Here is a 57,671-nt window from a genome sequence, read left to right as displayed (position 1 = left end):
GCTTTCGTTCGGTACCAAAATATACGCCAAAAAAACCGGCATCGAGATAAGGCGTATAGGAAGCGTCAATTGCATACACAAAACCATGCTTTTCCCGGAGCGCCATATTGAAGCGGGAGTTCATTCCGGGACCGCCTATCAGGTTGGTCAATACAAATAGCGGGAGCCGGTTTTCGTGATCCAATGCGTAAGCCGGTGATCCCAGGGCACATTGAACCTGGGTAAGGTCCCGCTTCATGGTTTCCTGCTTCGGCTGATAGGCCCCGGGCCTGATCCTGGGCCGCGTGACCGTGGTCGCCGGTAGGTCTTCCAGGAACCTTCCTACCGTCCGGATGACTTTTTGCATGGGAAACCTGCTTACCGAAGAAAACACGATGCGTGAAGTATCCAGGTTATCCCGGATAAAAGTATTGAGATCAGGTTTGGTGAAACTGCTGACCGTCTCTGTCGTTCCGAGAATATTATATCCCAGCGAATGGCCGTCAAAAATAAGCGCGTCGAAATCATCCTGGATGGAATCTTCGGGAGAGTCCCGGTACATGGCCATTTCTTCCAGGATTACGTTACGCTCCCGTTCTATCTGTCTTTCGGGAAATACCGAGTGGAAGGTAATGTCGGCAAGCAGGTCGGCGGCTTTCGCGAAATACTCATCCAGTACCGAAGCATGAAAGCAGATTTTCTCCTTGGTGGTATAGGCATTCAGATCGCCCCCTACCCGTTCCAGGCTATTGATGATATGATGGGAGCGTCTTTTTTGAGTTCCTTTGAAAGCCATGTGCTCCCAGAAATGGGCCAGGCCCTGCTGGTGTACCTGCTCATCCCGACTGCCGATGTCAAGCATGATCCCGCAGTGGGCGATACGCGTATTCGTGACCTGTTTGTGGGCCAATCGTATGCCATTGGAGAAGGTATATAATTCATATTCTTCCTGAAGGGACTGCAATGGTACTGCTCCTGCAACCCTCTGCTTCAAATTGTAACTCGCCATCGCTGCAAAAAATCAGCACGATTTGCTCGTGCGTTACAACAAAATTACTCAATTTTACCCAATTGTAACCAATTTAATAATCCGCGGGATTTCCCCAGCTATATGGTTTTCAGGCGAATCCTAGTCATTCAGACCGCCTTCATTGGTGACGTCATTCTGGCCACTTCCCTTTTGGAAACCCTGCACAGTTCGCTTCCGGACTCGCGTATAGACGTCTTGGTAAGAAAGGGAAACGAGTCATTGTTCCGTGGACACCCCTTTCTCAGCGAAGTGCTTGTTTGGGATAAAAAAGGCGGGAAATACAGGAACCTGTTCAAGCTCCTCGGACAAATCCGGAAAAACAGCTACGATGTTGTTATCAACCTTCAACGATACAGCACAACCGGCTTTCTTACAGTTCTTTCCGGCGCCCGTATGACCATAGGATTTTCCAAAAACCCGCTTTCCCGGCTGTTCTCACGCCGGTACCCGCACCGGTTTGAAAACGGCATGCACGAAACCTGGCGTAACCACCTGCTCCTGGAATCCATTACACAAGCTCCGCTCCAAAAGCCGCGCCTGTACCCGCTTGAAGATGACCTGCAAAAGATTGCCTCCCTGCAGGAAGAGCCCTATTATTGCATCGCACCTACCTCGGTATGGTTCACGAAACAGTTCCCGGTTGATCAATGGGTAAAACTAGTGGATCAATTACCTAAAAGCCACAGGATCTACCTCTTAGGCGCCCCGGCCGATGGCGGTACCGCCGACGAACTTATACGGAAAAGCGCCCGTGATGGGGTCATCAACTTGTGCGGCAAGCTGTCGTTTCTGCAGTCTGCGGCGCTTATGAAAGGTGCTGCACTCAATTATGTGAACGACTCGGCGCCCATGCATTTGTGTTCGGCCGTCGATGCTCCGGTTTGCGCCGTCTACTGTTCCACTATACCGGCTTTCGGATATGGTCCCCTGTCAGCGGAATCGTACGTGGTTGAAACGCATGCGCCGCTCACCTGCCGGCCGTGCGGCCTGCATGGCCATAAGGCTTGCCCGGAAGGCCATTTCGCCTGCGCAACCGGGATAGAAATCCGTGAACTGGCCGCTCTCGCCGCCCGGGCCGGAGACGTTTGAGCCTGCTTGTCGTCCTGGTATTCAGCACGACAGGCATTTAACCGGCACTTACCTCAGAAAAAAAGTCTGCGCCAGCGGAGTCTTCATATTGAAATTATAATATTTATTCATACTTTTATCCTTGATAATAAAATACTATACTTTAACGATCGCGTATCATCATGAAGAAATTAAAGATTCTTTCCGTTTTCGGAACGAGGCGATGTGCCATTAAAATGGCCCCCGTCGTACACCATCTCGCGCAAATTGATACCATTGAACATCGCTCCTGCTCCACCGGCCAGCACCAACCTTTACTGGACGATTTATTGCCTTTTCTGGGAATAGCCCCGGACTACGAATTAAGTGTAGTGAAACCCGGTCAATCGGCGTCAGAAATTATTGCCGCCATACTTACCGGTATGAAAAGCGTACTGCAGGACTTCTGCCCCGACTGGCTCCTGGTACACGGCGATACCGGCACGTGCCTGGCGGCCAGCCTCGCCGCGTTTTACGAAAAAATTAAAATTGGTCATGTGGAGGCTGGTCTTCGCTCGTACACCCGCTCTAGTCCATTCCCCGGCGAAGCCAACCGGTTCATGACCGATTTTCTGGCCACCCTGCATTTTGCTCCCACCAACAGGAATGCGCTTAACCTGCTTCGCGAAGGGGTCCGCCCAAAATCCATCGCGGTTACGGGCCATACCCTGGAAGAAACTTTGCTGCAAACCCTGAAAAATACGCCCACTTTCTCGGAGGCACTTTCCATCGAAGTAAAAAATGCGTTTGAAGCCGCCCGAAAAGTACTGCTCGTCGCCTGTCAGTTTTCCGAAAACCGGGAACAACCCCTCGACAGCCTTTGCACCGCTCTGGTAAGAATAGCGCAGAAATACCCGTCAATACAAGTACTTTTCCCCTTGCACAGCCGCCCGGAAGTCCGCGAAATCCTGACCGCCCGGCTTCGGGGACAAGCCAATATATTCCTTTCACCGCCGTTGATTTATCCCGATTTTGTACTGGCGCTACGAAAATGCTGGGCCGTTATCACCGATTCCGGGAGCGTACAGGAGGAATGTGCTTTTCTAAAAAAAAGAGCGTTAATCCTGCGTGAAAATTTCGAGGGGGCCGGGAAACAGCCCGCTCCGGGGCAGGTGAAAATAATCGGAACAAACGCAGAAGCGATCGAATTTCACCTCGACCTTTTCTACGCAGACAACGAAGGGCGAAGACCCCGGCGCCTGCCGCCCCACCCGATTAACCTCTCCCCCAGCAGGAAGATAGCGGAAAGCCTGCTCAATTACGACTCGGGGTATCCCTGAGCCGTCTGAAACCGTTCCGGCGAACTATTGGTACGGAAGGCCTTTGAGGCCCCTGTTTCCCATTTACCTACTTACTAAACTTATCAACGAACGTATGAACGCGCAATTCAGACGCAGGAGGATCCTTTATCTCTCATTTAACGACGGATCGGATACCCGTGTCAATAAGGAAGTGGCCAGCCTTGCCGCGGCCGGTGCCGAGATCGATTTCGTAGGGTTGGGTGTCAGCCCGGAAACCTGTTTTGTTTCAAAGCTGAACATCAACCGTCTCTATTTTACCAGGGGGCGGCGACTGGCCCCACTTACACTCTTCAGGTATTTCAAATGCTGCTGCCATCTGCTGATTTTCAAACGATATCACTCTGTGCATGTCATCAATGAACCCCAGCTCATGGTTCTGTGGCCACTTTTGTGGCTACAAAAACGCGTAGTCGCCGACTTGTTCGATTCTATTTTTCTACGCAGGAACTGGACGGGGAACAGCTGGGGACTTCTGAAAAAACTGCTCTATAAACCCGCGGAAGTTATTTTTGTTACAGATGAGTCCCGCTTTCGCCTGTCGACCGATTACGTGAAGCGGAAAACAGTTATTCTACCTAACTACCCGCCGCCATTTGAACACCGGGTTGAACAAAATTTCAATGACGAGTGCCTTACTATTCTTTATTGCGGCCGGCTTAGCAGCGAGCGGGGCACGAAGCTCCTGTCAACGCTGATCAGGACCGGTAAACGCATCCGGATCCTGATGGCCGGCTGGATTGCAGATGCAGTTACTTACCAGCTGACGCTTGATCCGCGGGTCGAATGGTTCGGCGTGCTGAAACAGGAAAGCCTGCTCAGGCTGGCCGCGCTCCGGGCCGACTTTCTGCTGTGTATATACGAGCCCGACAGCGACTACGGCCGCTATGCAAGCCACCACAAAGTGTATGACAGCATTCAGGTAGAAAAACCAGCTATTATCAATCGCGAGATCCGTATAGCAGACTTTGTCCGGTCGAGCGGCACCGGGTTCATAATCCCGTCATTCCAGGCAGAAAATGCCGACCGGCTGTATGACGATCTCGTTTCTTTCAAAAAGCAGTTTGTTCCCAACCGGCTGTTAAAACAAAAATTAACGTGGACCGCAGTTGAAAAATTCTTTCTGAAGGCCCACAACCTCGGTCCACATCCGCCCGCTCATCCCTAGTCCGGAAAATAGGGCCTGTAACCTGAGAATGAGAGCCCGATCCATTGGCTACTTTATAGATAACAACTATAATTAACTTCTCTTCAATAAATCATCTCTATTGCCTAATTTTGCAGTTTCAATTACCGGACGCGTATGAATCTCCAACAACTCGAATATATTGTCGCGGTTGACAACCACCGTCATTTTGTACAGGCTGCGGACCAGTGCTGCGTAACGCAGCCTACTTTGAGTATGATGATCAAAAAACTGGAGGAGGAGCTGAACGTAAAAATCTTCGACAGGAACAAGCAGCCGATTGTTCCCACTGATATCGGCGCGCAGATCATCGAAAAAGCAAGGACCGTGCTAAAAGAAGCGAACCGCATACACGAGATGGCAAAAGGGTTCAATGGTGAGATGAGAGGCGATCTGCGGATTGGAGTGATTCCGACGGTTGCACCTTATATCCTGCCAATGCTGGTACCCGCGTTTACCCGAAAATACCCGGACATCAACTTCCAGGTGAGTGAAATGGTCACGGCCCGCATTCTCACTGAACTGAAAAGCGGGAATATCGATGCGGCAATTATGGCAACGCCTTTACAGGAAAACAGCCTCCAGGAAACGCTGCTTTACAGGGAAGAATTTTATGTGTACCTGTCGGAAGACAATGGGTTATATGACAAGGCCTATATTGTTCCGGAAGACATAACCGGCGATGAATTGTGGTTATTGGAGGAAGGACACTGCCTGAGCGACCAGATCCGGAAATTCTGTGAACTGCGCAAAAGCGAGCTGAACAAGCTTTTTGCCTTCCGGTCAGGAAGCATCGAAACGCTCATCCGTATGGTGGAGCGCAACGGTGGGATTACCATTCTTCCCCAGCTTGCGGCCCAGGAGCTTGTCCCGGGCAAAAAACAATTTCTGCGGCACTTCAAGGAACCGGCGCCCTACCGGGAGGTAAGAATGGTAACCAACCGTGAAGAGGTTAAGGGCCGCCTGGTGAAAGCGCTGACTGCTGAAGTCAATGCACTGGTCAAGCCGTTATTCGAGAGGGTTTAAGCGCCCCGATATAGACTTTCAAATCAAATAGACATTTTCGATTTTCATTTTCAGCCGGATTACTTGCGGTTTGACCCCGGTTTCCCGAAATTCGTAACACTATACTTTACTACTATACCTGCTGCATACTATGAAAACCAGCTTAATAACGGCGTGGCTTTGCCTTGCCGTACTCTTCAGGGCTTTCTCCCAAAGCGGACAGCCATCCATCTATTTCAAACAGGATTTTTGCGAAACGGAAGTTCCGTTTCAGTCTGCCTCACCGGGGCCCGGGCAAGTTGATTATGCCATAGCGACATCGACCGCGCAACTTCTGAACGGCAACTGCTACCTGGACGCGATCCGGACTGATCCCAGCAACGGTGGATCCATCCGTATCATAAGAACTACGCCGTTGGCCAACCCGGCGCCGAAGACCCTCCATGCCTATCTCGAGCTGGACGTCCGGGACGTGACGCAGGAAGGAACTATCGCCGCCTATTTCGCGGTCGGGAACGGCTTGATTTCTACCCATACCCTCATCCCCAATGCCTCGATCTTTTCCAAGCTGGCATTGGATTTCCACCCCGGCGGCGCATACAATTTCAGGATTACCACTGCTTCGGGCCCCGTCTTGAGCAGCCCTTTAAACGGGCGCGTCAGGCTCACGTGGGCCATGAATAACGGGGCTGAAAGTTTCACGTACCTTTCTCCTCAAAAAACAGCCGTTTCGCTTGCGCCCGGGAAGTTTGCCGTCTGGATCAACGAAGACTTGTGGATCAGCGGCGCCGGCGCCGTCAGCCCGGTCGACCTCAATAATTTTGCTTTCATTTTATCCAATGGGGCCGGTACCGTGAGGCTTCACCGCATTGAGCTGAGCGACAACGGTTTTCAATTGCCCCTGAATTTATCCCGCTTCAAAACCGAACGGAAGCTTGATGAAGTGCAGGTCTACTGGACCATGGAGGCCGGTCACACGGCCGCATTTTTCCAGATAGAGCGTAGTCTCAACGGGTACGGTTTCGAACCTATAGGCCACGTCGACGTAACCGATACAGAGCAACGCGGGTACGCCTTCACGGATCCTTCCCCTGCCAATGGCCTGAACTATTACCGTCTGAAAATGATAGGCAGCGACGGAGAAATCAAATACTCTCCGCTTTCCTCCATCAGCTTCGACCGTTCGGGACCAACTGCCACGCTAGCCCCGAACCCGGCACTGCCTGATAAAATTACGCTTCTTTGCTCAGGCTTTTTACCCGGTCAGGTAGCCCTGGTCTGCATGTCGGGTCATACTTACCGGACACAAAACCACTACGACACCAAAACAAATCTGCTTACCATAAGCCCGGCAAATCCCCTGCCCTCCGGCATCTACCTGCTACGGTTTTCCGCTGAAACGGCATTAAAAACCGTTAAAGTCGTGATACCGTAAGCGCTTTGTACTTATTTTGTACCCGAAACGGAAAGAACGGCGAAAATGATTCTCAGAACTGAAAAACTGATCAAAAAATACGGGCAAAGGATGGTGAACAACCTGGTCAGCTATCAGGTTGAGCAGGGAGAGATAGTGGGACTGTTAGGGCCTAATGGCGCGGGAAAGACTACTTCTTTTTACATGGCGGTCGGACTGGTGAAGCCCAATAGCGGGAAAGTTTTCCTGGATGACAAGGACATTACCAATCTGCCGATGTACAAACGTGCGCGGCTGGGAGTCGGTTACCTGGCCCAGGAGGCTTCCGTATTTCGCCAGCTTACAGTGGAAGAAAACATCAAAGCCGTTCTTGAGTTCACCAAACTCTCAGGCGCAGCCCGGCGTGAAAAGATGGAAGAGCTCCTGGAAGAATTCAGCCTGCAGCACGTACGAAAAAGCAAGGGATCTGTTTTGTCCGGAGGGGAGCGGCGGCGCACCGAAATAGCCCGTGCACTGGCGGTAGATCCGAAATTCATCCTGCTCGATGAGCCATTTGCAGGCGTTGACCCCATTGCGGTGGAAGACATTCAGCACATCGTGGCGAAGCTCAAGCACAAAAACATTGGAATCCTGATAACCGACCACAATGTAAACGAAACGCTTTCTATTACAGACAGGGCTTATCTTCTTTTTGAAGGCAAGATCCTGAAGGAAGGAAGCGCTGAAGAGCTCGCCGCAGATGAGCAGGTGAGAAAACTGTACCTGGGTCAGCACTTCGAACTCAAAAGAAAAATCTGAGCCGGCCGGTTCCCTTTGTAAGGGACCGTTGTTCTCCCTTTGCAAGGAACCGTTACTCTCCCAGGTTGAATCGCAATTGGACGCCGCCTGAGGACACCGAACGATAGAAGCTGTTTGAAACCAACGGGTCGTTAAACATACGTTCGAAATAGAATTGCAGCGTCAACCGGTTGCTCACTACGTAGTTAATCGTCGGCCGCAACTGGAAGTTAATATTCCCGGCTGTAGGCGTATTTTCGGCTACTTCGCGCTTCACACCTGCTTCTTCTATCTCGATGATCTTCCGCTGGATGGATCGCGTATCTCTGAAGGTAACCGACATCTGTGCCGTCAGGTCGTTCTTCAATCGTTTCCTGACGCCGTTAATTTTGAACGGGATCGCCACATTGCTTTTGGTAAAACCAAGTGTTACAGTCAGATCCTGGTTAAACAGCTCCTGCATTTGAGTATTTGCAAGGTTCAGCGCGACCGTTCTGTCGCGGTTGTAGTCAATCCTCCCGGTGAGTGCGCCTGTCGTCCGGAAATTAACACCGATAAGCGGCGAAAACCTTTCGGCCATCGTGATGGTAGACATGGCAAAAACCGGGATGTAGTGCCCGTACTCATTTACGTGGCTGTACAGCGGATTGTTGTTCACCAGGTTTGAAGCCATAAGATAACCGGTTACGGCAAGGTTTACATACATTTCCTCGTAATTCAGCGAGGAGGTAAAGTTTCCTACGCTATAAGTAGAGGTATAATTATGCTCCAGCGAAAATGACTGGAAAATATTCTTGAACAGCGGGATCTGGGACAAGCCATTGTATCTCACCGACCAGTTGGGGAACGGAAATTTGAGGAACGGGCTCGTTCTCATCTTCCCGGTGCTGTCGGCGCCCCGTCCGCTGTAAGCCGCAAAAAAGGCCGGTATCAACACATCCTGTGAGTTCCCGTTGTAAGTCCCCTCCCCGATGTTGTTGACATCACGGTTCAGGCGATCGGCTATCAGCTGCCTGTACTTGATAAAATTATCAAAGACCGGCGAGGTGTGATCCCTGTTCATCTTTGCCAGGGCTGTTCTGAACGAAAGGAATGACATGCTATACTGGCCATTTCGCAACGGGCTTTCGGATCTGAAAACGCCTCCTTCGTCGGGCCGGTAAAACTCCTGGTATACGTCTTTGCGCGTATAGTCAGCCTTTACATTGATTTGCAAGTCCTTAAACGGCTCAAGTGTGGTATTGGCTTCAAATCGCTTGTCAATGGTCTGCTGGAAAGGCTGATTCAGGATTCTGCTGGTGGTTAACCATCCCCTGGAGGCGGCCTGCTTCTGGAAATCCCTCTGCTGTTCGCCCAATACAAAACCAAGGCCCGGCGCTCCGCCCTTATCCATCCCGAAGAACCTTGGCGCGCCAAGGAACCCGGGAAGGGCCGTCGTTTCCAACACGGAATAACTCACGTTGATCCCCCTCACCGTCATCAAAACCCTGGTGAAATCTTTCAGCAGCTGGCTCGACTGGCTACGCGCCTCTTCGATGTCGCCCGGGCTGCGGGTAAAATTCTTTTTCGCGGCTCTGGGGGTATTGGCAAATTTAAGATACCGCAGCTTGTTGTAGAGTGCTACAAAGTCCACTCTCCCCGAAATTCCCCGCTCCCGGCTGTTCCGAAGAATATTACCAAATTCAGCGCCATTTTCATCCACTGCGCCCAAAGCATTGGCCATGAAATTATAACCGATCCGGTGGTTGTAATCTGCCGCAATCCAGTCCGTAAAAGGAATCTTATCGAGCGGAAGCCGCCATGTCAGATTAATCCGCTGATCAAAATCTTTTATCCGGCCCAGGTTTGCAAAGTTTCGCCATAGCGTATCCTTCTTGGCTTTGGAATCCAGGTCCCCGTAAGGTTCGTCAACGATCGCCCGTGCAGATGCATTGTACGACACCACCATACTCTTCGTAAGGTTCCATGTCAGGTCATAGAACCGGTTGAACCAGAAAAACTTCTCGAAATACGGGAGCTGTCCGTCGGTAGTCAGCTCGGCATTGCGAAGCTGGGTACGGACAAAACTCCGTTCCACGTCGCCCCGGATCGCAATCGATGTCGGGTAAAGATTCAGGTTAAAATCTTTGATAAACGTTGTATAGGCATTTGTCGTTTTCCACTTTTTGAACGGTTCAAATGGTTTGGCGTTTTTTGAGAACGCATAGGCAATTCCTCCTTTATACATTTTCTGCAGAAATGACTCCGTCAGGATATTGGATTTCTTCAGGTCATTAAACGCGTAGGTAAAAGCAAAATTCTCAAAATCGTACAAGTGCGGGGTCCGGTTGCTGGTTCCCACGCGCATTTTCCGCACGTTTGAAAGGTTAATTCCGCGTCGGGTCGTATTGTCTACCACCATGCGCTTGTAACGCTCCCGCTCGTCGAAGCTCCTCAAATTGTCCAGGGAGTTATTCAGGCGCATGTCGGGATCCAGGGGATCATACGTGGGCGTAATCTGTTTCCTGTCGTAATTCAGGAACAGCGGGATGCTGAAGCCCCAGTTTTCGGGCAAAAACTTATCCACCGAAATATTGGATGCGATCCCGAAATCACTGGTAAAAGCGCGGGAACGTTCGCCGATTTTGGTCTGCACGCCTCCGAAACCGAATGTTTCCACACGACCGGTTGCCTTAATGGTGGCCAGATCTGCCAGCTTTGCATCCAGTTGGCCAATTGCTGACCAGCCGGCGGTTTGGTCAAATCCTTCAGCATGCATTTCATTTACCCAAAGGCAAAAACTCTGGGGGCGCTCGTCTTCAGACACGGGATTTCTGGCGCCGATCATTACTACGCGTACAAGACTCAGATCGGGATTTCCCATCACCGTTATACGATACTGTCCGTCGGCACTTGTCACCGAGTACGGCTGAGAGTAACTTCTCCCCCATTCCCGGTTCCGCTGTGATTTGGCATTGATCAGGTCTTCCAGGAGGAAATTCATCTCATTGGCTTCCGGCCAGATCGCGGAGGCCGCCGCGTCGCCTGGCCTGGTAGCGATCAGGTTGATCTTTTCTACTTCATAATAATTCTGGCTGACGTCCGTTCCCAAGCGCATAAACACACCGGTTCCACCCACTATCGGGTCATCGCTGTGCATATGTACGTACATTTTCAGCCGCTTTCTGAACTGAAGATCGAGGTTTACGTTTTTAAATACGCCCCTCGAATCACCGTCTTTAAGACCGGTCACACAGAGACTCATTGCCTGTTCATTCAGCAGAAAGTTCTGGTTGGGCTGCGTAAAGTCACGGTCTCGCTCCCAGCCCGGCGGTACGGCATAAACGTATTTACCGGATGCTTCGGAGCCTACCTGGCCGTTTTCTTCCACACTGACCGTTCCTACCGTGAACTTGGCATCATATTTCTCCGGCACCTCCATCTGGTTAACGGCATTGAGATCGTAAGTGTATTTACGATATTGCTGACCGACCAACTGGAGCTGCGCAAAACGGAGCACCACCGGATTTTCAAAGTCAGTCAGGTACATTCGCATGAACCGGATCGACTTAAAACTGTTCATATTGTCCGTTTTGCCGGTAAACTCGCGTACCGGGATCCGGAAAAGATACCACTCTGCCTCGCCCGAAGAAGTTTTGTCGACGATATATCCTTTCCCTACTTCCAGTTGCCCGGGCTGAAGGTCGATCTCGTATTCGTAATATTCTTCATTGTTGTTTATCGTATTGTCGGTATTCAGGTCTTCACCGTCCGGCAGATTGGTGTTCGCCTGAGTAAACTGGTTCCGGTTCTGAGTGCTTTCCGGGGAGTTGTTCTCGGTCCCAAGGAAATTTTTGTAACGCTGCAGAACATTAGCCTTTTCTGCGTCCCACTTTTCGCCCAGGTAAAAATCAAAATCATCCCCTGAAGGGTCCTGCCGAATGAGCTCCATTGCCTGGGGGCTCACCGTACTCTCCACTTTATTCAGGAAACTCTCTGCAAAAAATGCGCGTTCGTCGTTGCTGTTCATGCCGTCAAAACCGACATCCTGCCGCGCCCTGCCTCCAGGCTCATTGCTAAAAGCGTTGATCACGAATTGCTGGCGGGTCACATATCCCCACTGCGTCGAATCCACATTAACCCCGACTACCCGCTCGGCAATCGGCAGGCCATTTTCAAAATTGTACCGCTCATCGGGAATAATATCTTCCGATATATCGCCCAGGTTAAACACAAGTTTTCCGCCGGTAGCCGTCCGGTCAATATTGTTACCGGAGGCGTCGGTATAGCCGGCCCGCACCACGCCGTTCGGACTGTTGATAAAAGGATTTAGCAACCAGAAATCAATGGTTTCTATATTGGCATTATCAAAGTCATTGTCTGCGGAAATCGCACGGGTTACGGCGGCAAAGCTCTTTTTCGGATCCTTCAGTCTTCCCTGACTGGTAAGGTCGGGATTGTAGTTATACATTCCGCGCTCGGCCGGATAATAGGCGACATCCAAAATGGTCAAAGGCAGGTTAACCACAGGAAGCGCCTTTCCGGGGAAAAGCTCCTGGGGCATAAACATCCGCTCATAGTGGTTTTTTACATCACTTTCCGGCAGAACGGGCATCCCTATATTAGCGCCGAAATCATTGCCGGAGAATACGTTATCCACGTTATAGACCGATATCTTCCCGCGGTTGAAGGCGTAATCCAACTTCTGGGAGCCGGCTCCGTTAAAAGGAAACTTCACCGAATTCTGCGGTGTTGCGCCGAGCTTCCACATGGTTGCCTGCCGCGCCAGGTCATACACTGTCCTCGACGTCTCAAAATCATCGACAATGGCCCGGCCATTGACCCGCCGGTTCAGCCCGGGGAACAATTGTGCCGCCTCGCCTTTGAAATGGATATATGACATTTCTTTGGTCTGGATCAGCGGAAGCTTGTCAAGAAGCCTGGTGAGAAAGGGCGCTTCTTTCCGGATACTTCCATCGACGCCGATAATGGTATTGCTGGCCGGCTCATTTCCGATCGCCACCCGCTTCAGAAAACCGGCGGGGGTCTCGTTGTAATGCATGGCCGTCATCCCGATCCGGACGTCTTTGTTGAGCAGGTAATCCAGTCGCGTACCTACCAAAGTTCTGATCTGGTTGTCGAAAAGGTCCGGTTTTTCATATTCCACAACGATTTCACGTCCCGAATTCATGACGGAGGGATTAACAATCCGCAGCCTCCCCGCCTGCGCTTCCACGATATAATCAGATCCGCGGGCCAGCGCTACCCCGCCGGACATTACCATCACCGACTCTTCAGATACGCCGAAAGGCAGCTGGATATCCGCCCCGTTGGCAGACATATAGCTTCCCTTCAGATAATATTTGTTCTTTTCGTTGATTTGCTGCGCCTCGATCATGGTCGTCCGATAAAGTTCATCGAACACGTATTGTCGGGCAAGCTCGGCTTCGTCGGCGTCAAAGTAGGAGGCAATGGTTTTGCCGAAAGGTTCGAGAACAGGGAAGATTATCCGCCCGTTTTGGGGGTCTACTGTATACCCCTCAACATAGTCAAAATTCCCGTCAGCCTGGAAATCCCCGACATTGTTCATCCGATCCAGCATCATGGCCCGTACAAGCGGCAGATTCTGCAACCGGCGCCCGACCTGCAGGTTGGGATTGTCGATCCCCGTTACGTCATCCTTGTAAATAATCCGCAACTGGAACCCCTGTTTATCGATCTGGGATCCCCCCAGGGAATAGATATTTTTCATCATCAGGTCCCACATCGGCTGCGCGGTGTTGTTCCGGATGGTAGAAGATTTCAGCAATTTGAGTGCAATCACTTCGTCGTCCCTCAGGTTCTGGTAGTCTTCGGTAAGCTCACCCACCTTATAGGACCGGCCCCTGTACGTATATTCGTAAGCCACGGCAAGCACCTCGTCATTCCGGAGCGGAACTACCAGCGACAGGTACCCCAGCTGCGGATTAAAGATATAATCTCTTTCGGGCGTAAGCTTTTTCGCGCCGCGCAGAAGTTCGTAGTCGATGTTTTTTTTGAGTGACAGGGGCGCCGACGTAAGGGTGGTGTTGGTCTGGTCTACCTGCCGGAATGCCGGATAGGTAAGAAGGCTCCTGTAAAGCGGGTCCTCCCGCATATCCACCGGGGTTTGCGTAGAATTTTCGGTGATGTTCGTAAAACCGACCACATTTCGCAAGGCCGCCGTATTGGCAGTCCTGTTGGTAACGTATACTTCTATCCGCGTTACTACGGCAGGCGAAGTCACGTTCGGCAGCGTTTTCAGCGACTTTTCGTATTGCTCACGGAACAGGTGCGACAGGAAAAAGTGCTTGTTTTCTTCGTAGTTGTCGGACCTGATTTCAAATTCTTTTCCTTGAGCGCCGCCCCTTAGCACGATGCGATCCTTTCTTGACCGTTGCTGAGACGCAACAAATGTTGCACGCAGCCTGCCGAACTGCATCTCGGTTTTCAAACCGAAAAGGTTCTGCATCCCCGGGATAAGCTGGGTATTGGTAATCCAGTTCACGTTACCCGCCTGAACGGATTTAATAAAACTCTCATCCTTGCCCTTGTAATTTAGCTTGAGCAGGTTTTCAAATTTGAAGCTCGCCTTGGTGTCATAGTTGGTCAGGAAACCAAGCCGTTCGCTGATTTTAGCATTAAAGTTGATGTTGATCTGCGGCTTGAATACAAAGTCAAAATTCCTGCGCTGGCGTATAGGAATAGACGGATTGTCGTTGAACTGGTTCATAAAACCAATGTCCATGGTCACAAACCCATTGGGCATCAGGTCCAGGAAATCATTCCCGAGCAACCGGTCCAGCGACGGCGGCAGATCCAATTTGGGCAACAGCCTCCCGGCTCCGTATGCTTCCGACTTCCCGGCATAGTCCCGGAGCAGGTTGTCGAATACCCGCCGGTTTTGAATGGCGTTATAATCCTTGAGATCAATACTTTCGGTTGGACGGTATTCCAGGTTTCCTTTTTGCGATTCGACCTGTTCGGACACAACAATATCTCCGGACGGAGAGAGTTCGATCTGCGTGGAAACGTTTGAAGGAGGCTTCTGGTAAATTGGTGACTTCGGCCGGGGTTCCAGGAATCGGTTCCTGTAATAATCTTTCCAGTTGAGCTTGGTTCCCCTGCCTGACCTCACCTGCTCTTTACGCGTAGTGTCGGGCAGCGTATCGACGACAGGCTGGTAAAACTTCAAATCATAACGACCTGCCACCGGGACATCTGTGACCGGAACAGCAGCCATATAAACCGCTACTACCAGGAGCAAAGAAGCACGAAACAAGAGCTGGTAAAGATATTTTTGCAAAATATTCGACCGATTTTCTATTTGCTTTGAAGAAGGCTTATTGCAGTATGCGAATCCAAAACGCAATATACCATCCAATTATTTTCTATACGGCTGCAAAACTAACAAGTAACTTACCGAAGCGATAATTTTATCAGTTCTTCAACACTCACATTCTCGCCGTACTTCTTGAGAATCGCGTCCAGGCTCTTCTCCGCGACCGCCCTCGCTACTCCCAAAGTCACCAGAGCTGCCAACGCTTCTGCCCGCCTGCTGCCTCCCGCCCCGCTATACGCCGCTGCAATATCACTATCTCCCCCATCTTTCAGCATCCGGTCTTTCAACTCCAGGACGAGCCGTTGGGCTGTTTTTGCGCCAATCCCTTTTATCCCCTGAATCACTCGTATATTCTCCTGGATGATTGCCCCCCGGATTTCTGGCGCCGACATAGAGGAGAGCATGATCAGGGCCATAGCGGGTCCGACTCCCGATACGCTTATCAAGTGCAAAAAAAGGCTTTTTTCGGACGACTCCCAAAAACCGTAAAGGATGTGCGCATCCTCCCTGATATTGAGAAAGGTGAAAAGTCGGCAAACAGCCCCTTCCTCCGGCAAAGCAGCATACGTCTGAAGGGATATTTTCAGTTCATAACCTACTCCGTTTGCTTCAATAACCGCGAAAGACGCCTCCTTATGAGCCAGCTTTCCGGAAATATATGAGATCATTTTGCGGCGTTCTAAAAAATCAAACCCCCAGCCAAAGGACAGGGGGTAAAAAATTTAAAAAAAACAGGCTAACCGGAGATCAGGATTTTCATTCCGGCCTTAAGCGCGTTTCCTTTTATCTTGTTCACTTTCTTAATCCAATCTACGCTCAGCCCATATCTTTTCGAAATTGCCCAAAGCGTATCTCCCGACTGGACCACGTGATACATTACGCGGTCTCTTACCTTGGCGGTAGCTTTTGCGGCTACCTGAGCCTCTGCTACCGGCTCATGCCGCGGGATCTCAAGCTGCTTACCGGCTATGACCTTTTTACTTTTCAGGTTGTTAAAGCTGATCAGCTCTTCTACTTCGACATCATACTTTTTTGCAATAACAATCAGTGACTCCCCTCTTTTGATAGTATGAACCCTGGGCTTCGATGTCGACGCTACGGTCTTCGCCGCAGCGGCCGGCCGTGAATTCACCGGCGCAATTGCCTCCGTCCTGGTCTTTTGCCTTATTTCCTGCTGTGCAACAAGAACGGTGTCGCCTTCGCCAGCGTTCAAATCGCCAGGCTCGGCATCCTCCCGCGCTTCAACAGCGGCAACAAGTGTAACAGCAGAATCGACAGCGGTTGCAGGAGCCGGTGCTTTTTTTGCCGCACTCGCTAACTGCACATTATCCGGTAACCGGCGGCGGACCGTTTTGACAATTACCAGCCGCTGTCCGCGCTGCAGCCTGCTGCCTTTGATCCGGTTGGCAGCTTTGAGCTGTGCAACCGTAACACCATGCTGCCTTGCTATCGACGAAAGCGTCTGACCGCTGCGCACGGTATGTCTTACTTTTGAGCTTACCAGCTCGTAGCCGTCCCGGACGCTGCGCTCGTCGGCCAATTGCATTCCGGGATCGCCGGTCACTTTGGAAGAGGAGTCCAGGATAGCCACCAGGTTATCGGCCATCAAAGCCGCCTTAATGGCCGGGATTTTCAGGCTGAAACCCTCGTTGGACTGCGGCAGGTAGGTGCCAACCAACTGGGGATTTTGCTCGTAAATATCCTCCATAGTGAAGCCTCCCAATGCGGCGAAGGTGCGGAGGTTAAGGTATCCCTTTACCTGTATGGTGTCGGCTGCCGGCATCAGCTTAAGTTCTGACGGAACAATTCCGTGATCCTTCCCATAATGCATCAGGTAAATCATGGCCACAAACTGGGGCACATAATTGCGGGTTTCTTTGGGAAGAACCGGGTAAATCCCCCAGAAATCACTTTTTCCTGTACGCCTGATGGCCCTCCGGACATTTCCCGGCCCGCAATTGTAGGCGGCGAGGGCCATTTCCCAGTCTCCGAAAATATTGTGCAGCTGACGAAGGTACCTGCAGGCAGCCTGGGTCGACTTTTCAGGATGAAAACGTTCGTCGATACATTGATTTTGTTCCAGGCCGAATTCTCTTCCGGTAGCTCTCATAAATTGCCAAAGCCCGCCGGCCCCGGCCCTCGAAATAACGCGGGGATCCAGCCCCGATTCTATCAACGGGAGATACTTGAGCTCATCGGGCAGGTTGTGAGCTGCCAACGCCTTTTCGAAAATAGGAAAGTAAAGTACCTTGGTTTCAAGCATCCTTCTTGTAAAAGAAGGCCTTTTGTCGATAAAGAAATCCACGTAACGGTGCGAGTGCTCGTTATACCGCATCGGAATTTCATTCTGAAGATATTTGAACCTGTCCTTCAGAATAAAAGGCGCAACCTGGCTATCTGCCTGTTCTTCGCCAATCTCCGGGACCAAATCAATTGCTGACACCACCGTTGCGGTATCCTCCGTTATTTCAACTGAAGCTTCTTCTTCTGCCTGCTGCTGGGCGCTGGCTCCCAAACTAACGAAAACAGCAAAAGCGAAACTAAAACTCACAAGCCTCACATCATTCAACTTTTTCATCAATACCACTTGCGGGTTAAAGAGTTTAGATTTTTGTTAATACCTGAATTTACTCTGTAGAAACCAATCCGGAAACATGGTTCCCGAATGACAACAACTTGTCTTCCTCAAAAGCGCGTCCCATCATCTGAAATCCGATAGGAAGTCCTTCCCTATCGACACCGTTAGGCACAGAAATTGCCGGCAGGCCCGTCACATTTGCCTGAACTGTAAAGATGTCGGCAAGATACATCTGCAGGGGGTCCTGCGTTTTTTCTCCCCGCTTGAAAGCGGTGGTCGGGGCAACAGGCGATACGATAAAATCAAACCGGCTAAGTGCTTCCTTTGTTTCGTCTACTATTAGTCTTCTAACGCGTTGTGCTTTGGTATAGTATGCGTCATAATAACTTGCGCTCAAAACAAAGGTCCCGAGCAGGATCCGTCGCTTCACTTCTTTCCCAAACCCTTCGGATCTGCTTCTCTTGTAAAGTGTTTCCAGATCTTTCACCCCTTTAGCCCGGTAGCCGTAACGAACACCGTCAAAACGGGACAAATTAGAGCTTGCCTCGGCGGTTGTAAGGATATAATAAGTAGGTAAAAGGTACTTGGCCGACCGGAAGGAAACAGGTTCAACCACATGGCCCTCTGCTTCCAGCTTGCGCAGCATGGACAGGGTCTGCTCCCTGACTTCCGGCTGAATGGCTTCCGAAGTTACGCTCTCTTCAAGATACCCGATCCGCGCTTGCCCGGACCACGACAGTGAAGCGGAATAAGCGGGTACTGCTGCCGAAGACACCGTACTGTCAGCGTCATCCTTACCGGCTATTATTTCAAGCAGCAAAGCCGCATCCTCTACGCTGCGGGTTATTGGCCCTATGCAGTCAAAAGAAGAAGCATACGCTACCAATCCCCAACGGGATACCCTGCCGTAAGTAGGTTTCAGACCTACGACGCCACAAAATGAAGCCGGTTGCCTGACAGACCCGCCGGTGTCGCTCCCCAGCGAGGCATGGCACAAACCGGCCTGCACCGCTACCGCCGATCCGCCGGAAGAGCCTCCCGGTACCCGATCTGTGGCGGCGGCATTCGCTACCGGGCCGAAGGCACTGTTTTCATTTGACGACCCCATTGCAAACTCGTCGCAATTCTGGCGCCCGATAATTACGGCATCTTCGTCCAGCACTCTCTGTATAACCGTTGCATGGTAAGGAGATTTATAACCGCTCAGAATCCTGCTTCCCGCCTGCAGCGCATATCCCTGGTGAGAGATTACGTCTTTGACACCAATCACAAGCCCCGCGAGCCGACCGGCTGACCTGGTCTTTACGCGGGCATCCACTTCCCTTGCGCGCGCCAGCGCGTCCTCCGCATATACCTCCACAAAAGCATTCAACGACTCGGACCGGCCTATGCGGTCCAGGTAATCCGTCACAATCGCTTCACAGGTCAGGCGACCTGCATACAATTCGAGCTGAATAGCCGAAAGTTTATCGAAAGATTCAAGCACTGACCTTTGAAGTTCTTCTTTTGAAAGAAAAATAAGAGCCGTCTTGCGTATAAAGCAAGACAGCTCGTCTTAATTAATTACGATAAAAACACCAAAAAAGGCTATTTCTTGGCATCCTCTGCATCCATGCTCTTTTCGATGCTTTCTTTTACATCCTTCGTAGCATTTTTGAATTCCTTGATACCCTGGCCCAAACCTTTCATCAATTCAGGAATCTTCTTAGCACCAAACAATAGCAATAGCACTAATCCAATCAAAAGCATTTCCTGACCACCCAATCCCATAAAAGCCAATACTGCAGCTGGTTCCATTATGATATTCATTTATGTTTTCTAAAATCTATTTTAATATTAAAGCTACTCCCTGTCAACGATATACCCTACCGGGGCAACAAATTTAACAAATATAAAAATGACATACTAGAATTACCATTCGTTTGTCAACAGGCACCGCAATGTCATCACCCGATTTTAATAGTATTGCGTTTTTCCCAGTCGGAAAACTTCGCAATTTCTTTTTCCAGTACATTGAACATCCAGACCACCAGCGCCACGTCATCGGCGATACCAAGAATGGGCAGCACGTCCGGGATAAGGTCCAGCGGAGAAATGAAATACACCAGCACGCCGACAATCGTAGCCATACTTTTGATGGCTACGTCCCGATAGGCCCCGGTGGCATAGGCCCGGACGAAACGGATCATCAGCAGCAACTGCTCCTTCACATCTCTAACGCCCTCAGCCACTCCTTTATTTTCCATCTTCTGCACTCCCTGCTGCAGCATGACCAGGAGCAATGCCTTATTTTTAGTCAGGCGCATACCGGACCTCATCATCTTCGCGAAAATAGCCGACTTTAATATACGCTGAATCAACGAATCTCCTGCTTTCATTACTTAACCGTTCTACCGATTGTGATTAATTCCGATGTTATTTCTTTTTTGATTTGCGCTGACGGTCCACCAGGCTGGGCTCTTTCGTAAAAGCAACTATATCGCTCAAAATACGGCCGGTCTCCTGCAGGTATACATCTTTCTTGGCTGCTTTTGTGTTGGTGGCCGTTGTATCCGCCTCGGCATCCTCATCCTCTCCCGACAAATCGTCATTAACAGAAGCAATCACCTCTCTCTTCTTCTCCGCATCGTCCCGCTCCTTTTTCCGGATGGCTTCATTCAAAGAAAGCGTTTTCTGCTCCCGTGCCTCCTTGAAGATAGCCAGATCCGACACCAGCTTAATAAGCGTTTCATCCGATTTCAGCCGCTTTTTATGGTTATCGTTAAGCCAATCCAGCAACTTCTCGTTGATGAAAGGTGTTTCTTCATACGCAACCGACTTTATCTGGTCCCACGGCAGCGCGCTGGATTGGGATTTCTCCCTGAACTCATCCGTAACATGCGCTGTAGGCAGGCCCACATCTGGGGTTACCCCTTCCAGCTGTGTGCTGCTCCCGTTGATCCTATAGAATTTAGCGGTGGTCATCTTGATCTTGCCCAGCTCCTCTTTGGCTCCCGGATCATACTGATTAAGATTGATGAGCGTTTGCACTGTTCCTTTTCCGAAAGTCTGCTCACCTACAATCACCCCTCTTTTATAATCCTGGATAGCTGCCGCGAAGATTTCTGACGCCGATGCACTGAACCGGTTTACCATCACCGCCAGCGGCCCGTCGTAGGCGATAGCCGGATCAGTATCCGATTGCACTTCAGTATCTCCCATCGTCTCCTTGATCTGCACGACGGGTCCGTTCTTAATAAACAGCCCGGTCATGGCTACGGCCTCGAAAAGTGACCCGCCCCCGTTGTTTCTCAGGTCGATCACCAACCCGTCTATCCCTTCTTTTTTCAACTCACGAATCAGGTTCTGAACATCGACTGAAGTACTGGCGAAACCTTTTTCCCGCCTTTGCACACCTTCAAAGTCGCGGTAAAACTGGGGAATGCTGATCACTCCCAGCTTACGCTCGCCCTGCGCCGTAGGGACCGTAATGATCTGCTTTTTAGCCCGCCCTTCCACCAGGTTGATCTTTTCCCGGACAAGCAAATATTCTTTGGGCGAAGTATTGGGAAGCGCGTCGGCCGGAAGAATCTGCAAGCGCACAATAGTTCCTTTGGGGCCTTTGATCAGCTTCACGGCATCGTCAACAAACCATCCGACAATGTCTACCATTGCACCGTTTTCACCCTGGGCTACCCCGATAATACGGTCTTCCTTTTTAAAGAATTTGCTTTTGTAGGCGGGCCCTCCCGGGATAATATCCTTGATACGGATATAGTCACCGTCTTCCTGGAGCTGGGCACCGATCCCTTCCAGTGACTGGCTCATCTCCTGGTTAAAGCGGTCTGCCGCTACGGGTGACATATAACTGGTATGCGGATCGATGGATTCCGCGTAAGAATTGAAATAAGTCTGGAATGCCTGTTCGGTCTTGATCCGGCCAAGATTCCGGGCCCTGTTTTTATAGCGCTGCTGCAACAGGGTGATAGCTGCGGTATCCGCCTTGCCGGCAAGCTTCAGGTCCAGCGCCTCACTTTTTATGTAGCGGAACCAGAGATCATCCAGGGCTGCGGTGTTAGGCGCCCAGGGTAGCTTCTCCCGGTCGGCCTCCAACGTCTCCTTCCCGGTAAAATCCTGCAATTTGGGATTTGCCAGGATCTTTGTGATATAGTCGTTGCGTTCCAGCCAGCGCTTGCGGTAAAGATTGAAGATGTCGTAGGGGACATCCAGCTCCCCGTTCTTCAAAAAGTCATCGAACGAATAGCGGTATTTTTCGAACTGATCGATATCCTCCTTCGTAAAATACAGGCGCCCGGGATCAATGTCCTTAAGATATTTGTCCAGGATAACAGACGACAACGAGTCATTGACGGCTACTTTCCTGTAGTGAAGCCTGGTCAGCAGTTTCAAGGAAGTATCTTCCGCTTCGTACTGCGCGCTGGTCGGCTTTAAATCCTGAAAGACCCCGCGGACAGCCGAAGAATCCTGCGGAACGTCAGTCCGGTCCGTATCCCGGATATTGCCTCCGGCAAAAATGACAGGTATTAAGGTAATCAGGTATTTTCTCATTCTTAACGAATCTCTATTTCAAAATTTCGAGCAGCTCAACATCAAATATCAGAGCGGATTTGGGGCCAATCTGTGGACCGGCTCCGCGATCACCGTAAGCAAGTTGATAAGGTACAAAAAGTTTCCATTTAGAACCCACCGGCATCAGCTGCAACGCCTCTACCCAACCCGCGATTACTCCGCTCACAGAAAGCTCAATAGGCTCACCGCGCTCTACTGAACTATCGAACACCGAACCATCTATTAACGTTCCATGGTAATGTACTTTTACACGGTCATTTGCAGTCGGTTTCGGGCCTTCTCCCGCCTTCACCACCTGGTATTGCAAACCGCTTGAGGTGGTAACCACTCCCGTCTTCTTTTTGTTTTCGGCCAGAAAGTTTTCTCCGGCGATCCTGTTCGGCTCCGCCTTGACATTTTCGGCCTGGCGCAGCGAATCCTCCTTCTTCTGGAAAAAAGTCATCAGGTACTGATTGGCATCTTCCTGCGACATTACAGTGGGTTTCCCGGAGAGCACATCGCTGATTGCTTCCTGGAGTATTTTGGTATTAATACCGGCCAGCCCCTGCATTTTCAGAGACCCGGCAATACTAAGCCCGATGCCATAGGCAACGGTATCCATTTCAGATTTGAAGGGGGTGCGACTTTGCTGTGCCTCCGATAGTAAAGGCGAAACAAGAAGAAACAAACAAAATGAAACAAAGAGAACGGGTTTGATTTTTTTCAACATCTCCGGGCAAACTGGTTTGGTTAAATGGGGGAAAACTAAACAAAGCACAAAATAAATATGCTACCAAAAAAACGGAATGAAATACAAAAAAGCGCATTCCCGGCTATAATTTTTTTTACTCAGGACAATCACCGGCCCTGTCTTTGACGCAGCGCTTCACCTCCTCTTAGAAAAGTCCAAGAAATAAGCTTATATATATTTTAGCTTCACGGCTCCGAAATATTAAATTAAACTCCTACATTTGCGGTCTGAAAAAGAAAAGTTTCCATTACACCCAAAATAATTCGAATAAATCTATGGTATCTGTAAGACCTGACGAAGTTTCGGCGATACTGCGTGAGCAGCTTTCCGGCTCTAAATCGGAGGCCGAGCTCGAAGAAGTAGGTACAGTGCTCCAGATAGGAGATGGTGTTGCCCGTATTTATGGGCTTTCCAAGGTTCAGGCAGGAGAGCTGTTGTCTTTCGACAACGGGCTTAAAGCACTGGCGCTTAACCTGGAAGAGGACAACGTTGGTGCCGTACTCTTGGGAGACTCCAGTGAAATCAAAGAAGGCGACACTGTAAAAAGAACCAACGAAATTGCTTCGGTAAAGGTTGGTGAAGGAATCATTGGACGCGTAGTCAATACGCTTGCCGAACCTATCGACGGTCACGGACCGCTGCAGGGCGAACTTTTCGAGATGCCTATCGAGCGCAAAGCACCGGGTGTTATTTTCCGTCAGCCGGTAACCGAGCCGCTTCAAACTGGTATCAAGGCGATCGACGCGATGATTCCGGTAGGCCGTGGCCAACGGGAGCTGATCATCGGTGACCGCCAGACCGGTAAGACTGCGGTTGCGATCGACACCATCATCAACCAAAAAGAGTTTTACGACCGGGGCGAGCCGGTTTACTGTATATATGTGGCCTGCGGTCAAAAAGCCTCTACCATCAAAGCGGTAGAAGCCAACCTCCGCCGCTACGGTGCGATGGACTACACCGTGATTGTTGCTGCGGCAGCGTCCGATCCTTCGCCCATGCAGTTCTATGCACCATTCACAGGCGCTGCTATCGGTGAGTATTTCCGCGATACCGGCCGTCCTGCACTGGTAATTTATGATGACTTGTCCAAGCAGGCAGTAGCCTACCGCGAAGTTTCCCTGCTTTTGCGTCGTCCTCCGGGACGGGAAGCTTACCCGGGTGACGTGTTTTATCTGCACAGCCGCCTGCTGGAAAGAGCCGCGAAGATTGTTGCCGACGACAGCATCGCGCAGGGGATGAACGACCTTCCGCCGTCACTGAAAGGCAAAGTAAAAGGTGGCGGATCGCTTACCGCGCTCCCGATCATCGAAACCCAGGCAGGTGACGTTTCTGCCTATATTCCGACCAACGTGATCTCCATCACCGACGGTCAGATCTTCCTTGAATCCAACCTGTTCAACTCAGGTATCCGCCCGGCCATCAACGTAGGGATTTCGGTATCCCGCGTGGGAGGTAACGCGCAGATCAAGTCCATGAAAAAGGTAGCCGGTACACTGAAAGGTGACCAGGCGGTTTTCCGTGAACTTGAGGCCTTTGCTAAGTTCGGGTCCGATCTTGACGCTGCTACCAAGCTGGCGATTGATCGCGGACGCAGAAACCTTGAAGTATTGAAGCAAGGGCAATATGCCCCGGTAGCGGTAGAAGAGCAGATTGCTGTTATCTATGCTTCCACCAAAGGTTTGCTGGATACAGTGCCTGTTGAAAGAGTTCGTGAATTCGAAAGAGAATACATTCAGTTGCTCAAGGCACAACATGCCGATACGCTGAACGCTTTGAGGCTCGGTAAATACGACGATTCGCTTACCGGCGTGCTCGAAAAAGTGGCGAAAGAACTGAAAGTAAAATACAACTCATAATCATTTCCGATGCAGGCATACCTGCATCGGAATAACCCCATATATAAGTAATAGGCGATGGCTTCCTTAAAAGAAGTTCGTGACAGGATCGGTTCTGTAAACTCTACGCAGCAGATCACAAAGGCAATGAAAATGGTGGCGGCAGCGAAGCTTCGCCGTGCGCAGGACAGCATCATCCAGATGCGCCCGTATGCACGGAAGCTGAACGAAATGATGTCAACCGTTTCCGAAGGTGCCGAGAGTCTTGCGGAAAGCCCGTACAGCCAGGTCCGTCCGGTTGAGCGTGTGTTATTAGTGACTCTTACTTCCGATCGCGGTCTTTGCGGCGCTTTCAATAGCAACGTGATGAAGGCGGCAGTCAACCGGATCGAATCACATTATACCAAGCAGGCGCTTCTCAAAAATGTAGACATCCTGGCCATTGGCAAGAAAGGAGCAGAAGGTATGGCCCGGCGTGGCTTCAGTACCATCGGCCAGTTTTCCGATATCTTTACGAGGCTTAGCTTCGTGAATGTAAAAGAAGCTGCGGACTTTATCATGGACGCATTTGCCAAAGGTACTTATGACGTGGTTGAGCTGGTTTACAACGAGTTCAAAAACGTGGCAACCCAGGTGGTAAGGACCGAACCATTCCTTCCTATCCAGTCGTCGACCGACAGCCCTGCAGGTAATGCTGCCAGCAACGCCAACTATATTTTTGAACCTGCCGAAGATGAAATTCTGAACGAACTGATTCCGAAGGCACTCAAAATCCAGCTTTACCGTGCAGTACTCGAATCGAACGCTTCGGAACACGGAGCCAGGATGACTGCCATGGACAAAGCGACGGAAAACGCACAAGAGATGCTCAAAGAGCTACGTTTGATATACAACCGTACGCGCCAGGCAGCCATCACCAAAGAAATCCTCGAAATCGTGGGCGGAGCCGAAGCATTGGCCAGCTAGCTCCTTTTCTTTTTCAAAAAAAAGAGGACCTCCCGGGAGGTCCTCTTTTTTTTGAAAAAGAAAAGGAGGGGAAGTCGGAAATCGGAGGTCGGAAATCGGGGGCTGATTTCCGATTTCCGATTTCTGATTTCCGATCTCCGATTTCCGCCCCCCCTTTCCGCTACTTTATTTCCTCCCGCAATTTTTATAATATTGTCGCGCTGATCGGTTTACGATCGGTAACCCTTGCTCACGTTAACCACAAACTCCAATGAAAAAAGTATTGAAAGCAATCGGATGGCTTGCACTTGCAGTCGTAGTCATTGCCGCTTCCGCTGCGGCGTATTTACAGTTGTTTATGCCGAATGTAGGGCCTGCGCCTGATCTGAAAGTGGAAATTACCCCCCAGCGTATAGAGCACGGCGCTTACCTGGCCAACCATGTAGTGGTTTGTATGGATTGTCACAGCGCACGCGATTTCTCCAAATTCTCCGGCCCGCTTCAAAGCGGGACACTGGGCCGCGGCGGTGAAAAATTCAGCAAAGAGTTCGGCTTCCCCGGAACCTTCTTTGCCAGAAATATCACCCCTGCTTCCCTGGCCGACTGGACCGACGGGGAAATTTACCGGGTTATCACCACCGGGGTTACCAGGCACGGCAAGGCGGTTTTCCCGGTGATGCCCTATAAATACTATAGCATGATGGACCCTGAGGATGTCAAAGACATCATCGCCTACCTCCGGAGCATACCCGCAATCGAGAACCAGGTACCCCATTCAAAAGCAGATTTCCCTTTCAATTTTATTCTCAATACCATTCCGAAGAAAGCCGAAACAGCCCCGCGGCCGGACACCGCCGACCACATCGCCTATGGCCGCTACCTGACCCATATAGCGGGTTGTATGGAATGCCATACGCCTAATGACGACAAAGGGCAGAAAGTGAAAGGGATGGAGCTCGCCGGCGGCTGGGAAATGAGCGTCGGTGGTGGCAAAATTGTGACAACCGCCAATCTCACCCCCGACAAGGAGACCGGGCTCGGCAGCTGGACGTCGTCCGACTTTATAGCGAAATTCAAAATGTATGCGGACAGCAGCTACACCCCTCCCACCGTCAAACCCGGCGAATTTCAAACCATTATGCCCTGGACCATGTACGCAAACATGAAAACCAGCGATCTTGCAGCTATTTACGCCTACCTGCAATCTGTGCCTGCTGTACACAATCCCATTACCAAATTTAAATAATCAACCGAAAGCCCTCCCGGCGTAATGTTAATCGCACAAAGCGGTAGGCACATGATGCATAAATTTATATTTTTGCTCAAAAACCTATTCCAGTTTTGATAATAGAGACACGCGCTTACGCCCGGGCAGGGTTATTAGGCAACCCTTCAGACGGATTTTTCGGTAAAACCATTGCCATTTCAGTAAGAAATTTCGGGGCTTCCATCTCGTTATATGAGTCGCCGGAGCTGCTCATTGAAGCCCAGTCGCAGGATGGAAACAGCTTTAAAAGCGTTTATCACCTGCGCGATTCGGTCAGCATGCTCGGCTATAACGGCGGCATTCCGCTGATCAAGGCCGGGATCAAGAAATTTATCGATTATTGCGAGGCCAACCAGGTCAGGCTTCCCAATAAGAATTTCACGGTCCGCTACCGGTCTTCTATTCCCCGACAGGTGGGCATGTCTGGATCGAGCGCGATCCTGGTGGCGCTGATGCGCGCGCTGATGCGGTTCTACGAAGTAGAAATTCCGCTCGAGCAGTTGCCGAGGCTGGTGATGGTCGCCGAAACCGAGGAATTGGGGATTGCGGCCGGCCTCCAGGACCGGGTCATACAAAGCTATGAAGGATGTGTGTACATGGATTTTGACAAGGAGCTGATTCAGTCGCGCGGATATGGAAATTACGACCGCCTCGACCCTCGTCTTCTCCCGAAACTCTATGTAGCCTATAATACCAACCTGAGCAAGGTATCAGGCAAGGTTCATAGTGACGTGCGGGCCCGGTTCGACCGCGGCGAAGAGAAGATCGTCCGGACGCTGGCCGAAATAGCCTCCCTGGCCGAAACCGCGAAAAATTACCTGATGGAAGGCCGTCCCGAAATGTTGCATGAATTAATGGACCGGAACTTCGACCTCCGGAGATCCATTTATGACATTTCCGAAACCAATCTTGCACTTATTCAAACCGCAAGAAACCTGGGGGCCTCGGCAAAATTTGCCGGCTCCGGCGGAACCATCATTGGTACCTACCGCGACGACGAAATGCTCAACCGGCTGTTTGTGGAACTGAAAAAACACAACGCCCGGGTCATTACCCCGTTTATCGTTTAATAAAAAGAAAGAGGGGCCTGCCGGGTCATTTCCCGACAGGCCCCTCTTTGCTCTCTCCGAAGCGCGCGCGGGATGCCGTCTGCCAAAAGGTTTCAGGAGATCTGCCTAGGCAGGGTACTCATGCGGGAGCGCCTCATTGATGCGCTCATTCCACGGCAAACCGTGTGTATTCAATTTTTCCATGAACGGATCCGGGTTCAGCTCCTCACAATTCCATACGCCGGGCTTCATCCATTCCGGGTTGGTAATCATCAGCATAGCGCCGATCATGGCGGGAACACCGGTTGTGTAGCTCACGGCCTGACCCCGTACCTCCTTGTAGGTCTCGGCATGATCACAATTGTTCCACACATAATAGGTGGTCTCCTTCCCGTCTTTCACGCCTTTGATCTGCACCCCGATAGAAGTCTGGCCCTGGTAATTTTCACCAAGGGAATCAGGCGCGGGCAGGACCGCTTTCAGGAATTCAAGGGGAACGATATCAACGCCTTTGAAATTTATCGGCGCAATGCTGGTCATTCCCACATTTTGCAGCACATTCAGGTGGGTAATATACGCTTGCCCGAAGGTCATCCAGAACCGGGCCCGCTTCAGCGCCGGGAAGTTTTTGACAAGCGATTCCAGCTCTTCGTGGTAGAGCACGTAGCTTTCCCTTGGCCCGATACCCGGGTACTCTATAGGCTTATGAATGGACATCGCCGGGATCTCCACCCATTCACCGTTTTCCCAGTAACGGCCGGGCTGGGTAATTTCCCTGATATTGATCTCCGGGTTGAAGTTGGTGGCGAAAGCCTTCCCGTGGTCACCGGCGTTGCAGTCGATGATATCGAGGTAGTGCATTTCGTCAAAATGATGTTTGTTGGCGTAAGCAGTAAATACCTGCGTTACACCCGGGTCAAACCCGCAGCCAAGCAGGGCCATTAAACCGGCTTCTTTAAAACGGTCCTGGTATGCCCATTGCCAGCTGTATTCAAATTTGGCTACATCCTTCGGCTCGTAGTTGGCGGTGTCCAGGTAATGCACGCCGGTCTGAAGGCAGGCATCCATCAGCGCAAGATCCTGGTAAGGCAGCGCCACATTGATCAGCAGGAAAGGCCGGAACCTCTTGATGAGCATGACCGTTTCCGCCACGACGTCGGCGTCCACCTGGGCAGTCTGGATCGAGACGCCATGCATTTCCTTGATTTCTGCAGCGATTTTATCGCATTTGGACAAAGTTCTGCTAGCCAGCATAATTTCGGTAAAAACCTGAGAATTCATGGCACACTTGTGCGCCACAACGCTTCCTACCCCGCCCGCTCCTATAATAAGTACCTTCGACATGAGCCGTAATTGATGATGATTATGTTTATTTTGAAATATTTTTACTGCCGTCCCACCACTTAACTTCCCGTCCATCATGCAAATATAGGACGCATACCACTATTTTTCGAACTTGCATCCATTATCCGCTTGTTAACAATATGGAAACGCTGTTACTTGTTCTGGCAATCATTTCCCTTCTGGCCGGCCTGGCCGGGGCGGTATTGCCCATTCCAGGGCCACCGCTGAGCTTCCTGGGACTGTTAATGCTGCAATGGAGCCGCTACGTAGTGATGAACGATTCAGTGGTCTGGTCACTGGGGATCGTCACTGCGGTCGTAGCCGTGCTCGACTACTACATTCCGGTTTACGGTACAAAAAAATTTGGAGGAACACGTTACGGCAGCATCGGAACGGTAGCAGGTATGCTGATCGGCCTGTTTGTGTTGCCGGGTATCGGCCTGTTGCTGGGGGCATTCCTCGGCGCATTTGCAGGCGAGCTGATCGGGCGCGCGCCCTGGCAAACGGCCATGAAAGCCGCAATAGGGTCTTTCCTGGGGTTCGTGACCGGCATCGTTATGAAAGTCGTATTGTGCCTGGTCATGATCGGCTACGCCATCATTTCATTCTTCTGACCGCCCGTGCATTTCAGCGGCGGCTTTCCATAAAGGATTGCAAAATGATGGTCGCGCTGACTTTATCCAGGTTGGATTTTTCCCGCCTGTCCTTTTTGCTCGTCCCGCCCATCAACATCGATTGCATGGCCAGGGCAGAAGTAAACCGCTCGTCGTGCTCATAAACCGGTATTCCCTCAAACTCCTTTTGAAACCGTTTGATAACGCCCCGCACCGCGCTGGTGCTGTGTGTATCCTGGTTGTCAAGGCCTTTCGGCATGCCGATGATTACCCCCTCAACAATTTCCTTTTTGAAGTAGTCCTTCAAAAAATCAAATAATTTGTGGGTGGGAACAGTCTCCAGGGCAGTAGCAATGATCTGTTCCGGGTCGGTAACGGCAATCCCGGTGCGTTTGGTCCCATAATCAATAGCGAGTAGTCTCGGCATTATCCCTGAATTAACGAATTGGTTTCCTAAAGATTCAGCTGCAAAGTTATCAGTTTCTCTTTGTCCTTCGGCCATACGCCTTCTCCCGCACCGGCATTCCTTCCGTCCCTGCCCGTCCCATTTTTGCCTTTGACAAGGGCCATCTGCATCAAATCGTGCTTTTTTACTATTTTTAGGCTTCCTATTCTTTGTCTATGGCGCTTAACGTTATATTCGTCGGTTTTTTTGGAGTTGCTTTCTTGCTTGCGCTTTTCCAGGTAGTTGTGAATGGCGACACACAGGCATTTCAACTGATAGTAGAGAGCATGCTTGCCATGTCCAAAACCGCTGTCATGGACATAGCCCTTCCTCTCACAGGAATCATGACTTTTTTTTTGGGTATTCTCAATGTCGGGGAGAAAGCCGGTATCATCGGCGGATTGGCCAAAATAATCGGCCCTTTTTTTAACAAGCTCTTCCCGGAAGTCCCGAAAGATCACCCGGCAAACGGGCAAATGATCATGAACTTCTCCGCCAATATGCTCGGGCTCGACAACGCTGCTACCCCATTCGGGCTAAAGGCCATGCAGAGCCTGCAGGAGCTTAATCCGGATAAGGACACCGCGTCAAACGCCCAGATCATGTTCCTGGTGCTGCACACCTCGGGGCTCTGTATTATTCCGCTGACTATTATTGCCCAACGCGCCATACTCGGAGCCGGGAATCCGTCCGACATTTTTATCCCGTGCGTCGTCGGTACCTATGTGACCACAATTGTGAGCATGGTCCTGACCGCGCTCTGGCAAAAAATTAATTTATGGAACCGGACTTTCCTGCTCGGCGTCGGCGGCGCAACCCTGGCCATTGCGTTGTTCCTGTTCTATTTAGGCAACCAGTCGAAGGAGCAGATCGAAATGATCTCGGTGGTGGCAGGAAACGCGCTGATTTTGCTGATCGTAGCCGGTTTTCTATTCTGGGGGATTTATAAAAAAATAAACGTTTTCGAAGTATTCATCGAAGGTGCAAAAGGTGGCTTCTCAACCGCAGTCACGATTATTCCTTACCTGGTGGGACTGTTGGTGGCAATTGCTGCTTTCAGGGCTTGCGGCGCAATGGATTACTTTGTGGAGGCCATGCGGTACGTCATCTCGCTGACCGGCATCAATACCGATTTTACGGAAGCCCTCCCCGTAGCGCTCATGCGGCCCCTTAGCGGCAGCGGTTCAAGAGCGCTGATGATAGAAGCCATGCAGACCCACGGACCCGACTCCTTCATCGGTAGGCTGTCCTGCATTTTTCAGGGATCGGCCGACACTACCTTCTATATCGTAGCGCTCTATTTTGGATCCGTAGGAATTAAGAATACACGATATGCCATTGTTGCCGGGTTGCTGGCAGACATGGTGGGAGTAGTTACCGCCATCTTCCTGGCCTATATGTTTTTCCACTGACCGGACCTTAATCCGAATAGAAACGGGGCTGCCGGGACTTTGTAACTATACCGGCCGGAAAACGCCGGCCGCATCCCGGTAAATTAGTTCTCATTCATTAAACCGAGAGGATCATGCGCTATATGCTTGTGTTTCTTTTGCTGGTATCACTGTCGTTTGCTTCTGCGCAACCGGCCTACCAGCCCCCGACCCTTGCCGTCATCAGTGAAAAGATAAAAGATCTGCCGCCCCATCCACGTATTTTGCTGCTGAAAGACCGGGAACAGGATATCCGGCAACGCTTTCAACAACCCAACGTTTTAAGCAACCTGCACCAGGCAATTCTGGCTGAAAGTGAAAATATCATCGGGCTGCCCCCGGTAGAACGCATACAAATCGGCAGGCGGCTGCTGGACAAATCGCGCGAATGCCTGCGACGTGTCTTTCAGCTTTCCTATGCTTACAGGGTAACGGGTGACCGGCGTTTTCTGGCCCGCGCAGAAAAAGAACTGCTTGCCGTGTCCGGGTTCTCGGACTGGAACCCGACGCATTTCCTGGATGTAGCTGAAATGACCATGGCGGTTGCCATCGGGTACGACTGGCTGTACCCGCATTTGTCGGTCGGTTCGCGCCAAAAAATCCGTACTGCAATACTCGAAAAAGGAATTAACCCTTCCTATGACAAGCAGTACAATTCGTTTCTCAGGTCAACCAATAACTGGAACCAGGTCTGCAATGCCGGCATGACGTTTGGTGCCCTGGCAATTGCTGAAGATGAGCCGGAATTAGCCGCCAGAACCATTCAGAGGGCGCTGGAAACCCTACCGGTTTCAATGGCGGTGTATGCGCCCCACGGGGCCTATGCGGAAGGATACGGCTACTGGGATTACGGGACCAGCTTTAATGTACTTATGATCAGCGCCCTGGAGACAGCGCTCGGAACGGACTTTAGTCTTTCCGCGCTGCCCGGGTTTATGAAAACCGGGTCTTTTCTTCAGAATATGATCGGCCCTATCGGGCTGGTACACAACTGGGGTGACGGTGGGGTAAAAGCACACTTTAATCCGGCCATGTTCTGGTTTGCGCAGAAAACGGGAGAAGAATCGCTTCTTTGGAACCAGCTCCCCGACCTCTCGGGTGATCAAACGCCCAACGTGAAAAACCGGTTGATCCCGACCGCTATGATTTGGGGGGCTACGCTCCGGGGCCGGGATGTACCAAAGCCTAAAGCGCTGCTGTGGTTCGGCCAGGGACTGAGCCCGGTGGCGCTGATGCGCACTTCCTGGGACGACCCGAATGCTTTTTTCGTCGGTTTCAAAGCCGGTGCAGCGCAGGTAAACCACGGTCACATGGACGCCGGCTCTTTTGTGCTCGATGCGCTCGGCGAACGGTGGGCCATGGATTTCGGCATGCAGAATTACCATTCCCTGGAATCAAAAGGTGTCCAGCTCTGGGGTCGCGCGCAGAACGCGCAACGCTGGCAAATTTTCAGATATAACAATTTCGTACACAATACGCTTACCGTCAATAATGAACTGCACCGCGTGGAAGGTAACCCCCGGATTGACGCCCAGTCAGGCGACCCGAAGTTCCTCAGCGTTGTTTCCGACTTGTCGGATGTGTTCAAAGGCCAGGTTGAAAAAGCAAAAAGAGGCATCGCCATCCGCGACGGGAAGTCGGTGGTCGTACGGGACGAAGTAAAAACAACCGACCGGCCTGCCCTGATCAGGTGGACACTGCTTACTCCCGCAACCGTTAAAATAATTGACGGGAAAACCGTTGAGCTATCCCAAAACAGTAAAAAAATGTATCTGAAATTCGATTCGGACACGGCGATCAAAATCCGAACGTGGTCCACCGACCCGGTGCATGATTACGATGCACCGAATCCGGGGACCATCCGCGTCGGGTTTGAGGCCGATGTCCCGGCGGGACAGGAAAGGGTATTTAACGCCATATTTTCCGCAACACCAGGCCCCGAAGGCACAACCTCTCCCCTCGCGTCCTGGCCATCCGATGGGATTCAGAAAAATTAACTTTGAAATGAAACAGCTGCTCCTGCTTTTTACCCTTCCTTTCCTTCCCTGTTTTGCGGGGGCCCAGGATTTAGTCCATCCCGGCGGCATGCACACCACTTCTCAGCTGGAGGCGGTCAGGCTTCAGATCCGGAAAAAACAATCTCCTACCGTTGAAGCGTTTCAGCAGTTGCTGCTTTATGCCGACAGTGCGCGCACTGCAGCGCCGAACGCAATGACAGTCTTCTCCGTGCCGGGTTACTACGTCGATGCAGAAGGGCACCGCAGAAACTCACGGGCTTTGCAAAAAGATGCCTTCAATGCCTATGCCGCAGCGCTCGCTGCCCAACTAACGGGTAAAAAGCAATACACGATGACTGCGCTGCGTTTTTTGAACGATTGGGGTGCAAAAAATACCGGCTATTCCGATGCAGACGGTCCGCTTGTGATGGCCTATTCCGGTACAGCCATGATCATGGCCGCAGACCTACTCTATCACGCACCTGAATGGCATGCCGAAGATAAAGCGCTATTTACGAAGTGGGTAAGATCGGTATACAAAAAGGCCTGTGACGAGATCAGGAACAGGAAGAACAACTGGGCCGATTGGGGACGCTACGGCTCCATCCTGGCAGCGCATTACCTGAACGACAGGAATGAAATCCGGGAAAATATCCGGCTGATCAAAAGTGACCTGGCCGACAAAATTGACGATGACGGCAGCATGCCGCACGAAACCAAAAGGGGAGCAAACGGCATTTGGTACACTTATTTTTCGCTGGCGCCCATTACCTCGGCATGCTGGGTAGCTCACAATACTACCGGCGAAAACATTTTCACCTACGAGCAGAGGGGCCGATCGCTAAAAAAAGCACTTGACTACCTGCTTCATTACACGCTGCAACCGGAGTCCTGGCCGTGGTTCGACAAACCGAACCGGGGGTCCGAATCCCGCTGGCCAGGGAATCTTTTTGAGGCGCTTTCTGAAATTTACAGAGATGAGCGCTATGCCGGGTACAGTAAAAAGGCCCAACCTATCTGCTATCCCGTACATCATTTCGGCTGGACCTTCCCTACGTTAATGAAGCCGGGACTCAGGATTGATTGAGGGGGGAGGTCGGAAGTCGGAAATCGGAAGTCGGAGGTCGGAGATCGGGGGTTGGTACGCGGTATTGAAATAACAGTTTGTCGCAACAGTTCAAACCTTCTTTACGCATGAAAATATTTCTCGGTATCGGATTTGCCTGCGCGTTTTTCCTGGCCGGCTGCAGGCCCTCAACTTTTCCCGAAGCTACCGTCGATAACGGGGTAATCAGCGCCACCGTTTTATTGCCGGATGCGAAAAACGGTTACTATCGCGGCGCCCGCTTCGACTGGTCGGGGGTAGTCAGCAAGCTGGAGTATAAGGGCCATTCCTATTTCGGTCAATGGTTCAACGAATATGATCCGTTCCTGCACGATGCCATTATGGGGCCCGTCGACGAATTCAGGGAACCGCTCGGTTATGAAACGGCAAGGCCCGGGGAAGATTTTGTTAAGATAGGGGTTGGCGCAATTAAAAAACCGGACAACGCTCCTTACCAGTTTGCAAGAAAATACGAAATTACGGATCATGGCAAATGGGACGTAAAAACCGGGAAAGAGCAGGTTGTCTTCGCGCAGGAGCTCCGGACCGGAGCAGGCATTGCCTACCGCTACGAAAAGAAAATCCGGCTTGTTCCCGGGCAGGCGCAATTGGTGATCGGGCACAAACTGTCCAATACAGGCGAATTGCCCATACACACCAGTACGTACAACCACAATTTCTTTATGATTGACCGGGAGCCTACCGGCCCCCGTTTAAAAACAATATTCCCTTTCCGAATTTCGGCATCGGGAAACGGATTTGGTGAAATCGCACATGCAGAAGGCGAAACACTGACCTACAGCCGGCAATTGGAAAAAGGCGAGAATGTTTTCAGTGAGGATCTCAGAAACGACAAGAGCCAATCTCCCCGTTATGGCTTCTCCATTGAAAACACCCGAACCGGCGCCGGTGTGCAGGTGGCATGCAATCGCGCTGTAGACCGGATGGTGTATTGGGCCTGCCCCACTACCGCTTGCCCGGAGCCCTACCTGGATCTTTCTCTGGCGGCCGGCGAAAGTACCGACTGGGAAATCACCTATACATTTTTTGTAAAACCCTAGTCTGACCAGGCGATGCGCGGCTTTCTCTATCGTAATCAATACAGCCTCGTCGCGAGCCTGGCGACGCTGTGCCTTGCTGCCTATTTCTTCCCGGCAAAAAACGAAGAAGCGGATACCGACTGGCGCCATTACGGCGGTGACAGCGGCGGTACCCGTTTCTCCCCACTTACACAGATTAACGTGCAGAACGTGGGGAGCCTCCGGCAAATATGGTCTTATGATACGGGCGAAAACAAGGACACCGCACAAAGGGGGATCGACATCCAGTGCCAGCCCATCGTCGCCGAAGGAATATTATACGCGACCACGCCACGGATGAAGCTTTTCGCACTGGATGCGGCAAGCGGAAAAGAATTATGGAAATTCGACCCTTTTGACGCCCCCGATGCTAAACCCCGTATTCATCCTGTGAGGGGCGTTGCTTACTGGTCCGACGGTACAGACAAAAGAATCCTGTATTCGGTTGGCCCAACGCTGTATGCGATCAACGCCCTGACCGGCAAGCGTATTACCGGGTTCGGAAAAAACGGCGAGACCAGTCTGCACCAGGGACTGGGGACCGTCAGTGAACTGGGATACGATGTAACCCAATACAATATCCGGTCTACTACCCCCGGTGTTGTATTCCGCGACCTGATCATCATGGGGTCGTCGGTATCGGAAGGCGGCGACGGGCTGCCGGGAAACATCCGGGCGTTTGATGTCCGTACCGGTCGGCTCCGCTGGGCATTCCGTACCATTCCCCTGCCCGGCGAATACGGGTACAATACCTGGTCGCCCGATTCTTACCGAAAGCTCGGGGGAGCCAACTGCTGGGCCGGGATGGTGGTAGACCAGAAAAACGGGATGGTTTTCCTGGGGACAGGGTCTCCCTCGGTTGACTTCTATGGCGGAGACCGCGAAGGGCAGAACCTTTTTGCCAATTGTGTTATCGCGCTGGATGCAGCCACCGGGAGAAGAATCTGGCATTTTCAAACGGTTCATCACGACCTCTGGGATCATGATATCCCCTGCCCACCCAACCTGCTGACCGTCATGCACCGGGGCAAACCAACCGATGCAGTGGCACAGGCCACCAAAAGCGGCCACGTCTTTGTTTTTGACCGCATGACCGGACGGCCGCTTTTCCCGGTAGAAGAAGTAAAAGTACCGGTTTCTCCTGCATTGCCGGGAGAAAAACCCTGGCCCACACAACCGGTTCCTGTGAAGCCGGCCCCGTTCGCACGACAATTTCTGACGCCCGACCAGGTCACCGAACGAACGCCCGAAGCACGCCGGCTGGTCCTTGACCGCCTCCTGGAAAGCCGCTCAGGAAACAAGTATCTTCCTCCCAGCCTGGAAGGCACCCTTTATTATGGTTTTGGAGGCGGGGCCGAATGGGGCGGTGCGGCCGTCGATCCTTCCGGTGTTTTTTACGTGAATGGGAATAATATGCTCTGGTGGCTTAAAATGAGAGAAAATGACGCTATAAAAGCACCGGGAAACCGGGGCAAAATGCTGTTCGGGCAGAACTGTTCGGTTTGCCATAGCCAGGAAACCATTGCCTCCGGCCAATCCTACCCTTCGCTCAGGGAGATAGGCAAGCGCATGACGCCGGTACAGATCGACGGCTTGCTGACAACCGGTCGCGGGCGTATGCCTTCCTTCCAGCACCTGTCTAAAGACGACCGGAAAGCGCTGGTCGACTTTCTGATCCAGGGAAAAGACACAGCCGTTAATGCAGCCGAAGACGATATACACCGGGCCGACAGCCGCCAAAGTCATGCCGGCGAAAGCGATTTCCCCTATAGTCCGCCTTTTCTACCGAACGGTATGGTACAGTTCAGGGACCCGGATCATTACCCGGCCATAAAACCGCCCTGGGGAACCCTCAATGCAATTGATTTGAACACGGGTGAATACAGGTGGCAGGTTCCGCTGGGTGAATACCCGGCGTTGGGCGAACCGTCCACCGGAACCGAAAACCATGGCGGCCCGCTGGTAACCGCCGGGAATCTGCTGTTTATCGGCGCAACCTACGACGAACACCTCAGGGCCTTCAATACAACGAACGGGAAAGAAGTATGGCGATCCAGACTTCCGGCCGGCGGATTTGCCACACCGGTCACCTACCGGGTTTCCGGCAAACAATACGTGGTGATAGCCGCCGGAGGCGTCCGGTACGGAAAAAAAGCAGGAAGCAGCTACGTTGCCTACGCGCTTCCCCGACCGTAAAAAACAGGCAGACGGCTGATTCGTAAAAAACAGCCTCACCCGCTACCATTGACAACAACAGGTTTGGCGCCGCTCCAACCGGAGGGTCATCCCGACCGCAGCGGAGGGATCTCCCGCTCCCTGCACCTAATCCATTTCAGAAGACTTTTTTATAGCAACAGGAGATCCTTTCAGTTCCACTGCGTTCCATTCAGGATGACCATCCGGCAGATGCGCTACCATTGACAACAACAAGTTTGGCGCCGCTCCAACCTCCGGGTCATCCCGACCGCAGCGGAGGGATCTCCCGCTCCCTGAACGCAATCCCTTTCAAGGGGCTTTTTCATAACAACAGGAGATCCTTCAGTTCCACTGCGTTCCATTCAGGATGACCGTCCGGCAGATGCGCTACCATTGACAACACGATGGATGGCGCCGCTCCAACCGGAGGGTCATCCCGACCGCAGCGGAGGGATCTCCCCCTCCCAGTACCCAATCCCTTTTAGAGGACTTTTTTATAGCAACAGGAGATCCTTCAGTTCCACTGCGTTCCATTCAGGATGACCATCCGGCAGAGGCGCTACCATTGACAACAACAGGTTTGGAACCGCTCCAACCGAAGGGTCATCCCGACCGCAGTGGAGGGATCTCCCGGTCCCCGTACCCAATCCCTTTCAACGGGCTTTTTTATAGCAACAGGAGATCCTTCAATTCCACTGCGCTCCGCTTCAGGATGACCGTCCGGGTGGTAGCCTCCGGCTACCATTGACTTCCATTGACAACATCTATTTGTCATCTCCGCTACAAGGTATTCGTAAAAAACTCTTTTCTCATGCTGACAAATAATTAAAAAAATACTTTAAATAATTCTAAAAATATTTTTTTAATTAAACGATTAACAATATATTTGAAATGTCCTTTCGCAAAAGGCAGTTAACCTTTTCCTGTTTTTTCTTTCTGAATACCCTGATTGTGTGCATATCACTTCCAGCGAGCGATAATTTCGGAATTCTTAAACCTTTAGGAGTAAATAACCAGTTCGATTGCCCGGTTTAGTTGGTTTAATAAAGTTAAACGATTAACTAATTTCCACCCTTAACCTAATTTATTCTACCCATGCATCGGCGGAATTTTCTCAAAGGTGCGCTATTCGGCACAGCCGGGTTTCTGCTACCCGGCAACAGCTTATACGCCGGATCAGCGCCTTCCCTGAAGATAACCAGGATCAGGTACTATAGTGCACCCGGTTATAACAAGCCGCTCTTTAACCAGGCCCGCGGCATTGTAGAGATTGAAACCAACGAAGGCCTCACAGGAATCGGGGAAGGAGGGACACGCGACATGGTAGAACAATGCGCCGCCATGCTGATCGGGGAAAACCCCTTCCGGACCGAGCACCTCTGGCAATACCTCTACCGGAGCATGTTCTACCCGCCCGGCCGCGAAAAGCTGCACGGGCTTGGCGCGATCGAAATGGCGCTCTGGGACCTCAAGGGAAAAGCACTCGGAGTTCCTGTATATGAGCTGCTTGGCGGCGCCACACGCGACTTCGTTGAGTGTTATGCCACCGGGTTCCGGCAATCAAAGGCCACTACAGAAGAGGGAAGAGCGGAAGATTGCCTCAAAGCTGGCCTGCGCTGTTACCGGATCGGGCCAACCGGCGGAAATGACCCCGGCGTTCCCTTTGATTTTTACGAACATGCCCGAAAAACCGTTGACCTGTGCCGGCGGATCGACAAAGCCGTGGGTGGCCAGGGCCGGTGGGCAATTGATCTTCATACGCGTTTTGACACCACCGAAGCCATCAAAATCTGCGATGAGCTTCAAAAGCTTGAACCCTATTTCGTGGAGGATATTATCCGCTCCGAAAACCCTTCCGTATATCGTACCGTTAGAAATATGACCAAGGTCCCGATTGCAGTAGGAGAGCAATTCGGGGACCGTTGGGATACCAACGAGCTGATCGAGGATCGGCTCATTGACTACTCCCGCGTAACGCTTCCCAACACGGGCGGCGTCAGTGAACTTAAAAAGATCGCAAGCCTTTGCGAAACCCATTACGTCGGGCTGATTCCCCACTTCACCGGTCCCTTGTCGACAGCGGCCCTGGTGCATGTGCTGGGATCAAGCAGCCCGATGCGCTGCATGATGGAACTGGCAGGTGGAGAACCGGAAAAGCCTGCCTATTTCAACGACGATTACCTTTTGTTTCAGAATGGCAGATTGCATCTGAATCCAAAACCTGGCTGGGGTGTGGAGTTTAACCCTAAAAAGGCTGATTTTATCATGGAAATCAAAGAAAACACCAAATTCCCTCACCCTTACCTGAAAAGCCCGGACGGCGCTATTCACAACTGGTAGAAAAACAGGACTCCTGTAAATCCGGCATGCTGCTGAAGCGGTATGCCTCGGCAGAACATTGCCTTTCCCGAAAGGCGCCGGCGGCTTCTTCAAAAGAAGTCTCATTGATCTGTATACCCCAACCTGAACCGGAGCGTCGGCCATACCATTTCCTGCTTCGCGCCTGATGCGGCATGACCTTCACCTCCTCACCGGTTGCGCTCACGTAGTATATCATTCATTATCAGTGAGAAACCCATGAAATCACTTTTAACGACCCTATCACTATTCAGCCTTTTTCTCTGCGCTATTGATCTCGGCGCCCAGAGCAGGGTTACCGGCAAAGTAACAACGCCTGACGGCCAGGCTTTACCGGGCGTCAACGTGCTCGTCAACGGTACCCCGACCGGGACCGCCACTGACGTAAACGGCGTTTACGCGTTAACAGCACCTCCCGATGCTGAACTGGTATTTTCATTTATAGGTTATACCACGCAAAAAATAAAAGTCGGGAACCGTTCCGTAGTCGATGTCCAGATGAAGGAGCAGGATCAAAACCTGGAAGAAGTCGTGGTTACGGCGCTTGGCATCAAAAGAGAAGCCAAAACGCTCGGTTATGCCACCGCTACCGTCACGGCCGACCAAATCGCCGTCAATCGAAGTCCCAACCTGCTGAGCACCCTCCAGGGCAAAATGGCCGGGGTGAATATCACCACGATGTCGACCGGTCCGGCCGGCACCGCCAAGATCAGGATTCGCGGCCAGTCGTCATTTTCCGGTCAGAACAACCCCTTGATCGTCGTCAACGGCGTACCGATCGACAACTCCAACTATTCGCTCGGCGGTGATTATGGTGCTGCCCGGATTACCAACCGGTCGGACGGTGGCGACGGGATGTCGAGTATCAATCCGGACGATATCGAATCCATGACCGTTTTGAAAGGCGCTACGGCTGCCGCCCTTTACGGCTCCCGCGCCAAAGACGGCGTTGTAATGATCACTACCAAAAATGGGAGCAGCTCCAAAGGCTGGGGCGTGGACTACGGTCTCAATTTCACCACCGATACCCCGCTGGATTTTACGGATTTTCAATATGAGTACGGCCAGGGAGAAGGCGGAAAACGCCCCAACGACCCCAATAGTCAGCCCACCTCAGGAGTTTGGAGCTTCGGAGAAAAATTTGAGCCGGGGATGAAGCAGTACCTTTTCGATGGTGAAGAATGGCCTTACGAGCCGGTCCGCAACCGGATCCGCAAGTTTTACAATGTAGGCACTAACTTTACCAATACCGTTTCGGTATCCAACGGCGGGCCCAACGGAAGCTTCAGCCTTTCTTTTTCCAACACAGACAACAAAGGGATTGTCCCCAATTCCAAATTCAACCGTAAAACGGTCAACATTGGCTTCAGCCAGAAAATCAATCCAAAACTAACGGCTTCCGGCAACGTCAACTACTCGCTCGAAAACAATACCAACCCGCCGCAGGTCGACGCGCAGGACTTTGCGACCGCCACCGTCATTTACACACTGGCCAACTCCATGCCTTTCGAGGCGTTGAAAGCCAACCAGGTACATCCCGATGGCAAGGAATTTGTTTTTTCGAGATTTCTCGTCCGCAACAACCCCTATTATTCGGTCAATTATCACAAGGAGACCATTGACAGGAACCGTCTTTTCGGCAATATCGCCTTGAAATGGGACATAACAAAGTGGCTTTACCTCCAGGGGCGCCTGGCCCAGGATTATTACGTCCGGAACCAGGATTACAACATTCCCAACGGCTATGCACCTATTGCTGCGGCTCCCGCGGGGTATGTCAACGGCGCCTTTGTCCAGGACGTACGGAAATTCACAGAACGTAACATCGATTTCCTGCTCGGCGGCAACCATACTTTCGGGGATTTCGGTATCGACGCCACCTTCGGCGGCAATACCCGTTACGTCAAAATGGATTTCAACAGTGTAGCAGTTACCGACTTCGTTCAACCGGGCCTCTATACCGTCATGAACGGCCGCGTAAAGGACCCGCAATACAGCTTGTCCGAGAAAAAAATCAATTCCCTATACGGAGCGGCCACGTTTTCCTACAAAGAATTCCTGTATTTGAACGTTACCGCACGGAATGACTGGTTTTCTACCCTTTCGCCTCAAAACAGGAGCATACTTTATCCGTCCGTTACGGGAAGCTTCGTGTTTTCCCAGGCCATCCCGACACTACCGGAATGGATCAGCTTCGGGAAAGTGCGGGCTGCCTATGCCGAGGTGGGCGACGACAACGTGGCCCCCTATTCCAATGCCCTCTTTTACTCGGTCAACAACAACATGGCAACGACGCCGGGTGGTCAGTCGGTACCCGTGGGCGGCATTAATGCCAGTTCCATTCCCAACCGGAACCTGAAACCCCTTCGTGTAAAAGAAACGGAGATAGGCCTTGAAACCAAGCTTTTTAATAACCGGGTCGGTTTCGACTTTACCTATTATCACAAGTTCACCGAAGACCAGATCCTGGCTGCACAGGTATCAGATGCCTCGTCCTACACCAATAAACTCATCAACGTAGGCCGCAGCATGAACAAAGGCGTGGAAGTGCTCCTCACTTTCAGCCCGGTCCAGACGAAAAATTTCTCCTGGGATGTCAACTTCAACATTTCTTACAATACCTCAAAAGTTCTGAAACTCGGACTGTCCGAAAAAGACACGGTGATTACCGCCGGCGGTGGTGGCGGGCGTGTGCTCAACCAGGTGGTCGGGAAACCGCTGGGTCAGCTCTATACGTTCTACTACCTGCGTAACGCGCAAGGCCAACAGGTCTTCGACAAAGCCAGCGGGCTTGCACTGCGGAACGATGTACTGCGCAATGTCGGCTCAGCGCTTCCGAAATACTTCGGCGGCATCACCAACAGCTTCAATTACAAGGGTATTATGGTTTCAGCTTTGATCGATTTCAAGCTGGGGAACAAAATCATTGCCGGTCAGAACCAGAACTATCTCCGCCACGGACTTCATAAGAGGACATTGGAAGGGCGCGCCGAAGGTTATGTAATCGGCAAAGGCGTCAACCCGGGCGGAGAGGTCAACGAAACCCGGGCGCTGGTTCAGCCTTTTTATGAAAGGCCCAATGTTATCGGTGTCCACGAAGACATGGTATTTCACGGCGGGCACTGGAAACTCCGGCAGATTACAGCCGGGTACGACTTCTCACGGCTGCTGCCTTCTACTTTCTTCCTGAAAGGCATGCGACTCAATTTTGTGGCGAACAACGTTGCCGTGCTAAAGAAATGGACAGAAAATATGGACCCGGAAATGGTCTTCAACACGTCCGACAACGCCGCGGGACTCGATTTCTGGCCCAGCTTACCACTCACAAGGTCCATGGGCATCAGCCTGAACGCCAGATTTTAGCTATCAGCCATTATCAGCATGGAGGAGTGAGGCGTATCAACCGGCTCATCCCCCACTGCATAAACCTCTTACCCAGATGAAAAAGACCATCCATATTTTAACCATTTGCCTGGCCTTGCTGGTGACTTCGTGCGACTCCGGATTCGACGAGATCAACACCAACAAAATCAACCCGACTTCTCTTTCACCGGATTTCGTGCTGAACAAGGCCATCATGGAAGCTTCCTATACCCAGGGAACAGATGCTCTGCAGGTGCTCAACTACCACTTCGGTATTGTGCAGCAACTGATCACACCTTATGGCAGTTCCCTGGCCGGCGCCAACTACAACCAGTTCGTGGCTGCCAATATCGTCCAGATCTGGCAGATCTACTACCGCAACGTTGTCAAGCAGATCACCGATGTGGTGTTTGTTACGACTGGCGACGGCAGCAGGCACAACCTCCACCAGATGGCCCGGATCTGGAGAGCTTATGCCTTTATGATCCTTACCGATAACCATGGGGACATTCCCTACACGGAAGCGGGGAAGGGCTACCTGGAAGAAATTATTTCGCCAAAATACGAAACCCAGCAATCCATCTACGCCGACCTCCTGAAAGAACTGGAAGAAGCATCGGCAGCCCTGGATCCGACCAAAGACAAGGTCAGCAACGAAATCCTGTACGGCGGCGACATTGCCAAATGGAAAAAGTTTGGTTATTCCCTTCTCTTCCGGGCTGCTATGCGGCTCTCCAGAGTGGATCCGGCCACCGCCCAGGCTTACGTGACAAAGGCAGTGGCAGGAGGACTGATTTCGTCAAACGCCGAAAACGCGGTTACGAGGCATTCGGCGCTCTATAACAACTGGGTTTCCAATCACCTGGCAGCGCGGGAAAAGACCAACTATTATCTCGCAGAACCTTTTGTAAATTTCCTGAAAACCAACAATGATCCGCGGCTTCGGGTTTTTGCGGTCAGGCACGTCGGCGCTACCAGCGGTACCGACCAGACCGCAGCACGGCAATCGAGCGACCCGGCAGTACAGATCGGTATGCCGATGGGCTACGACGACGTATCTATCCGTACTACCTACGCCCAGAAGGGAGTAGTGAGCCTTTGGGATTATACCCAGGCAAATTTCAACACTGTACTTCAGCTGGACGCTCCCGACTTCCACGTCACCTATTCGCAGACACAACTCCTGCTGGCCGAGGCCGCCTTCCGAAAATGGGTAACAGGCGACCCGGCCGCACTCTTTCAGGCCGGAGTTCGGGCTAACCTGCAGCAAATGGCCGCCTACGGGGCCGCCTCCGCTCTCGCAACCGACGCGATTGACAAGTATGTGACCGACCATCCGCTAAGGGCCGGGAAGGAACTGGAAGATATCAATACCCAATACTGGGTAGCGTCGTTCCTGAACGGGCCGGAGCTTTTTGCCAACTTCAGACGAAGCGGTTTCCCGGCACTTCTGAAAAATCCATATCCGGGTTCGGAACTGCAAGGAGAAGATTTTATACGTCGCATCCCCTACCCGGATACCGAAATAGTGGTTAACCAGGCCAACATGAACGAAGCCGTTACACGCCAAGGGCCGAACACCCTCAGCACCAGGGTATGGTGGGACAAGAAGTAGTTTTTACAGGTGTGGGGTGTGAGGTTTGAGGTGTGAGCTCAAATCTCAACCCTCACACCTCAAGGCTCAAACCTCAAACCTATAAACACAAATGAAGAACATGAAAAATGAAAGGCGCGAGGCGCTGAAAATGCTGGGACTGGGAACCTCGGCCGGTTTGCTCTCTCTTTTCGGGAACCGGGCCGAGGCCATGGACCGCTATGAAACGCCGCCTTATGCAAAGGGGCTGGCGCCGGTGAAAATTAAGAGCGTACGTGCTATTGCGACGGCTCCCCAGGGTTCCAACCTGATCACGGTTAAAGTAGAAACTACCGAGCCCGGCTTGTACGGACTTGGCTGCGCCACGTTTACGCAAAGGGCTTTCGCGGTCATTACCGCTATCGAAAAATACCTTAACGAGCTTTGTGTCGGCAGAGATGTAGACCAGATCGAAGACACCTGGCAATCGGTGTATGTCAGTTCCTACTGGAGGAACAGCGCTGTTTTGAACAACGCGCTTTCCGGCCTGGACCAGGCGTTGTGGGACATCAAGGGGAAACGGGCGGGTATGCCGGTTTACCAGTTGCTGGGAGGAAAATGCCGCTTTGCGGTGCCCACCTACACCCACGCGGGAGGAAAAACGCCTGAAGAAGCGGTTGAAAGCGTCAAAAAATTCATGGAAGAGGGCTTCAGGTATATCAGGATTCAGCAGGGCGGGTACGGCGGCGTCGGCAGCATATCCGCAAAACCCGACTTTAAGGAGGCGGGTTTCGGCGGTGAAACCGATAACTACATGAATGAGCGCTTTTACCTCAAATCGGTTCCGGAAATGTTCGCAGCCGTGCGGAAAAACTGCGGGGACGATGTACAGCTCCTCCACGATATCCATGAACGACTTCAACCGATGGACGCCATTAACCTCATCAAACGACTGGAAGAATACAGCCCGTTTTTTGTCGAGGACCCATTCTCCCCTGAAAACATGAAATGGTTCAAGCTACTGAGACAAACGACATCTGTTCCGCTAGCCATGGGCGAATTGTTCAACAATGTCAACGAGTTCCTGGAACCGATGGTAAACCAGTGGTTTGACTATATCCGGATCCATGTTTCCCAGATCGGGGGCATAACGCCCGCTATGAAAGTAGCCCGGTTGGGAGAATTTTTCAATGTCCGCACCGCCTGGCACGGCCCCGGCGACGTCACGCCGGTAGGTCATGCCGCCAATGCCCACATTGACCTGGCGGTCTGGAATTTCGGGATCCAGGAGGCAGTGCGGTTCAACGACCAGACCCTGGAGGTTTTTTCAGGCTGTCCTACGATGAAAAAAGGATACATGTACGTAAACGAAGTTCCCGGGCTTGGCGTCGATATTAACGAAAAAGCAGCCGCGAAGTACCCGATCACCACGAAATCGAACTGGCAGGTCCGGAAAGAAGACGGCACCATTATCAGACCATAAGACTAAGTTGATCCATGCTGAAAAAAAGGGTGTCGCTCAGAGACATTGCGGAAAAGGCGGGTGTGTCAACTGCTCTTGTTTCCTATGTACTCAACGGGAAAAAAAACAGGGTTGGAAAAGAGATGACCGATAAGATCAGGAAGATTGCGGAGGAACTGAATTATGAACCCCACCATGTAGCCAAAAGCCTCCGAAGTGGAAAAACCTTCACCATAGGATTGATCATTGCCGATATTTCCAACCCTTTCTTTGCCAATATCGCCCGCGTTGTGGAAGACGAAGCGAAGCAATACGGGTACACGGTAATTATCGGGAGCTCGGATGAGAACGCACAGAAATCGTGGGACCTCCTGCATGTTCTGCTGAACCGGCAAGTTGACGGTTTCATAATTGTCTCGGCAGAGAATTCACAAAAAAACATCTTACTGCTTAAGGAAAAGAAAATACCGTTTGTGCTCCTCGACCGGCATTTCCCTGATATTCATACCGACTTTGTCACGACCAACAATTACAAGGCGTCCTACGACGCTACGGTTCATTTACTGGGAAACGGGTATGATGACATTGCGCTGATAGCCTACGACTCCGACATGTACCACATGCAGGAGCGGATACGGGGTTATCACCAGGCACTGAGCGAAAACCACATCGTGCCCCGGAAGGAGTGGCTGAAAAAAGTCCCGTTCAGTGATATGGATACCCGGGTAAGAATCGCAATTGACGCGCTGACAACGGGTACGAAACCCGTCAGGGCGATCTTATTTGCCACTTATGGCCTTGCCATTAACGGTTTGAAATACATCAACGAGAAAAAAATCAAAGTTCCGGATGACCTCGCCATCGTCAGCTACGGCCAGGCGGAAGTTTTCGATCTCTACTACTGCCCGATCAGCTACATTCGGCAACCCCTGGAGCAACTGGGAAAGACGGCGGTAGAAATGCTGATTTCCAAACTGAAGAACCCGGACGAAACCATGAAACAAGTCTTTATGGAAGCAAAGCTGATCGCCCGCGACTCGTCGGTCCCGGTTCGTGTCAAAACACCCGGCTGATCAGCCATGTCAAAACAGCCCGACCCCGGAGACTCCCGGACCTATCAGACTCTAACCGAAATCCTTATGAAAAATTCTATCCAACCCGGTCGCGCAACGAGGCGCACCGTTATTCAAACACTCCTGGGCGCGGCAGGTGTCGGCGCTCTTGTTTTACCCAGATCCTCCTATGCCGCAAATCCCGGCAGGTTTGAAGGTTACAGCAGCGTGAAAATCACGCGCCTCGAGACTTTCCTGGTAAAACCCCGCTGGATATTTCTCAAGATTCACACCGACGCAGGCGTGACCGGTCTCGGCGAGCCCTTGCTGGAAGGAAGGGCGCTCACCATTCAAACGGCCATCAAAGAGCTGGAACCTTACCTGATCGGCAAGGATCCCCGTCATATTATTCACCACTGGCAGGCCATTTACCGACATGCCTTCTACCGGGGCGGCCCTATTCTCACCAGCGCACTGAGCGGTGTCGACCATGCACTCTGGGACATCAAAGGGAAACTGCTGAATGTTCCCGTATATGAGCTGCTCGGAGGCCCGACCCGCGACCGGGTCCGGATTTACGGACGTGCCGGCACGCCGGAAGACATGAAGAAAAGAAAACAGGAAGGGTATACCGTAATCAAAACCGGGGTGGCCAAGAAAAACCCCGCTAATTTTGTGGAAAACCCGAAATTCATCCAACATGCCACCGACGCCTTTGCAGCGCTTCGTGAAGCAGGAGGCGACGAAATGGACATCGCCATCGATTTTCACGGCGCCATCCCGCCACAGACTTCCAAGCTGCTGATCAAAGAACTGGAACCGTTCAAACCTATGTTTGTTGAAGAACCCTGCCAGGCGCAGAATGTAGACACGCTCGTAGACATTGCCAGGGGGACCCATCTTCCCATCGCCACGGGTGAACGGATATTCACCAAATGGGGCTTCCGGGAAATTCTTGAAAAAGGAGCAGCCGCAATTCTGCAACCCGACCTTTGCCACGCCGGTGGAATTACGGAAGGCCGACTGATTGCCGGTATGGCGGAAGCTTATTACGTGCCTATTGCGCCCCACAACCCGATGGGCCCGATCTCACTGGCCGCCGGCCTTCAACTGGCGGGCGCTATTCCCAACTTCCTGGTACAGGAACAAGTATCCCTGGGCGAAGGCTATATCAAAAACCCGTTCAAACTCCAGAAAGACGGTACGGTGATGCTGCCCGCTGCGCCGGGCCTGGGCGTGGAACTGGACGATGCGGCCCTCGCCGACAAAATCGGCCACGACTGGAAAAACCCGGAATCCTATAATGCGCTGGACGGGTCGGTGGTGGATTGGTAGGGAGGGGGAAGGCGGTAATCGGAAGGCGGAGGTCGGAAGTCGGAAATCGGGGGATTAGTGTTGAAATGTGAACCAGTAACCCGTGATGTACCCGGCCTTTTGTAAGAAAATCCTGAATACCCTTTAAAACCAACTGATGAAAATTAACAATTACAGATGGTTAATCGTGGCGCTGGTCCTGGTAGCCACTACGATCAACTATGTTGACAGACAGGTCATCGGCCTTTTGAAACCTATCCTGGAAGTAGAGTTCGGTTGGTCGGAATCGGATTATTCCCGGATCGTGATGGCTTTCAGTGCCGCTTATGCGGTTGGCCTTTTGACCATGGGCCGTATGGTCGACTTCCTGGGAACCAAAAAAGGGTATAGTATCGCGGTAATTATCTGGAGCCTCGCGGGGATGCTGCATGCGGTTTCACGGAATATGGTCCAGTTTGTAACCGTACGGATCGTATTGGGCATTGGTGAAGCGGGGAATTTTCCCGCCGCCATGAAAGTCGTTTCCGAGTGGTTTCCGAAAAAAGAAAAGGGAATTGCGACCGGGATTATCAATGCCGGTGCGAGCCTGGGCGTGGTAGCAGCGCTGCTTGTAACGCCCCTGATCCTGAATTTTTATACCTGGAAAGAAGTCTTCTGGATCACCGGCGGGCTCGGCTTTGCCTGGCTCATACTCTGGTGGATTTTTTACGAAATCCCGATGCGCCAGAAACGGATTACACAACAGGAATTGGACCTCATTGTCAGCGGCCAGGAACAGTACCAGACCCAGTCGGGCAAACCGATGTCCTGGAAGAAGCTGCTGTCGCTTCCGCAAACCTGGGCAGTTGTAGTCGGCAAGTTTTTTATCGATCCCATTTACTGGTTCTTTCTTTTCTGGCTCCCCTCCTATTTTTCGCTCACCTACGGCCTTGACCTGAAAAAACCCAGCCTTCCGCTAATGGTCATCTACCTCGCCACCACGACCGGCAGCATCGTTGGCGGGTATATTTCTTCGGCCCTGATCAAAAAGGGTTGGACTACCGTAAACGCCAGGAAGTATACGCTCCTGATGGTTGCGGTCCTTGAACTGATGGTGATCAGCATGCAATTCATTCACCACGTCTGGATCGCCGTAGCCGTGCTCAGTACTGCGGTAGCTTTGCACCAGACCTGGTCGACCAATATCTTTACCCTCACAACCGACCTTTTCCCGAAAGAATCGGTCAGTTCTGTGGCGGGAATTGCCGGAATGGCGGGCGCCATCGGCGGATTCCTCTTCCCTATGTTCGTGGGCGACCTGCTCGACCGCTATAAGCTGGCCGGTAACCTCTCCGGGGGGTACAATCTGCTCTTTTCAGTTTGCGGCATCACCTACCTGGGAACCTGGCTGATCATTCATTTACTGACCAAGCAGTTTAAGCGGCATGCAGTGTAGATGACAAGATTCTAAGCTACGACGGCAAATGACAATAAGTATCCCAACTTCCCCTCTCGAATTAACGGCGCTATGAAATCCACCGGGGTGGTTTTCTCTCTTTTTGACAGGCAGCCGAATGACCGCGGCCATGTATTTATTCATGGCCACTTACAAGAAAAAAGGCATTAAACAGCATCAATGGCTACCCAACTTGTAAAAATATACGTCGGTAATATGGGTTTTACCGGAAGGATACGAAAGCACTTTTGCATCAACCATAAAAACATTTTTTGTTACTACATTTTTAACCAGACCTGCAGGAATCACTTAGCCATTTGGGCTCTATTGTGTACTTTTCTACTCGCATTGCACATTAATTTATGATTTTCACTCTTTTTTATTGTGAATTATTTTTTTTATTGAAACAAATAAATACATTTGGCCCAACTCTTTTCGACCAATACTAACTTGTCTGTTATGAATGTAACACGCTTCTCGCAAGAATACTCTGCAATTTCTGGTAATCAAATAATGTGGCAGTTGCTCCGAAAACCGGTCGCTTCCTGACGTTCTGTCTTTATTAACTCCCCTTTCTGGATTGACTATATTTATACTATTCTATTATGAGAGTAAGGCAAAAGTACGCACTGTACTTTGTAATATTATTTGCGCAAGCCGGTTTTCAATTTGCCAGTGCACAAGTAAGTGGTAAAGTAGTAATTGGCGGACATAGCCACGCTTCATCTGTTTCTCTTTCGGGTGCAATAGTAAGCGCTTACGGCAACAACGGATCCGAACCGGAAGCGCTGCTGGCTCAGGCCATTTCAGATGAGAACGGACAATATTATCTGGATATTCCAGCAGGAAAAAGGGTCCGTGTTGTATTCAGTCACCAAGATTTTTCTTCATCTACGTATTCGGTACGTTATCTGCAAAGCCCGCGTTCAAACCTGGATTGGACTGCCACAACAGCTGAATCTGATACAGTGTATGCAGCGGCTCCGGTTTACATCCAGGGAAAAGGCAATGACAGTACTTATTCATTGGTAGCGGTGTCCTTAACCGGAAATGCAGCCTTGCCTGCCAAAAAACTGGCAACATCCGGGCTTACAGGAGCGCTTTGGGGCGTGGCTTATGACAAAAGGGGCCGGCAGTTGTTTTCGTCTGCCTTTTCAAAGCGGCATGTAGGATACGGTATATTGGGTACCGGTGGCATTTACCGGACCGATTGGCAAAGCGGCAAGACTTATCCCTATCTTGACTTGCAAGCCCTTGGCATCCCGACGGGAGCCGATCACCACGGCGGGCTATCCGGCAATGAGCTATCCAAAAGTCGCGATTCGCTTCTGATAAACGATGTGGGCAGGATTAGCCTCGGCGGCATGGCCATCGGCGCTGACAACCGTCTTTACTTGATGAACCTTCACAACAAGACCCTCTACGGTATCCGCATCCCGGCAGACACCAGCGCCCGGCCCACTGCAGCCGACATTGAATCGTTCCCGGTCCCGGTCGACGGTTGCAAAGGAGGTGATTGCAGACCCTTTGCCGTAACGGCTTATCAAGGTCTCGTATATATAGGTACGGTATGCGATGCCGCAAAATCCGGAAAGCCCGCTGATCTCAAGGCTTTCGTGTATCAGCTTGATCCGAAAACACGTGAATTCAAACCTGTTTTCACATGCTCTCTGGACTATCCGCGCGGTGAGGCTATGGCAGGATTGGGCTCCTCGCAATGGAATGCCTGGACCGATGATTTCCGGAAAGCACTCAATAGTGATTTCCCTTCATTTGCACACCATCCCCAGCCAGTTTTGTCCTCTATTGCATTCGATCAGGACGGGAGCATGATCCTGGGCATCATGGATCGGTTCGGGCACCTTTCAGGCGTCGGGCAGCCTGACCCGGAGGGGAAAATGGCCGTCAACGGGATTACCGCCGGCGATATCATCCGTGTTGCCCGACAAGACAAAAATTCCTTTTCCGGACGCCGGTTCAAGCTGGAAGCAGATGGCAGTACCGGAACATTTACCAGCAAGGGACGTGGAAATTTGCAAGGACCTGCAGGCGGAGAATTCTTTTTTCGCGACGGTTTTTATGAAGTACAGCTGGGAGGGGGCGAAAGAATCATACGGGAAGAAACTGCCAATGGGAGTGTCGCCGTTTTGCCCCGGACAGGCGAAATTCTTTCTTCGGCACATGAACCCGACACCACCTTCAATACCGCCGGGATAAGGGCCTTCTACCGTACTAACGGACAAAATGCACGCAGTTGGGATTTCTTCAGCAATGCGCAGCCCGGTACTTTCGGAAAAGCCAATGGTATAGGCGGGATCGAGGTTATTTCAGGCGAAGCGGACAGTCCGATAAGTGGCAGGGTATGGCTGGACCTCAACCAGGACAATTTCCAGGATATTGAAGAGCCCGGGATGGGCAATATACCGGTGGAACTTTGGGAAAATGAGAGCAGGTTGGCCGTAGCGAGGTCGGACCAGGATGGACATTACCAATTTGAAGCCCGGGATGTGCCGGCTGGCGCCGGATACCAGGTAAGCGTAAATACCGGAGAACTGGGCATGAAAACAACCGCAGGCCGACAACCCGAAGGGATAGCAACTATCCACGCTGAAACCCGGGAATTAACCCCTGAATACGCCCAATCATGGGACTTCGGGCTAATCCCAACACTGAAATTGTCTGGCGGATTGGAGATAGAAAACCCTCAGCTATTGGTATATCCCAACCCGGTCAGCGATCAGGCAAATCTTAAGGTAACATCCAAAGCTTCCTCAGTCGAGATTAAAATAATTGATACAAACGGCAAACTGATCCTACAGGAATCCCATTCCCCAAACCCGGAAACTTTTTCAACTTCATTTGACACAAGAAATTGGCCTTCAGGAAGCTATATCATAACCATCCGAGAAAAAGGTAGCGACAGAATGGTATCTTCGATCCTCTTGAAGCAATAATCAATCATTTTGTAATGAAACAATTCATACTTATCCTCCTTTATTGGATGTCGTGCCTTTCGGCTACTGGACAACAAACAAGACCGCTTACGAAATCCTCAATCGGAAAAGAGTATCCCATTACAAAGTTACCGATAAAAAAGGATACTATTGTGTTAGACCCGACTACAAAAGATACTACTAATTCTCGGGTGAGCAAAAATCTTGCGTCCCAAAATGGCCCCTCAGCGAAGTCTTATATACCTAATATTCTTCCTCCATCACCTGACGCAGCAATGCTGGGTCGCTTCGGAGAAGTACCTGTAAATTTGAGCAGAGGGACAGTATCAGTTTCTGTACCCATCTACGAGATAAAATCTGGAAACTTAAAACTACCTATATCTCTAAACTATCACCCGGGAGGTGTGCGGGTAAACGATTTGGCTACTTCAGTTGGATTGTCCTGGTCATTACAAGCGGGCGGCGCCATAACTCGAGCTGTCAGGGGTAAGCCGGATGAGATGAGTGGCGGTTTCTTCGAACAGCCAGCACCTGAGTCATCCGATACAGATGCTTTTAATTGCTATATCGGAAGATTAGCAGAACATGACGGCACTTTAATGGATGGTTTACAGGATAGCTACTTTTACAATTTCAACGAACAAAGCGGGCGGATTCTGTACGCCAATCGTCGAAGAACAGCCAATCAACCGCTTGGATCACTCGCTGCCCTTACAGTTCCCTATAAGCCTATTAAGATTTTTGGCAAAACCATGACCGATGTAGACGGAACCATCTATCAATTTGGTGGAACCGTAAAAGGCAAATCCTCAACGGAAATCACCTCTCACACTGGCGATTTCTCTTACAATTTCGCCTCGTCCTGGTACCTATCGAGTATAATCTCTGCTAACCGTATGGACACGATATTGATCGAATATACAGATCCTGTGCTGGTTAGTCAGCCTATGTTGTGGTCTACTACTTTGGTATTGAAAAAGCGGCCATCTGGAGTTACAGAAGCAGACTACCCACGGGGCGCAGCAAGTCGGTCAATCCATACCATATATCCGGCTCATATCCATTTCAAAAATGGACAGATTAGCTTCCTATACGCCTCAGACAGGCAGGATCTCACGGGAGCAAAGCGGCTTTCATCCATTGTAATTTACAAACGGGAGTCGTCCGGCACGCTCATTGAACTCAAGCGCTTCGAACTTGAGCAATCTTATTTCAACTGTACCGACGGATATTCTCAAATAGATTATACTCTAAATCCTGATCATCCTAACAGTCCGGTACTAAAGAGAATGAAACTAAATAAGGTAAAGGAAAAATCTCAAGGCGGATCCGAACTCCCAAGCCACACCTTTTCCTACTATGAAGATGTTCCATTGCCAATTATCGGAAGTTATTCTCAGGATTTATGGGGATTCTACAACGGTCAGAACAATTCAAAACTCCTATTGTGGGATACTCCCGGGTACAATACTCCTCCGAGCGCTACTTATGGGGCTAATCGGTTACCCAGCTTTGTCCATACCCGTGCGGGGGCACTTAAAGAAATTCAATACCCAACAGGAGGTAAAACTACTTTTGAATACGAATCTCATCAGCAAGCGGGTGTCTTAGATGGAGGTGGAATCAGAATAAAGGACATTGTCAACAGTGATGCCACGGGACAGGTTATCCGAAAATCATATAACTACCCCGGTGCTTATTCAACCAACAATATTTCCGCGGGAAGTATCAGTGGCCTAGCTTACAATTTCTTATTAAAGCAAGTTACACTTAACCAGACTTTATGTATCGAAGAAATTGTTGAATATACTTCATATCCGGAGAGTTACAGTTTTATGCTGGGAAGCAATGCTGGCTCCTCAATGGCTTACTTTGAAACTGAGGAAATCCGTAAAAACGGATCTGGGCAATCAATAGGGAAAACAGTAAGCAAATTTACTCAATCTATCGACTGGACCTCTTCTATATTTCCTGCAGAAACAATCTCTTCTGAGTGGAAACGTGGGCAACTTTTGGAACAAACCGAATATAATACATCAAGTCAGATAGTAAAGCAGATTTTAAACCGCTACAGCATAAAGATGACGGACTCCCTTTTGAGGAACTATGGTGCCCGTGCTACCTTTAAACCTTCTGCTGCAAACCCCGGATCTTGCTTTGTCCTTTTTAATTCCTGGTGTACTACTGCAGATCCTGCTTCTGCTCATGGGCATACATGGAACATTGCCGCTTTAGAAGAGGAAATTGGTTCCGTTTTTTTGGATACGACTATTACTAAAACGTTTGATTTAACCGGAGCAAATCCTATAGAGGAAATAGTTACGTATGACTACGCTAAATCCACTCACCACCAACTAACCAGGCGTACAATTAAAGACAGCAGAGGCAGAGATAAATCAGTTCTCTACCGTTACCCACATGAGATGTCGGGCAGCAATTCTGTATACCAGGAGATGCGGGATCGGAACATTCTTGACCCAATAATTGAGCAGGAAGAAAAAACAAGCAATACCACTGATAAAGTAGTCCGAACCGAATATAAGAAATGGTATCCTACTACCACATTTGGAACTGTTGAGGGCTTCATGGCCCCGTTTAAAGTTCAGCAAAAATTAGGAAACGGGCCGTGGATTACTGAGATTGTTTATGGAGAGAATCTATCAAGCCCGTCTGAAAATGGATACGACATGCGCGCAAGACCTGTTGTCTATACGAGCCGGAATGGAATCACGACCCGACTTTCCTGGCGGGAGGAGGCCGGTATCCGCGACAACCTTTCTACAACAACGGTGAGTACCCACGTGACCAGTTATGACTACTTTCCCCTCGTCGGCCTCAAATCGGTTACCGATCCCTCCGGCAAGCAAACCTGGTACAACTACGATGGTTTCGGCCGGTTGCTCGACATCCGCGAAAACGCTTCAAATGGTAACCTGATCAAAAGCTTTTCTTATCACTATGCAAATGGTATTTCAACCGGAACGTCTGTTAACACTTCTGCAAGTTTTATACAACCCGTCGAACCTGAATTAATTCCACCGAGCTGCACCACGCCGCCGGCACCTGTCATCACTAAAAGCGGCTCTACGGTTTGCGCCGCTACCGATGAAACGGTGACACTCAATTGTACGGCCTGTTCGGCGGGAACCATTACCTGGTACCGTGACAATACACAGGTAGGTACAGGCGCTTCCCATATTACTAACCAGGCGGGTAGCTACACGGCCAGATGCGTAGTAACCCCAGGAACCTGCCAAAGTGCTGCTTCTACGGCGATCGTTGTAGCCCAGACTGCAGGCTGCGGTCTCAATCCTGTTTCGCTTACCCTCTCGCTCTGGAAAGCCGGCACAGCAGGTGTCCGCACGAAAGTAAAAGACATTGTGGACGGAGAGACCATCCAGATCAGCTCTTTGAGCGGCAGTCAGATGAACTATTTCATTGACATCGCCAATGGTACCATCAGCAATACGCCCGGAGGGAACAACTACAATAAAGTGCTGCTGCGCTTGAACGGACCGGGCTATGACCAGGAGGGCTGGGGACCGGAGGAGGTCGTAGGCGGATCTCCCCCATTTGGCCTTTTTGGCCCAGACGGCGGCAGAGTCCCTGCAGCGGGCAATTATACGCTGACCGGAAAAGTTTACCAGGGCACCACGCTGCTTTCCGAAAAAGCGGTGAACTTTACCCTGGCTACTACCGCGCCCTGCGCGTTTACCCCGACCCTAACAGCTTCTACCACCACCCCTGCCGCCGGGAGCTCCTTTACACTGACTGCAGCGTGTACAGGCGCAGACTGCAGCGGGGTAACCTACACCTGGAGCGGGACCAATGTCAGCGGTACC

39 protein-coding genes (1 of these 39 running past the window's edge) are annotated in these 57,671 nt (G+C 51.2%); 25 read left to right on the top strand and 14 right to left on the bottom strand.

Translation table 11 applies throughout. The features are described from left to right. Positions 1-988, bottom strand: the 5' portion of a protein-coding gene (locus tag ABD852_RS04360) for a M16 family metallopeptidase (RefSeq protein ID WP_345026800.1). 305 nt of this gene lie to the left of the window's left edge; the window shows 988 of its 1,293 coding nt (coding positions 1-988); its start codon is at positions 986-988; its stop codon lies off the left edge, out of view. 102 nt (positions 989-1,090) lie between these two features. On the opposite strand from ABD852_RS04360, the gene ABD852_RS04355 reads away from it, so the two are divergent. From ABD852_RS04355 to lptB, 6 genes are all read left to right on the top strand, one after another. Further along, positions 1,091-2,098, top strand: a complete 1,008-nt coding sequence (locus tag ABD852_RS04355) for a glycosyltransferase family 9 protein (protein ID WP_345026799.1) — start codon at positions 1,091-1,093, stop codon at positions 2,096-2,098. A 161-nt stretch (positions 2,099-2,259) separates the two neighbouring features. After that, positions 2,260-3,396 carry a non-hydrolyzing UDP-N-acetylglucosamine 2-epimerase gene (gene wecB / locus ABD852_RS04350; protein WP_345026798.1) on the top strand — a complete coding sequence of 379 codons (1,137 nt, stop codon included), beginning with the start codon at positions 2,260-2,262 and terminating at the stop codon, positions 3,394-3,396. 94 nt (positions 3,397-3,490) lie between these two features. Continuing rightward, the gene (locus ABD852_RS04345) at positions 3,491-4,582 is read left to right on the top strand and encodes a glycosyltransferase family protein (protein WP_345026797.1); all 1,092 of its coding nucleotides are present in this window, start codon (positions 3,491-3,493) and stop codon (positions 4,580-4,582) included. Between the two features lie 135 nt (positions 4,583-4,717). Next, a complete protein-coding gene (locus tag ABD852_RS04340) occupies positions 4,718-5,626 on the top strand; it encodes a hydrogen peroxide-inducible genes activator (RefSeq protein ID WP_345026796.1) in 909 nt (302 codons plus the stop codon). A gap of 130 nt (positions 5,627-5,756) precedes the next feature. Next, on the top strand, positions 5,757-7,040 hold the full coding sequence (locus ABD852_RS04335) for a T9SS type A sorting domain-containing protein (RefSeq protein ID WP_345026795.1): 1,284 nt from the start codon (positions 5,757-5,759) through the stop codon (positions 7,038-7,040). Between the two features lie 45 nt (positions 7,041-7,085). Further along, positions 7,086-7,817 (top strand): LPS export ABC transporter ATP-binding protein, encoded by a 732-nt coding sequence (gene lptB, locus ABD852_RS04330; protein WP_345026794.1) that lies wholly within the window; start codon positions 7,086-7,088, stop codon positions 7,815-7,817. Between the two features lie 52 nt (positions 7,818-7,869). Here lptB and sov read toward each other — a convergent pair whose 3' ends face one another. The 8 genes from sov to bamJ all read right to left on the bottom strand — a co-directional run bounded on the left by sov (position 7,870) and on the right by bamJ (position 22,883). Then, on the bottom strand, positions 7,870-15,099 hold the full coding sequence (sov, locus tag ABD852_RS04325) for a T9SS outer membrane translocon Sov/SprA (protein ID WP_345026793.1): 7,230 nt from the start codon (positions 15,097-15,099) through the stop codon (positions 7,870-7,872). Between the two features lie 113 nt (positions 15,100-15,212). Beyond that, entirely contained in the window at positions 15,213-15,803 is a 591-nt protein-coding gene (ruvA, locus tag ABD852_RS04320) for a Holliday junction branch migration protein RuvA (RefSeq protein WP_345026792.1), read from the bottom strand. 68 nt (positions 15,804-15,871) lie between these two features. Next, positions 15,872-17,713 carry a LysM peptidoglycan-binding domain-containing protein gene (locus tag ABD852_RS04315; protein WP_345026791.1) on the bottom strand — a complete coding sequence of 614 codons (1,842 nt, stop codon included), beginning with the start codon at positions 17,711-17,713 and terminating at the stop codon, positions 15,872-15,874. A gap of 49 nt (positions 17,714-17,762) precedes the next feature. Further along, positions 17,763-19,199 (bottom strand): Asp-tRNA(Asn)/Glu-tRNA(Gln) amidotransferase subunit GatA, encoded by a 1,437-nt coding sequence (gatA, locus tag ABD852_RS04310; protein WP_345026790.1) that lies wholly within the window; start codon positions 19,197-19,199, stop codon positions 17,763-17,765. A 101-nt stretch (positions 19,200-19,300) separates the two neighbouring features. Further along, complete coding sequence (locus ABD852_RS04305) at positions 19,301-19,510, bottom strand: Sec-independent protein translocase subunit TatA/TatB (RefSeq protein WP_345026789.1); 210 nt, start codon at positions 19,508-19,510, stop codon at positions 19,301-19,303. A 149-nt stretch (positions 19,511-19,659) separates the two neighbouring features. Next, on the bottom strand, positions 19,660-20,091 hold the full coding sequence (locus ABD852_RS04300; protein WP_345026788.1) for a YkvA family protein: 432 nt from the start codon (positions 20,089-20,091) through the stop codon (positions 19,660-19,662). A 37-nt stretch (positions 20,092-20,128) separates the two neighbouring features. Beyond that, positions 20,129-22,261 (bottom strand): carboxy terminal-processing peptidase, encoded by a 2,133-nt coding sequence (locus tag ABD852_RS04295; protein ID WP_345026787.1) that lies wholly within the window; start codon positions 22,259-22,261, stop codon positions 20,129-20,131. A gap of 13 nt (positions 22,262-22,274) precedes the next feature. Continuing rightward, positions 22,275-22,883 (bottom strand): BamJ family beta-barrel-assembly machinery protein, encoded by a 609-nt coding sequence (bamJ, locus tag ABD852_RS04290; RefSeq protein ID WP_345026786.1) that lies wholly within the window; start codon positions 22,881-22,883, stop codon positions 22,275-22,277. A gap of 404 nt (positions 22,884-23,287) precedes the next feature. On the opposite strand from bamJ, the gene atpA reads away from it, so the two are divergent. From atpA to ABD852_RS04270, 4 genes are all read left to right on the top strand, one after another. Next, entirely contained in the window at positions 23,288-24,868 is a 1,581-nt protein-coding gene (gene atpA, locus ABD852_RS04285) for a F0F1 ATP synthase subunit alpha (RefSeq protein WP_345026785.1), read from the top strand. Positions 24,869-24,925: 57 nt separating this feature from the next. Beyond that, positions 24,926-25,813: an ATP synthase F1 subunit gamma gene (atpG, locus tag ABD852_RS04280; RefSeq protein WP_345026784.1), complete on the top strand. Its 888-nt coding sequence runs from the start codon at positions 24,926-24,928 to the stop codon at positions 25,811-25,813. 250 nt (positions 25,814-26,063) lie between these two features. After that, positions 26,064-27,038, top strand: coding sequence for a c-type cytochrome (locus ABD852_RS04275; protein ID WP_345026783.1), 975 nt, complete (start codon positions 26,064-26,066; stop codon positions 27,036-27,038). A gap of 95 nt (positions 27,039-27,133) precedes the next feature. Further along, positions 27,134-28,129: a mevalonate kinase family protein gene (locus ABD852_RS04270; RefSeq protein ID WP_345026782.1), complete on the top strand. Its 996-nt coding sequence runs from the start codon at positions 27,134-27,136 to the stop codon at positions 28,127-28,129. 105 nt (positions 28,130-28,234) lie between these two features. Here the strand turns inward: ABD852_RS04270 and ABD852_RS04265 are convergent, their stop codons facing one another. After that, the gene (locus tag ABD852_RS04265; protein WP_345026781.1) at positions 28,235-29,452 is read right to left on the bottom strand and encodes a saccharopine dehydrogenase family protein; all 1,218 of its coding nucleotides are present in this window, start codon (positions 29,450-29,452) and stop codon (positions 28,235-28,237) included. A gap of 140 nt (positions 29,453-29,592) precedes the next feature. On the opposite strand from ABD852_RS04265, the gene ABD852_RS04260 reads away from it, so the two are divergent. Next, entirely contained in the window at positions 29,593-30,066 is a 474-nt protein-coding gene (locus ABD852_RS04260) for a DUF456 domain-containing protein (RefSeq protein ID WP_345026780.1), read from the top strand. A gap of 13 nt (positions 30,067-30,079) precedes the next feature. On the opposite strand, the gene ruvX is transcribed toward ABD852_RS04260, so the two are convergent. After that, positions 30,080-30,493 (bottom strand): Holliday junction resolvase RuvX, encoded by a 414-nt coding sequence (ruvX, locus tag ABD852_RS04255; protein ID WP_345026779.1) that lies wholly within the window; start codon positions 30,491-30,493, stop codon positions 30,080-30,082. A gap of 194 nt (positions 30,494-30,687) precedes the next feature. Between ruvX and ABD852_RS04250 the strand changes: the two genes are divergently transcribed. The 5 genes from ABD852_RS04250 (at position 30,688) to ABD852_RS04230 (ending at position 38,318) form a co-directional block, all read left to right on the top strand. Continuing rightward, complete coding sequence (locus tag ABD852_RS04250; RefSeq protein ID WP_345026778.1) at positions 30,688-31,923, top strand: nucleoside recognition domain-containing protein; 1,236 nt, start codon at positions 30,688-30,690, stop codon at positions 31,921-31,923. 113 nt (positions 31,924-32,036) lie between these two features. Continuing rightward, on the top strand, positions 32,037-33,938 hold the full coding sequence (locus ABD852_RS04245; protein WP_345026777.1) for a heparinase II/III domain-containing protein: 1,902 nt from the start codon (positions 32,037-32,039) through the stop codon (positions 33,936-33,938). A 7-nt stretch (positions 33,939-33,945) separates the two neighbouring features. Continuing rightward, positions 33,946-35,025 (top strand): alginate lyase family protein, encoded by a 1,080-nt coding sequence (locus ABD852_RS04240; protein WP_345026776.1) that lies wholly within the window; start codon positions 33,946-33,948, stop codon positions 35,023-35,025. Positions 35,026-35,132: 107 nt separating this feature from the next. Beyond that, the gene (locus ABD852_RS04235) at positions 35,133-36,104 is read left to right on the top strand and encodes a hypothetical protein (RefSeq protein WP_345026775.1); all 972 of its coding nucleotides are present in this window, start codon (positions 35,133-35,135) and stop codon (positions 36,102-36,104) included. Positions 36,105-36,116: 12 nt separating this feature from the next. Further along, on the top strand, positions 36,117-38,318 hold the full coding sequence (locus tag ABD852_RS04230) for an outer membrane protein assembly factor BamB family protein (RefSeq protein WP_345026774.1): 2,202 nt from the start codon (positions 36,117-36,119) through the stop codon (positions 38,316-38,318). A 215-nt stretch (positions 38,319-38,533) separates the two neighbouring features. On the opposite strand, the gene ABD852_RS04225 is transcribed toward ABD852_RS04230, so the two are convergent. From ABD852_RS04225 to ABD852_RS04215, 3 genes are read right to left on the bottom strand one after another with little or no spacing between them, the layout of a single operon-like run. Further along, positions 38,534-38,680 carry a hypothetical protein gene (locus ABD852_RS04225; protein ID WP_345026773.1) on the bottom strand — a complete coding sequence of 49 codons (147 nt, stop codon included), beginning with the start codon at positions 38,678-38,680 and terminating at the stop codon, positions 38,534-38,536. 25 nt (positions 38,681-38,705) lie between these two features. Beyond that, a complete protein-coding gene (locus ABD852_RS04220; RefSeq protein WP_345026772.1) occupies positions 38,706-38,852 on the bottom strand; it encodes a hypothetical protein in 147 nt (48 codons plus the stop codon). 25 nt (positions 38,853-38,877) lie between these two features. Beyond that, positions 38,878-39,093 carry a hypothetical protein gene (locus ABD852_RS04215; protein WP_345026771.1) on the bottom strand — a complete coding sequence of 72 codons (216 nt, stop codon included), beginning with the start codon at positions 39,091-39,093 and terminating at the stop codon, positions 38,878-38,880. A 320-nt stretch (positions 39,094-39,413) separates the two neighbouring features. Between ABD852_RS04215 and ABD852_RS04210 the strand changes: the two genes are divergently transcribed. From ABD852_RS04210 to ABD852_RS04170, 9 genes are all read left to right on the top strand, one after another. Next, positions 39,414-40,658 carry a mandelate racemase/muconate lactonizing enzyme family protein gene (locus tag ABD852_RS04210; RefSeq protein ID WP_345026770.1) on the top strand — a complete coding sequence of 415 codons (1,245 nt, stop codon included), beginning with the start codon at positions 39,414-39,416 and terminating at the stop codon, positions 40,656-40,658. A gap of 237 nt (positions 40,659-40,895) precedes the next feature. After that, positions 40,896-44,039, top strand: coding sequence for a SusC/RagA family TonB-linked outer membrane protein (locus ABD852_RS04205; protein WP_345026769.1), 3,144 nt, complete (start codon positions 40,896-40,898; stop codon positions 44,037-44,039). Positions 44,040-44,115: 76 nt separating this feature from the next. Further along, a complete protein-coding gene (locus ABD852_RS04200) occupies positions 44,116-45,654 on the top strand; it encodes a SusD/RagB family nutrient-binding outer membrane lipoprotein (protein WP_345026768.1) in 1,539 nt (512 codons plus the stop codon). A gap of 91 nt (positions 45,655-45,745) precedes the next feature. Next, positions 45,746-47,095 (top strand): enolase C-terminal domain-like protein, encoded by a 1,350-nt coding sequence (locus tag ABD852_RS04195; RefSeq protein WP_345026767.1) that lies wholly within the window; start codon positions 45,746-45,748, stop codon positions 47,093-47,095. A 14-nt stretch (positions 47,096-47,109) separates the two neighbouring features. After that, complete coding sequence (locus ABD852_RS04190) at positions 47,110-48,147, top strand: LacI family DNA-binding transcriptional regulator (RefSeq protein ID WP_345026766.1); 1,038 nt, start codon at positions 47,110-47,112, stop codon at positions 48,145-48,147. A 66-nt stretch (positions 48,148-48,213) separates the two neighbouring features. Beyond that, positions 48,214-49,461: a galactonate dehydratase gene (gene dgoD, locus ABD852_RS04185; RefSeq protein ID WP_345026765.1), complete on the top strand. Its 1,248-nt coding sequence runs from the start codon at positions 48,214-48,216 to the stop codon at positions 49,459-49,461. 136 nt (positions 49,462-49,597) lie between these two features. Beyond that, positions 49,598-50,875 (top strand): MFS transporter, encoded by a 1,278-nt coding sequence (locus ABD852_RS04180; RefSeq protein ID WP_345026764.1) that lies wholly within the window; start codon positions 49,598-49,600, stop codon positions 50,873-50,875. Positions 50,876-51,480: 605 nt separating this feature from the next. Then, positions 51,481-53,829 carry a T9SS type A sorting domain-containing protein gene (locus ABD852_RS04175; RefSeq protein ID WP_345026763.1) on the top strand — a complete coding sequence of 783 codons (2,349 nt, stop codon included), beginning with the start codon at positions 51,481-51,483 and terminating at the stop codon, positions 53,827-53,829. 419 nt (positions 53,830-54,248) lie between these two features. Then, positions 54,249-57,671, top strand: a 3,423-nt coding sequence (locus tag ABD852_RS04170; protein WP_345026762.1) for a hypothetical protein, incomplete at its 3' end; no start/stop codon positions are given.

The sequence above is a fragment of the Ravibacter arvi genome, from assembly GCF_039540405.1.
Classification (GTDB): domain Bacteria; phylum Bacteroidota; class Bacteroidia; order Cytophagales; family Spirosomataceae; genus Ravibacter; species Ravibacter arvi.
Note: the sequence above shows the minus strand (reverse complement) of the source record. Positions and strands in the feature narration are given on the sequence as shown.

Bases quoted from the DNA above. Each gene is read 5' to 3' on its own strand.
- ABD852_RS04205 (WP_345026769.1), top strand. From the start codon at position 40,896: ATGAAATCACTTTTAACGACCCTATCACTATTCAGCCTTTTTCTCTGC.
- ABD852_RS04315 (WP_345026791.1), bottom strand. From the start codon at position 17,713: ATGAAAAAGTTGAATGATGTGAGGCTTGTGAGTTTTAGTTTCGCTTTT.
- ABD852_RS04200 (WP_345026768.1), top strand. From the start codon at position 44,116: ATGAAAAAGACCATCCATATTTTAACCATTTGCCTGGCCTTGCTGGTG.
- lptB (WP_345026794.1), top strand. From the start codon at position 7,086: ATGATTCTCAGAACTGAAAAACTGATCAAAAAATACGGGCAAAGGATG.
- atpG (WP_345026784.1), top strand. From the start codon at position 24,926: ATGGCTTCCTTAAAAGAAGTTCGTGACAGGATCGGTTCTGTAAACTCT.
- ABD852_RS04235 (WP_345026775.1), top strand. From the start codon at position 35,133: ATGAAAATATTTCTCGGTATCGGATTTGCCTGCGCGTTTTTCCTGGCC.
- ABD852_RS04260 (WP_345026780.1), top strand. From the start codon at position 29,593: ATGGAAACGCTGTTACTTGTTCTGGCAATCATTTCCCTTCTGGCCGGC.
- ABD852_RS04215 (WP_345026771.1), bottom strand. From the start codon at position 39,093: ATGACAAATAGATGTTGTCAATGGAAGTCAATGGTAGCCGGAGGCTAC.
- ABD852_RS04230 (WP_345026774.1), top strand. From the start codon at position 36,117: ATGCGCGGCTTTCTCTATCGTAATCAATACAGCCTCGTCGCGAGCCTG.
- ABD852_RS04275 (WP_345026783.1), top strand. From the start codon at position 26,064: ATGAAAAAAGTATTGAAAGCAATCGGATGGCTTGCACTTGCAGTCGTA.
- dgoD (WP_345026765.1), top strand. From the start codon at position 48,214: ATGAAAAATTCTATCCAACCCGGTCGCGCAACGAGGCGCACCGTTATT.
- ABD852_RS04340 (WP_345026796.1), top strand. From the start codon at position 4,718: ATGAATCTCCAACAACTCGAATATATTGTCGCGGTTGACAACCACCGT.
- ABD852_RS04245 (WP_345026777.1), top strand. From the start codon at position 32,037: ATGCGCTATATGCTTGTGTTTCTTTTGCTGGTATCACTGTCGTTTGCT.
- ABD852_RS04195 (WP_345026767.1), top strand. From the start codon at position 45,746: ATGAAGAACATGAAAAATGAAAGGCGCGAGGCGCTGAAAATGCTGGGA.
- ABD852_RS04300 (WP_345026788.1), bottom strand. From the start codon at position 20,091: ATGAAAGCAGGAGATTCGTTGATTCAGCGTATATTAAAGTCGGCTATT.
- ABD852_RS04190 (WP_345026766.1), top strand. From the start codon at position 47,110: ATGCTGAAAAAAAGGGTGTCGCTCAGAGACATTGCGGAAAAGGCGGGT.
- ABD852_RS04240 (WP_345026776.1), top strand. From the start codon at position 33,946: ATGAAACAGCTGCTCCTGCTTTTTACCCTTCCTTTCCTTCCCTGTTTT.
- ABD852_RS04295 (WP_345026787.1), bottom strand. From the start codon at position 22,261: ATGAGAAAATACCTGATTACCTTAATACCTGTCATTTTTGCCGGAGGC.
- ABD852_RS04265 (WP_345026781.1), bottom strand. From the start codon at position 29,452: ATGTCGAAGGTACTTATTATAGGAGCGGGCGGGGTAGGAAGCGTTGTG.
- ABD852_RS04345 (WP_345026797.1), top strand. From the start codon at position 3,491: ATGAACGCGCAATTCAGACGCAGGAGGATCCTTTATCTCTCATTTAAC.
- ABD852_RS04305 (WP_345026789.1), bottom strand. From the start codon at position 19,510: ATGGAACCAGCTGCAGTATTGGCTTTTATGGGATTGGGTGGTCAGGAA.
- ruvX (WP_345026779.1), bottom strand. From the start codon at position 30,493: ATGCCGAGACTACTCGCTATTGATTATGGGACCAAACGCACCGGGATT.
- wecB (WP_345026798.1), top strand. From the start codon at position 2,260: ATGAAGAAATTAAAGATTCTTTCCGTTTTCGGAACGAGGCGATGTGCC.
- ABD852_RS04175 (WP_345026763.1), top strand. From the start codon at position 51,481: ATGAGAGTAAGGCAAAAGTACGCACTGTACTTTGTAATATTATTTGCG.
- atpA (WP_345026785.1), top strand. From the start codon at position 23,288: ATGGTATCTGTAAGACCTGACGAAGTTTCGGCGATACTGCGTGAGCAG.
- ABD852_RS04355 (WP_345026799.1), top strand. From the start codon at position 1,091: ATGGTTTTCAGGCGAATCCTAGTCATTCAGACCGCCTTCATTGGTGAC.
- bamJ (WP_345026786.1), bottom strand. From the start codon at position 22,883: ATGGATACCGTTGCCTATGGCATCGGGCTTAGTATTGCCGGGTCTCTG.
- ABD852_RS04250 (WP_345026778.1), top strand. From the start codon at position 30,688: ATGGCGCTTAACGTTATATTCGTCGGTTTTTTTGGAGTTGCTTTCTTG.
- ABD852_RS04180 (WP_345026764.1), top strand. From the start codon at position 49,598: ATGAAAATTAACAATTACAGATGGTTAATCGTGGCGCTGGTCCTGGTA.
- ABD852_RS04225 (WP_345026773.1), bottom strand. From the start codon at position 38,680: ATGGAACGCAGTGGAACTGAAGGATCTCCTGTTGTTATGAAAAAGCCC.
- ABD852_RS04210 (WP_345026770.1), top strand. From the start codon at position 39,414: ATGCATCGGCGGAATTTTCTCAAAGGTGCGCTATTCGGCACAGCCGGG.
- ruvA (WP_345026792.1), bottom strand. From the start codon at position 15,803: ATGATCTCATATATTTCCGGAAAGCTGGCTCATAAGGAGGCGTCTTTC.
- ABD852_RS04335 (WP_345026795.1), top strand. From the start codon at position 5,757: ATGAAAACCAGCTTAATAACGGCGTGGCTTTGCCTTGCCGTACTCTTC.
- ABD852_RS04220 (WP_345026772.1), bottom strand. From the start codon at position 38,852: ATGGAACGCAGTGGAACTGAAGGATCTCCTGTTGCTATAAAAAAGTCC.